The sequence below is a fragment of the Streptomyces sp. NRRL S-378 genome, assembly GCF_000720645.1.
GTDB lineage: Bacteria > Actinomycetota > Actinomycetes > Streptomycetales > Streptomycetaceae > Streptomyces.
This window is the reverse complement of sequence record NZ_JOBX01000009.1, coordinates 57310-114414: the sequence shown is the minus strand read 5'-3', so window position 1 is coordinate 114414 and position 57105 is coordinate 57310. Positions and strand designations below refer to the sequence as shown.

Genomic DNA, 57105 nt, shown 5'->3' with positions numbered 1-57105 from the left:
AGGCCGGTATGACCAGCCAGACATCGTCGTATTGGGACACGGTAGCTCCAGCGGAAAGTGGCACATACGAGTGCTCGGTGATCGGTGTGACGTCGTGGGCAGGCATGGTCATCTCCCGACCGCGCCCACGCCCGGGGCGTCGGCCTCGGCCGTCTGCCGGGGGGCTTCACCGGCTGCGGCGGCGGCTCCGGAGAAGCTCAGCCTGAGGGCTGTCAGCATAGCGAGCACGGTGGCCGTCGAGCCCAGGGCGTAGGCAACGATCACGCGCATCGACACCTCACCGGGGATCAGGGTGACGCCCGCCAGGACCGCGGTGCCGACGGCCCAGGAGAGCAACTGCAGGTTGTGCCGCTTGAATACCATGAGCGCCTGGCCCAGAACCATCGCGAACATGTACGCGGCGGTGCCTGCTGACAGCAGGAAGAAGTCGAAGCGTCCCAGCACCGGGTCCTGGATGCCGAACAAGACCTCGATGAGCCAGGGGCCGAGGACCGTGGCGGGCACTCCGCCGAGCAGACCGAGCGCTGCGACGACCATGGCGATCCGGCGCAGCATCGCCCAGAAGGCCACGCGGTCGCCGGCGGTGAAGGCGGCGGTCAGGCCGCTGAGCAGCGAGGCCTGCAGCGAGCCGAAGACGAAGAGCGGCACCCGCGCGAGGACGGTCGCGCTCATCAGCGCCGCGATCAGCGCGCTGTCGGACGGCGCCAGCAGCTTGGTGCTCATCACGGCCGCGTTCACGACCAGTTGGGACAGCAGGGTCGCGCAGACGAGCAGGCCGAGGCCGCCCGTCAGGTCACGCCAGGCGATCTGCTCGCCCGGGCCGACGGCGCGCAGCAGCGCGGGCAGCGTCACCAGCGTCGCAACGACGGGCGCGACGGCCAGGATGAGACTGAACGCCAGTGCCGAGTGCAGCCCGAGGAGGGCGCAGCCGAAGGCGAGCACGATCCGCAGGCCGCCGTCGACGGCGAGCTGGGCGCCGTACGCGCCGAAGCGGCCGAGCCCTGCCAGCACACCGCGGGTGAGGTAGCAGACGGCCATGCCGGCGAAGGCCCCGCCGAGGGCCGCCACCAGGGCGCGGTCCCCGTGGAACAGCAGGTCGGCGAGGGGGCCGGCGCCGAGGCCGAGGACGAGCAGGGTCGCGCCGAGGATGCCCGCGGTGAGCAGGCAGGCGCGGCGCAGCACCGGGGCCGCGCCCTGGCCGAGGACCACGCGGGCGGAGACGATCCGGGTGAGCTCCTGCTCCAGGGGGAAGAAGATGCCGATGCCGAGGGACATCACGATCGTCCACAGCACCGAGACGTTGGCGTAGCCCGCATCGGAGAGGCTGTGGCCGGCCACGCCGAGGTGGGCGTAGGACGCGGCGCCGAGCACGACGGTGCCGCCGGCCACCGCGACGGTGCCCGGCGGCAGCGCCGCGGTCAGCTTGTTCAGCAGGGTTTTCATCCCGTGCGGCCGTCCCGGGCCGCCTTCGCGAGTGCGGCGAAGCCGGGGGTGGCGAGCGCCTGGGTCAGCTGTTCGCGCCAGTCGGGGAGCGGCTCCAGGCCGGCCTCCTCCTTCCAGGCGTCGTGCGCGAGCACGCTGAAGGCGGGGCGGGCGGCGGGTCGGACGAACGCCTCGGAGGTGGTCGGCCGGATCCGCTCGGGGTCAAGACCGCTCAGCCGGTAGGTCTCGCGCGCGAGCCCCATCCAGGTGGTCCGGCCGGTCGCGGTGCCGTGGTAGATCCCGCCCATGGCCCAGCCCTTGAGGGCGGCCAGGCCGAGCTCGACCAGGTGGCGGGCCAGCGCGTAGGACCAGGTGGGCTGGCCGTGCTGGTCGTCGACCACGTCGAGGGTGTCGCGCTGGGCGGCCAGCTTCAGCATGGTGGCGACGAAGTTCGGGCCGTGCTCGCCGTAGAGCCAGGCCGTCCGTACGACGTATCCGTCCTGCGGCAGCAGCTCGGTGACGGCCTGCTCGCCGACCAGCTTGGAACGCCCGTAGGCGTTGACCGGGCCGGTCTCGGCGTCCTCGCGGTACGGCTCCGAGGCGTCGCCGGGCAGCACGTAGTCGGTGGAGATGTGGATCAGGCGCACGTGGGCGTCGGCGCACGCCTCGGCGAGGACGCGCACGGCGGTGCCGTTGACGGCGGTCGCGGCCTCCTCGGCGGTCTCGGCGCCGTCCACGTCCGTCCAGGCGGCGCAGTTCACGACCACGGTGACGCCCTCGACCGCGGCCCGGACCGCGACCGGGTCGGTGATGTCGAGGTCGGCGCGGCGCAGGCCCACCGCCTCGATCCCGGCGCGCTCGAGGACGGCCAGGACGTCCTGGCCGAGCATCCCGCCGGCGCCGGTGACGAGCCAGCGGCCGGCCAGTGAGTTGGTGCTCACTTCTGCAGGGCCGCCTTCGCCTTCAGCGGCTCCCACCAGGCGCGGTTCTCGCGGTACCAGTCGATGGTGGCCTTGATGCCGTCCTCGAAGGTGACCTGCGGGGCGTAGCCCAGCTCGGCGCCGATCTTGCTGATGTCGATGGAGTAGCGCAGGTCGTGGCCCTTGCGGTCCTCGACGTGCTCGACCATGTCCCAGCCCAGGCCCGCGGCCTCCAGCAGGACACCGGTGAGCTCCTTGTTGGTGAGCTCGGTGCCGCCGCCGATGTTGTAGACCTCGCCGGCCCGGCCCTTGCGCATGGCCAGGTCGATGCCGCGGCAGTGGTCGGAGACGTGCAGCCAGTCGCGGACGTTGCCGCCGTTGCCGTACAGCGGGACCTTCTTGCCGTCCATCAGGTTCGAGACGAACAGCGGGATGACCTTCTCCGGGAACTGGTAGTGCCCGTAGTTGTTGGAGCAGCGGGTCACCACCACGTCCATGCCGTGCGTGCGCGCGTAGGCCAGCGCCAGCAGGTCGGAGGACGCCTTGGAGGCGGAGTACGGGGAGTTGGGCACCAGCGGCCACTCCTCGGTCCAGGAACCCTCGGTGATGGAGCCGTAGACCTCGTCGGTGGAGATGTGGACGAAGCGGCCGACGCCGTGCTTGCGGGCGGCGTCCAGCAGCACCTGGGTGCCCACGACGTTCGTCATGACGAAGGGGCCCGCACCGGCGATCGACCGGTCCACGTGGGACTCGGCGGCGAAGTGCACGACCACGTCGTGGCCGGCCATCACCTGGTCGACGGCCTCGGCGTCGCAGATGTCTCCCTGGACGAAGCGGTATCCGGAGTGGCCCGCGACCGGGGCGAGGTTGGCCTCGACGCCCGAGTAGGTCAGCTTGTCGAAGACGGTGATCTGCGCCGCGGCGTCTGCACCGAGCTGCTGGCGGACGAATTCTGAACCGATGAAGCCGGCGCCGCCGGTCACGAGGATGCGCATAATACGAAGAGTCTAGCCGCCTGCCGAACGTCACACGCCGGACGGTCGGACCGCCCCGGCCCTCTCGCATAGGGTTCACCCATGCGTGGAATCCTTTTGGCCGGTGGCACCGGATCGCGACTCTGGCCGCTGACTCGGGCCGTCTCGAAGCAGCTGCTGCCCGTCTTCGACAAGCCGATGATCTACTACCCGCTCTCCACCCTGGTGATGGCGGGCATCAGCGAGATCCTGATCATCACCACCCCTGAAGACCGTGACCAGTTCGAGCGGCTGCTCGGCGACGGTTCGCAGTTCGGACTGCGGCTGGAGTACGCCGTCCAGGAGCGCCCGGAGGGCATCGCCCAGGCATTCGTGCTCGGCGCCGACTTCATCGGCGACGAGTCCGTCGCACTGATCCTCGGCGACAACATCTTCCACGGCAGCGGCCTCGGCACCCGTCTCGCGCAGCACACGGACGCCAAGGGCGGCCGCGTGTTCGCGTACCCGGTGGCGGACCCGACCGCCTACGGCGTCGTGGAGTTCGACGAGAAGGGCCAGGCCATCTCCATCGAGGAGAAGCCGGCCAAGCCCAAGTCCCGCTACGCGGTGCCCGGTCTGTACTTCTACGACAACCAGGTCGTGGAGATAGCCAAGGGCCTCAAGCCCAGCGCCCGCGGCGAGCTGGAGATCACCGCCGTCAACGACGCGTACCTCCAGGCCGGCGAACTGAACGTCACCATCCTGGACCGCGGTACCGCCTGGCTCGACACCGGCACCTTCGTCTCGATGGTCCAGGCCTCCGAGTTCGTCCGCGTGATCGAGGAGCGTCAGGGCTTCAAGATCGGCTGCATCGAGGAGGCGGCCTGGCGGGCCGGCCTCATCGACTCCGCCCAGCTGCGCGCGCTCGCCGAGCCGCTGACCAAGAGCGGCTACGGCACGTACCTCCTCGCCCTGCTCGACGAGGCGGAGGGCAAGTGAAGTTCCGCGAACTCTCCATCGCGGGCGCCTTCGAGGTGACCCCGCAGCTGCACGGCGACCCGCGCGGCCTGTTCACCGAGTGGTACCGCTTCGACCGCCTGGCGGAGGTCGTCGGCCACCCGCTGAACCTGGCCCAGGCGAACCTCTCTGTCTCCGCCGCCGGCGTGGTCCGCGGCATCCACTTCGCCGACGTGCCGCGCGGCCAGGCCAAGTACGTGACCTGCGTGCGCGGCGCCGTGCTCGACGTCATCGTCGACCTCCGGGTGGGCTCCCCCACCTTCGGCACGTGGGAGGGCGTCCGCCTCGACGACGTCGACCGCCGCGCCGTCTACATCCCCGAGGGTCTCGGCCACGGCTTCTGCGCCCTGACCGACGACGCGACCCTGTCGTACCTGTGCTCGGAGACGTACAACCCGACGGGCGAGCACTCGGTGCACCCGCTCGACCCGGACCTGGGCATCGAGTGGCCGGCCGAGGTCCCGCAGCTGTCGGCGCGCGACGAGGCCGCCCCGTCGCTGGCCGAGGCCATCTCGACCGGGCTGCTGCCCGACCACGCCGCCTGCGTCGAGTTCACCGAGTCCCTGCGCGTGAACTGACGCACCGCCGCTCCGTACGAGAAGGGCCGCACCCCACCGCGGGGTGCGGCCCTTCTCGCGTACCCGCACCCGTCCGTCGCACGGGTCCGGCAACGCCGAAGGGCCCCGCCCCACCGCCGAGGCGGTGGGCCGGGGCCCTCCAGTGCAACTTGGTGCCCGGTCAACGGGCTACCAGGTCAGAGCACGAATTACTTCGTGATCTTGGTGACCTGGCCGGCGCCCACGGTACGACCACCCTCACGGATGGCGAACTTCAGGCCCTCCTCCATGGCGACCGGCTGGATCAGCGCGACCGACATCTCGGTGTTGTCGCCCGGCATGACCATCTCCGTGCCGGCCGGCAGGGTGACGACACCCGTGACGTCCGTGGTACGGAAGTAGAACTGCGGACGGTAGTTGTTGAAGAACGGGGTGTGACGGCCACCCTCGTCCTTCGACAGGATGTAGGCCTGGGCCTCGAACTCGGTGTGCGGGGTGACCGAACCCGGCTTGATGATGACCTGGCCGCGCTCGACGTCCTCGCGCTTGATGCCACGGAGGAGCAGACCGACGTTCTCACCGGCCTGGCCCTCGTCGAGCAGCTTGCGGAACATCTCGATACCGGTGACCGTGGTGGTGGTCTTCTCTTCCTTGATACCGATGATGTCGACGGTCTCGTTGACCTTCAGGACACCACGCTCGATACGGCCGGTGACGACCGTACCGCGACCGGTGATCGTGAAGACGTCCTCGACGGGCATGAGGAACGGCTTCTCGGTGTCACGCGGCGGGGTCGGGATGGCCTCGTCGACGGCGGACATGAGGCCGAGGAGCTTCTCGCCCCACTCCTTGTCGCCCTCGAGCGCCTTCAGCGCGGAGACGCGGACGACCGGCAGGTCGTCGCCCGGGAACTCGTACTCGGAGAGGAGCTCACGGACCTCGAGCTCGACGAGCTCCAGGATCTCCTCGTCGTCCACCATGTCGGCCTTGTTCAGGGCGACGACGATGTACGGCACGCCGACCTGGCGGGCCAGGAGCACGTGCTCCTTGGTCTGCGGCATCGGGCCGTCGGTGGCGGCGACCACGAGGATCGCGCCGTCCATCTGCGCGGCACCGGTGATCATGTTCTTGATGTAGTCCGCGTGACCCGGGCAGTCGACGTGGGCGTAGTGACGCGCCTCGGTCTGGTACTCGACGTGCGCGATGGAGATGGTGATACCGCGCTGGCGCTCCTCAGGAGCCTTGTCGATCTGGTCGAAGGCCGAGGCCTCGTTCAGGTCCGGGTACGCGTCGTGCAGCACCTTGGTAATGGCGGCCGTGAGGGTCGTCTTACCGTGGTCAATGTGACCGATGGTGCCGATGTTGACGTGCGGCTTAGTCCGCTCGAACTTCGCCTTCGCCACGGGGGTCCTCCTGGAGAGTGGTTCTGTACGCCTTACAGATCGGCGCCAGGTGATCTTTGCTGGAAAGCCGGTCGGTCCCCGGGGCAACGGGAGTGGATCCTGTTGCCCCAGAGGCTGCCGGTGACAAGCCTAAAGCGTGTACTCCGAAGAGTTACTCGCCCTTGGCCTTCGCGATGATCTCCTCGGCGACGTTCCGGGGAACCTCGGCGTAGGAGTCGAACTGCATCGAGTAGCTGGCGCGACCCGAGGTCTTGCTGCGGAGGTCGCCGACGTAGCCGAACATCTCCGACAGGGGCACGAGGCCCTTGACGATCTTGGCTCCGTGACGGTCCTCCATGGCCTGGATCTGGCCACGGCGGGAGTTGATGTCACCGATGACATCACCCATGGACTCCTCGGGCGTGGTGACCTCAACGGCCATCATCGGCTCGAGCAGAACGGGCGACGCCTTGCGCGCGGCCTCCTTGAAGGCCTGCGAACCGGCGATCTTGAAGGCGAGCTCGGAGGAGTCGACCTCGTGGTAGCCACCGTCGAGAAGCGTGACGCGGACGCCCGTCATCTCGTAGCCGGCCAGGATGCCGAACTGCATGGCCTCCTGCGCACCCGCGTCCACCGAAGGGATGTACTCCTTCGGCACACGACCGCCGGTGACCTTGTTCACGAACTCGTACGCCGGGCCGTCGGCCTCGGTGATGGGCTCGATCGCGATCTGCACCTTGGCGAACTGACCGGTACCACCGGTCTGCTTCTTGTGGGTGTAGTCGTGACGCTCGACGGCCTTGCGGATCGTCTCACGGTACGCGACCTGCGGCTTGCCGACGTTGGCCTCGACCTTGAACTCGCGCTTCATACGGTCGACCAGCACCTCGAGGTGCAGCTCGCCCATACCGCCGAGGATGGTCTGGCCCGTCTCCTCGTCCGAGTGAACGTGGAAGGAGGGGTCCTCCTCCGCGAGACGCTGGATGGCGACACCCAGCTTCTCCTGGTCACCCTTGGACTTGGGCTCGATGGCGACCTGGATGACCGGAGCCGGGAAGTCCATGGACTCCAGGATCACGGGCTGCTTGTCGTCGCACAGCGTCTCACCGGTGGTGGTCTGCTTCAGGCCCATGACGGCGACGATGTCGCCGGCGCCCACCGAGTCGATCTCCTCACGCTTGTTCGCGTGCATGCGGTAGATCTTGCCGATGCGCTCCTTCTTGCCCTTGACGGAGTTCAGCACCGCAGTGCCGGCCTCCAGGCGGCCCGAGTACACCCGGACGAAGGTGAGCTTACCGAGGTGCGGGTCGCTCATGATCTTGAACGCGAGCGCGGCGAGGGGCTCCTCGTCGGACGGCTTGCGCTTCACGACCGTCTCGGCGTCGCGGACGTCGTGGCCCTCGATGGCCTCGATGTCCAGCGGCGACGGGAGGTAGCGGACGACGGCGTCGAGCAGGGGCTGAACACCCTTGTTCTTGAACGCCGTGCCACAGAACACCGCGGTGATCGTGGGCTCGCCCTTGCCCTTGCCGGAGCCGAGGATGATGCGACGGACAGCGGCGTGCAGCTGCTCCTCGGTGGGCTCGATGCCCTCGAGGAAGAGCTCCATCATCTCTTCGTCGTTCTCGGCGACGGTCTCGACGAGCTTGCCGCGCCACTCTTCAGCGGCCTCGGTGTGGCTGGCCGGGATGTCGACGACGTCGTACATCTCGCCCTTGGTCGCCTCGGCGGACCAGACGAGCGCCTTCATGCGGACGAGGTCGACGACGCCCTGGAAGTCGGCCTCGGCACCGATGGGGAGCTGCATGACGATCGGGACGGCGCCGAGGCGGTCCGTGATCATGTCGACGCAGCGGTGGAACTCGGCGCCGGTGCGGTCGAGCTTGTTGACGAAGCAGATGCGCGGGACGCCGTAGCGGTCCGCCTGACGCCAAACGGTCTCGGACTGCGGCTCCACGCCGGCCACACCGTCGAAGACGGTGACGGCGCCGTCGAGGACGCGGAGCGAACGCTCCACCTCGACGGTGAAGTCGACGTGACCCGGGGTGTCGATGATGTTGATGGTGTGGTCAACATCTTCGAGCGGCCAGTGACAGGTGGTGGCGGCAGACGTGATGGTGATACCACGCTCCTGCTCCTGCTCCATCCAGTCCATCGTGGCGGCGCCGTCGTGGACCTCACCGATCTTGTAAGACACACCGGTGTAGAACAGGATGCGCTCGGTGGTGGTCGTCTTGCCCGCGTCGATGTGGGCCATGATGCCGATGTTGCGCACCTTGGCCAGGTCAAGCGAAGTGGTAGCCATAAGGCTTCGGTCTTCTCTCGGTCTCGATGTGGGTTGCGACTACCAGCGGTAGTGCGCGAAGGCCTTGTTGGACTCGGCCATCTTGTGCGTGTCCTCGCGCTTCTTGACGGCAGCGCCAAGACCGTTGGAGGCGTCGAGCAGCTCGTTCATGAGGCGCTCGGTCATGGTCTTCTCACGGCGGGCGCGGGAGTAACCCACGAGCCAGCGGAGGGCCAGGGTCGACTGGCGACCCGGCTTGACCTCGACGGGGACCTGGTAGGTCGCGCCACCGACACGGCGGGACTTGACCTCGAGGGACGGCTTGACGTTCTCCAGCGCGCGCTTCAGCGTGATGACCGGGTCGTTGCCGGTCTTCTCGCGGAGGCCTTCCATGGCGCCGTAGACGATGCGCTCGGCGGTGGAGCGCTTGCCGTTCAGGAGGATCTTGTTGATGAGCGACGTCACCAGAGGAGATGCGTAGACCGGGTCGATGATGACCGGGCGCTTCGGGGCGGGGCCCTTACGAGGCATTCTTACTTCTCCTTCTTGGCGCCGTAGCGGCTGCGGGCCTGCTTGCGGTTCTTGACAGCCTGGGTGTCAAGCGCACCGCGGATGATCTTGTAACGAACACCCGGCAGGTCCTTCACACGGCCACCACGCACGAGCACGATCGAGTGCTCCTGCAGGTTGTGTCCCTCACCCGGAATGTAAGCGGTGACCTCGATGCCGGAGGTCAGACGCACACGCGCGACCTTACGGAGCGCCGAGTTCGGCTTCTTCGGGGTGGTCGTGAACACACGCGTGCAGACGCCGCGACGCTGGGGCGAGGCCTCGAGCGCGGGAGTCTTTGTCTTCTCGACCTTGTCCTGCCGGCCCTTGCGGACCAGCTGCTGGATCGTAGGCACTACTTCTCCGGTTTCTGTGTGCCGTGTAGTGAAGCTAACCTGGAACTTTGCCGACCCACGCGGTCGGGTGTGTCGGACCCTGCACACTTCCACCGAGGTGAGAGAGGCGCGGATCGCGGTGTGGTCTTCTCGGCTCACCGCGGGTCTTAAGCGCACGCGGGAGCCCAGGGCACACCCCAGGCACAAGGTCAGAGCGTACCTACCTCACAGAGGTAGGTCAAAACAAATGCCCAGCACGAAAACCCGCCGCGCGCAAGCGGGACGGGGCCGTTCGGCCCGGCTGCCCGCCCCGGCGCCCTAAACTGACAGCTTGCCCGGGCGCTGGGCGCCCGCGAGTCGATCAGCAGGGAGCAGCACATTGGGGACCGTGGCACCCGAGCCGACCACAGTCGACGCCCGGCCCCCCGCTCCGGACCGCCCCTCGGCCGTCCGCCGGTCCCTCGGCCGGTCCGTCCGCCGCTCGACCCGCCTGCGCGGTCCCCTGCTGGCCTTCCTGGTGACCGCGACCGCCTTCTGTGCGGCCTGGGCGGCGCGCGGCACCTTCCCCTTCGGCAACACCGGGCGGGCCATCAACGACCAGGCCAACCAGTACGTGCCCTTCCACCGGGCGCTGTGGGACCTGGTCCACGGGCAGGCCGCCGGCGACCTGCTCTTCACCTGGCGCGGCGGATTCGGACAGCAGTTCCTGTCCGACTACCACACCTACCTCGGCAACCCGTTCTCCTGGCTGGCCGTCCTCGTCCCGCGCGACCACGTCGACCTCGCCGTCTTCGTGGTCACCCCGGTCACGATGGGCACCGCCGCCGCCGTGATGACCGTGTACCTCGGCAAGCTGCACGCCGGCCCGTGGTGGCAGCGGGGCGTGCTCGGGGCGACGTACGGCCTGTGCGGCTGGGCGCTCAGCGACGCCTCGTACATCCCGATGTGGCTCTGGGGCCTGGTCGCCCTCCCGATGCTCGGCATCGCCGTCGAGTGGTGCCTGGAGGGGCGCCGCTGGCCGGGTGCGGCCCTGCTGGTCGCGCTCGCCTGGTTCGGGAACTTCTACACCGCGATGATGGCCACGATGGCCGCCTGCGTCCTGCTGGCGATCCGCCTCGCCACGCGTGACACGTCGGGCCGGGAGCGGCTGCTCGCCCTGTGGCGGGCCGCCACGGCCGCCGGGACCGGGATCATGCTCACGCTCCCGCTGCTGCTGCCGTCGTTCCTGTCCAGCGGGGCCGCGCAGCCCACCAAGGCCGCCGCCTTCGACCCCGTACGGATCGAGGTCTTCTTCGCGGGCATGCTGCCGGCCACGCACCTGTGGGGCGGCCGCCCCCGGCTCTACGTGGCCTCGCTCGGCCTGATCCTGGCCGGCTCGTTCCTCCTCAACACCTCCGTCGCGCGCCGCACCCGCCTGGTGTGGGGGGCCGCGACCGCGCTGGTGCTCGCCTCGTTCCAGTTCCCGCCCACGCAGTACGTGTGGCACGGGCTGGCGGTGCCCAACGGCAACCCGTACCGAGAGACCTTCGTCTTCAGCGGGATGGTGGTGGTGCTGGCCTGGCTGGCGCTGGCGGGCAAGCCGCGCCCGCGGCACCTGGCCCTGACGGCCGGCCTGCTGGTCGCGGCCGCCTTCGTACTGCGCCGCACCGACGACTTCGGCGGCTGGACCTGGCCGGCCGTGCTCGGCGGCGGGGCCGTCTCCCTGCTGGCGCTGGTCCTGCTGCGGCTCGGCGACAAGCGCCGCTACCTGGTCCCGGTGGCCGCCGTGCTGATGATCGGCGTCGTCCTCGCCGAGTCCACCGCGGCCGCGGCCGGCGCCGACGCCCGCCGGGCCCGCGAGCGCTGGGCGAAGCCCGTCCCCACCTCGAACCAGTCGATCGCCCGGCACTTCGACGCCGTCCGCGGCGTCGAGGACTGGCCCGCCCACCGGACCGACTCGGGCGCGCCGCAGACCGCGTACAACGACGCCCTGGCGCTCCGCGCGGAGGGGCCGCAGTACTACAGCAGCTACCTCCCCGAGGCCACCTACAAGGCCCTGGAGCCCCTCGGGTACGGCTTCAAGAACGACGGCAGGACCTTCTTCGGCGCCGACAACCCGGTGCTCGACGCGATCTTCTCGATCGGTGCGCGGGTCCGCCCCGGGGCCGCCCCGGACAGCTGGACGGCCACGCGGTTCCCGGCGCCGCCGCTGGTCACCGTCCGCACCGGTCCGTACGCCTCGCCGAACCCGGCGGAGAGCGTCTATGCCCGGCAGGAGACCGTCCTGGGCGCCACCGTCTACGAGGTCCCGCAGGTCACCCGCGGCGGCGACTCCGAGAACCAGACGTACACGGCGCGGTGCCGGCCCGGCTCCGAGGCCTACTGGTACTCCCCCGCCCTCTACGGCAGCATCCGCGCCGGTGCCACCGAGAAGCCGCTGGAGGACGAGATGACCGGGGTGACCCCGCTCGGCCCCGTCCCCGCCTCCGGCACGGTGGACGTCACCGTGCGGACCCGTACGGAGGGCGCCGACGCGGGCGCCCACCCGCTGGGCTGCCTGGACCGCGCGGCCCTCACCGCGGCCGTCGACCGCCTGAAGACCACCGGGGCCACCGCGGTCCAGGTCGGCGGCCACTCGATCGGGGCCACCCTCCCGGCGGACACCCGGGGCACGGCGGTCGTCGCCACCACGGCCGTCCCCGGCTGGACCTGCTCCGCCCCGGTCAGGCCCTTCCACGGCCTCCTGGCCGTGGACCTCCCCCCGGGCACGACCGGGTTCTCCTGCACCTTCACCCCGAAGGGCCTGCGCCCCGGCCTGGCCGCCGCCGCCCTGGCCCTCCTGATCCTGGCCGCCGTCCCGGCCCGGACCCGCCTGCGCCGCCACCGCTGAGCCGGGGGGTGTGCTCGCGGTGGCCGGTCCGGCCGCCGCGAGCACATCCGACGGCCCCCCGGTGGGAACGGAGAAGCCCCCCGCCACTCCTCTCGGAGCGGCGGGGGGCTTCTTCTTACGAGCCTCAGCCGTTGTACGGGCCGTAGTCGTAGTCCTCCAGCGGGACGGCCTGGCCGGACCCGGTGCCGAAGGGCGAGTAGTCGATGTCGTCGTAGCCGACGGCCGAGTACATCGCGGCCTTCGCCTCCTCGGTGGGCTCCACCCGGATGTTGCGGTAGCGGGCGAGGCCCGTACCGGCCGGGATGAGCTTACCGATGATGACGTTCTCCTTGAGGCCGATCAGGGAGTCGGACTTGGCGTTGATCGCCGCGTCCGTCAGGACCCTGGTCGTCTCCTGGAAGGACGCCGCCGACAGCCACGACTCGGTCGCGAGCGAGGCCTTGGTGATACCCATCAGCTGCGGACGGCCGGAGGCGGGGTGACCGCCCTCGGTGACCACACGACGATTCTCGGTCTCGAACTTCGACCGCTCGACCAGCTCGCCCGGCAGGAGCTCCGCGTCGCCGGACTCGATGATCGTCACGCGGCGCAGCATCTGCCGGATGATGATCTCGATGTGCTTGTCGTGGATCGACACGCCCTGCGAGTTGTAGACCTTCTGGACTTCGCCGACCAGGTGGACCTGGACGGCGCGCTGGCCGAGGATGCGCAGCACGTCGTGCGGGTTGGTGGCACCCATGGTGAGCTTCTGGCCCACCTCGACGTGGTCGCCCTCGTGCACGATGACCTTGGCGCGCTTCGAGATCGGGAACGCCGTCTCGTCGCTGCCGTCGTCGGGCGTGATGACGATCTTCTTCGTCTTCTCGGTCTCCTCGATCCGCACGCGGCCGGCGGCCTCGGAGATCGGGGCGACACCCTTCGGGGTACGGGCCTCGAAGAGCTCGACGACACGCGGCAGACCCTGCGTGATGTCGTCACCTGCCACACCACCGGTGTGGAAGGTACGCATCGTCAGCTGGGTACCGGGCTCACCGATGGACTGGGCGGCGATGATGCCGACCGCCTCACCGATGTCGACCAGCTTGCCGGTGGCGAGCGAGCGTCCGTAGCAGAAGGCACAGGTGCCGACCGCGGACTCACAGGTCAGGACCGAGCGGGTCTTGACCTCCTCGACGCCGTTGGCGACCAGGGCGTCGATGAGGACGTCACCGAGGTCGACGTTGGCCGGCGCGATGACCTTGCCGTCGATGACGACGTCCTCGGCCAGCATGCGGGCGTAGATCGAGGTCTCGACGTCGTCGGCCTTGCGCAGCACGCCGTCCTCGCCGCGAACGGCGATCTTCAGCTTCAGGCCGCGCTCGGTGCCGCAGTCCTCCTCGCGGATGATCACGTCCTGCGAGACGTCCACCAGACGACGGGTCAGGTAACCCGAGTCGGCGGTACGCAGGGCGGTGTCCGCCAGACCCTTACGGGCACCGTGCGTGGAGATGAAGTACTCCAGAACGGTGAGGCCCTCACGGAAGGACGCCTTGATCGGACGCGGGATGGTCTCGTTCTTCGCGTTCGACACCAGACCACGCATACCGGCGATCTGTCGCATCTGCATCATGTTTCCTCGGGCACCCGAGTCAACCATCATGAAGATGGGGTTCGTCTTGGGGAAGTTCGCGTTCATCGCCTCGGCGACCTCGTTGGTCGCCTTGGTCCAGATCGCGATGAGCTCCTGCGTGCGCTCGTCCTTGGTGATCAGACCGCGCTCGTACTGCTTCTGGACCTTCTCGTCCTGCGCCTCGTAGCCCGCGACGATGGCCTTCTTGGCCTCGGGCACGACGACGTCGGAGATGGCCACGGTGACACCGGAACGGGTCGCCCAGTGGAAGCCGGCCGCCTTCAGGTTGTCGAGCGTCGCCGCCACGATGACCTTGGGGTAGCGCTCCGCCAGGTCGTTGACGATCTCGGAGAGCTGCTTCTTGCCCACCGAGTAGTCGACGAACGGGTAGTCCTCGGGCAGCAGCTCGTTGAAGAGCGCGCGGCCCAGGGTGGTGCGCAGGCGGAAGCTGTCGCCCGGCTGGAACTCCTGCTCGCCCTCTTCGGCGACCGGCGGCACCCAGCCGCGCGGCGGGATGGTGCCCACCGGGAAGCGGATGTCGACGGACGACTGCAGCGCGAGCTCGCCGGCGTCGAACGCCATGGTCGCCTCGGCCGTGGAGCCGAACGCGCGGCCCTCGCCCTTGGTGTCACGGAGCTCACCGTCGGTGGTCAGGAAGAACAGACCGAGGACCATGTCCTGGGTCGGCATCGTGACCGGACGGCCGTCGGCCGGCTTGAGGATGTTGTTCGAGGACAGCATCAGGATGCGGGCCTCGGCCTGCGCCTCCGCGGAGAGCGGCAGGTGCACGGCCATCTGGTCACCGTCGAAGTCCGCGTTGAACGCGGTGCAGACGAGCGGGTGGATCTGGATGGCCTTGCCTTCGACCAGCTGGGGCTCGAAGGCCTGGATGCCGAGGCGGTGCAGCGTGGGCGCACGGTTCAGCAGGACCGGGTGCTCGGCGATGACCTCTTCGAGCACGTCGTAGACGACCGTGCGGCCGCGCTCGACCATGCGCTTGGCCGACTTGATGTTCTGCGCGTGGTTCAGGTCGACCAGGCGCTTCATCACGAACGGCTTGAAGAGCTCCAGCGCCATGGCCTTGGGCAGGCCGCACTGGTGCAGCTTCAGCTGCGGACCGACGACGATCACGGAACGCGCGGAGTAGTCCACGCGCTTACCGAGAAGGTTCTGACGGAATCGACCCTGCTTGCCCTTCAGCATGTCGCTGAGGGACTTCAGGGGACGGTTGCCGGGACCGGTCACCGGACGACCACGACGACCGTTGTCGAAGAGTGCGTCCACGGCCTCCTGGAGCATGCGCTTCTCGTTGTTCACGATGATCTCGGGGGCACCGAGGTCGAGAAGGCGCTTCAGGCGGTTGTTGCGGTTGATCACGCGGCGGTACAGGTCGTTGAGGTCGGAGGTCGCGAAGCGGCCACCGTCGAGCTGCACCATCGGACGGAGGTCCGGCGGGATGACCGGGACGCAGTCCAGAACCATGCCCTTGGGCTTGTTGCTGGTCTGCAGGAACGCGGAGACGACCTTGAGGCGCTTGAGCGCACGGGTCTTCTTCTGGCCCTTGCCGGTACGGATGATCTCGCGGAGGCGCTCGGCCTCCTCCTCGAGGTCGAAGGACTCCAGGCGCTTCTGCAGCGCGGCGGCGCCCATGCAGCCGTCGAAGTACGTGCCGAAGCGGTCACGCAGCTCGCGGTAGAGGAGCTCGTCGCCCTCGAGGTCCTGGACCTTGAGGTTCTTGAAGCGGGCCCACACCTCGTCGAGGCGGTCGATCTCGCGCTGGGCGCGGTCACGGAGCTGCTTCATCTCGCGCTCGGCACCCTCGCGCACCTTGCGGCGCACGTCGGCCTTGGCACCCTCGGCCTCGAGCTCGGCCAGGTCGGACTCGAGCTTCTTGGCCCGGCCTTCGAGGTCGGCGTCGCGGCGGTTCTCGATCTGCTGGCGCTCGACGGAGACGTGGGCCTCCAGCGACGGCAGGTCGCGCTGACGGCGCTCGTCGTCGACGAACGTGATCATGTACGCGGCGAAGTAGATGACCTTCTCGAGGTCCTTCGGCGCGAGGTCCAGCAGGTAGCCCAGGCGCGACGGGACGCCCTTGAAGTACCAGATGTGGGTAACGGGAGCGGCAAGCTCGATGTGGCCCATGCGCTCACGGCGCACCTTGGCGCGGGTGACTTCGACGCCACAGCGCTCACAGATGATGCCCTTGAAGCGGACACGCTTGTACTTGCCGCAGTAGCACTCCCAGTCCCGGGTCGGACCGAAGATCTTCTCGCAGAAGAGTCCGTCCTTCTCGGGCTTCAGGGTGCGGTAGTTGATGGTCTCCGGCTTCTTGACCTCGCCGTGCGACCAGGTTCGGATGTCGTCCGCGGTGGCAAGGCCGATCCGCAGCTCGTCGAAGAAGTTGACGTCGAGCACTGTGCGTCAATCCCTCTTTCGGGGTCGTGTCTCTTGATCAGTGGTCTGAACGGTCCCGGGGATGACGGGGGGCTCAGGGTGTGAGCCCCCCGTCAGGCCCGTCAGACCTCTTCGACGCTGCTCGGCTCGCGCCGGGACAGGTCGATACCGAGCTCCTCCGCCGCGCGGAAGACGTCCTCGTCGGTGTCGCGCATCTCGATGGACATGCCGTCCGAGGACAGCACCTCCACGTTGAGGCAGAGCGACTGCATTTCCTTGATGAGCACCTTGAAGGACTCGGGAATGCCCGGCTCGGGGATGTTCTCGCCCTTGACGATGGCCTCGTAGACCTTCACGCGGCCGGTGACGTCGTCGGACTTGATGGTCAGCAGCTCCTGGAGGGCGTAGGCGGCGCCGTAAGCCTCGAGCGCCCACACCTCCATCTCACCGAATCGCTGGCCACCGAACTGTGCCTTACCACCCAGCGGCTGCTGCGTGATCATCGAGTACGGACCGGTCGAACGGGCGTGGAGCTTGTCGTCGACCAGGTGGTGGAGCTTGAGGATGTACATGTACCCGACCGAGATCGGGTCCGGGAACGGCTCGCCGGAGCGGCCGTCGAACAGGCGCGCCTTGCCGGACGGGAGGACCAGGCGGTCACCGTCGCGGTTCGGGATGGTGTGCTCGAACAGGCCGGCGAGCTCGTCCTCGCGGGCGCCGTCGAACACGGGGGTGGCGACGTTGGTGCCGGGCTCGACGCGGTCGGCGCCGATGGCCTTCAGTCGCTCGGCCCACTCCTCACCCAGACCGGAGACGTCCCAGCCACGGCTGGCGAGCCAGCCGAGGTGGATCTCCAGGACCTGTCCCGGGTTCATTCGGGACGGGACACCCAGCGGGTTCAGGATGATGTCGACCGGGGTGCCGTCCTCGAGGAACGGCATGTCCTCGATCGGGAGGATCTTGGAGATGACACCCTTGTTGCCGTGACGGCCGGCGAGCTTGTCACCGTCGGTGATCTTGCGCTTCTGGGCGACGTAGACGCGGACCAGCTGGTTCACGCCCGGGGGAAGCTCGTCGCCCTCCTCGCGGTCGAAGACGCGGACGCCGATGACCTTGCCGATCTCACCGTGGGGGACCTTCAGCGAGGTGTCACGCACCTCGCGGGCCTTCTCACCGAAGATCGCGCGGAGCAGACGCTCCTCCGGGGTCAGCTCGGTCTCACCCTTGGGCGTGACCTTGCCGACCAGGATGTCGCCGGCGACGACGTCCGCACCGATGCGGATGATGCCGCGCTCGTCGAGGTCCGCGAGGACCTCCTCGGAGACGTTCGGGATGTCCCGGGTGATCTCCTCGGGGCCGAGCTTGGTGTCACGGGCGTCGACCTCGTGCTCCTCGATGTGGATCGAGGAGAGGACGTCGTCCTGCACGAGGCGCTGCGACAGGATGATCGCGTCCTCGTAGTTGTGGCCTTCCCACGGCATGAACGCGACGAGCAGGTTCTTGCCGAGGGCCATCTCGCCCTCTTCGGTCGCCGGTCCGTCGGCGAGGACCTGGGACTCGACGATCCGGTCACCCTCGTTGACGATGACCTTCTGGTTGACCGAGGTGCCCTGGTTCGACCGGGAGAACTTGGCGACGCGGTACGTGGTGTACGTGCCGTCGTCGTTGGCGACGGTGATGTAGTCGGCCGAGACCTCCTGGACCACACCGTCCTTCTCCGCGCGGATCGAGTCACCGGCGTCGACCGCACAGCGGTACTCCATGCCGGTGCCGACGAGCGGGGCCTCCGCCTTGATGAGCGGAACGGCCTGGCGCATCATGTTCGCGCCCATGAGGGCACGGTTGGCGTCGTCGTGCTCGAGGAAGGGGATCATCGCGGTCGCGACGGACACCATCTGGCGCGGGGAGACGTCCATGTAGTCGACGTCGCCGCCGGCGATGTAGTCGATCTCGCCGCCACGACGGCGGACCAGGACGCGGTTCTCGGTGAAGCGCATGTCCTCGGACAGGGCCGCGTTGGCCTGCGCGATGACGAAGCGGTCTTCCTCGTCGGCCGTCAGGTAGTCGACCTCGTCGGTGACGACGCCGTCGATGACCTTGCGGTACGGGGTCTCGACGAAACCGAACGCGTTGACGCGGCCGTAGGACGCGAGCGAGCCGATCAGACCGATGTTCGGGCCTTCGGGGGTCTCGATCGGGCACATGCGGCCGTAGTGCGACGGGTGCACGTCGCGGACCTCGAAGCCGGCCCGCTCACGGGACAGACCGCCGGGGCCCAGCGCCGACAGGCGGCGCTTGTGGGTCAGGCCCGAGAGCGGGTTGTTCTGGTCCATGAACTGCGACAGCTGGCTGGTGCCGAAGAACTCCTTGATGGAGGCGACGACCGGCCGGATGTTGATCAGGGTCTGCGGCGTGATCGCCTCGACGTCCTGGGTGGTCATGCGCTCGCGCACGACGCGCTCCATACGAGCCAGACCCGTGCGGACCTGGTTCTGGATGAGCTCGCCGACGTTGCGCAGACGACGGTTGCCGAAGTGGTCGATGTCGTCGGTCTCGACGACGATCGAACGGCCGGACTCGCCGATCGTCTCGGTCTCGCCGGCGTGCAGCTTGACCAGGTACTTGATCGTCGCGATGACGTCGTCGGTGGTGAGCACACCGGCGTCGAGCGGCTCGTCGGCGCCGAGCTTCTTGTTCACCTTGTAGCGGCCGACCTTGGCGAGGTCGTAGCGCTTCGGGTTGAAGTAGAGGTTCTCGAGCAGCGTCTGAGCGGCCTCACGGGTCGGCGGCTCGCCCGGGCGCAGCTTGCGGTAGATGTCGAGCAGCGCGTCGTCCTGACCCTGGGTGTGGTCCTTCTCCAGGGTGGCGCGCATGGACTCGTACTCGCCGAACTCCTCGAGGATCTGCTCGGTGGTCCAGCCGAGAGCCTTCAGGAGGACGGTGACGGACTGCTTGCGCTTGCGGTCGATGCGGACGCCGACCATGTCGCGCTTGTCGATCTCCATCTCGAGCCAGGCACCCCGGGACGGGATGATCTTGGCGGAGAAGATGTCCTTGTCGGACGTCTTGTCGATGGAGGAGTCGAAGTAGACACCGGGGGAACGGACGAGCTGCGACACCACGACACGCTCGGTGCCGTTGATGACGAAGGTGCCCTTGTTGGTCATGAGCGGGAAGTCGCCCATGAAGACCGTCTGAGACTTGATCTCTCCGGTCTCGTTGTTCGTGAACTCGGCCGTGACGAACAGCGGAGCCGCGTACGTGAAGTCGCGCTCCTTGCACTCGTCGACGGAGTTCTTCGCCGGCTCGAAACGGTGGTCGCGGAAGGTCAGCGACATCGACCCGGAGAAGTCCTCGATCGGCGAGATCTCCTCGAAGATCTCTTCCAGACCGGACTTGGTGGGGACGTCCTGTCCACTCTCAAGCGCCGACTCGACGCGAGACTTCCAGGCGGCATTGCCGAGCAGCCAGTCAAAGCTCTCGGTCTGCAGCGCCAGGAGGTTCGGAACCTCGAGGGGCTCCTTGATCTTTGCAAAGGAGATGCGCAGCGGGGCGGTGCTGGCACCGTTGTTCGTATTGGTCGAGGCGTTGCGCGAGGCGGCCAAGAGGGGGTCCTTCCGAGGGCTCGGACTCACTACGCGCGTACCGGTCCCAGCAGACACAGAAGACGAGGCCCCCCGATTCCGGCCAAAACACCAGGTCAGGGTGGATCAATCAAGTGTGCTCAAGCGTGGGCATGTCCCTGGCGACGGGCAGGGGACAGCTAACAGGCAGCGCAAAGGGTCAGTGTAGCCACTTGGCTCACTGATGTCCAGACCGCGTTTCCGGAAACCGGCAACAGGCCTTCCCCATGTCGTTCAACCCTGCGTCCAACGCTGCCGCTCTCGTGTACAGAGCGCGTATCAGTACTGCCCTCTTCGTAGTCGATCCATGCCTCGGATCTCGGATCGAGGCGGGCCGACCTCTCCCGACGGGTCTGAGAATTGCGCGCCGCGACCCGTTCGTCAAGGCCCCCTGCTCCGAGCGGATCATCTCCGGACCCTGCGTCGGGGCAACGATGATCACCCTACTCCCCAACGAGACCAGGGCAAGTCAGGCACTGCGAATACGCCAAAGGGCGACCACCCTTACGAGTGATCGCCCCTTGGAGAGGCCGTCAGGCGGCCTCAGAGGTGTTACTTGACCTCGACGGAGGCACCGGCACCCTTGAGGGCCTCGGCGGCCTTGTCAGCGGCCTCCTTGTTGACCTTCTCGAGGACGGGCTTCGGCGCACCGTCGACGAGGTCCTTGGCCTCCTTCAGGCCCAGGGAGGTCAGCTCACGCACGACCTTGATGACCTGGATCTTCTTGTCGCCGGCGCCCGCGAGGATGACGTCGAACTCGTCCTTCTCCTCAGCGGCCTCGACCGGGGCGCCGGGGGCACCCGGGGCGGCAACGGCGACGGCCGCGGCGGCGGTGACGTCGAACTTCTCCTCGAAGGCCTTCACGAACTCGGAGAGCTCGATGAGGGTCATCTCCTCGAACTGGGCGAGGAGGTCGTCCTGAGAGAGCTTCGCCATGATGGGCGATCCTTCCACTAATTCGGCAGGTGCCGATGTGTCTATAGAGGCGGGCGTAACGGCCCGCTACGACCCGCGCACTAGGCGGCGCGGATCAATGCGCGAGCCGAATTACTCGGCACCGCCCTGCTCGGCGAGCTTGACGCGAAGCGCTTCCGCGGTGCGGACGAACTTCGACGGCAGCGCCTGGAAGAGCGAGGCAGCCTGGGACTGCTTGCCCTTGAACGCGCCGGCCAGCTTGCTGAGCAGAACCTCGCGGGACTCGAGGTCCGCAAGCTTCTTGATGTCGTCGGCGGAGAGAGCCTTACCGTCAAGGACACCGGCCTTGATGATGAGGTTCGGGTTCTCCTTGGCGAAGTCACGCAGAGCCTTCGCCGACTCCACCGGGTCACCGGTGATGAAGGCGACCGCGGTCGGACCAGCGAAGTGCTCGTCCAGCGCGGTGATCCCGGCCTGGTTGGCCGCAATCTTGGTCAGCGTGTTCTTCACCACGGCGTACTGGGCGTTCTCACCGAGGGAGCGACGCAGCGTCTTGAGCTGCGCGACGGTGAGACCCCGGTACTCGGTCAGCACGGCGGCGTTCGAGCTCTGGAACGCGTCCGTGAGCTCGGCCACCGATGCAGCCTTGTTGGGCGTCGGCATGGTGCGTTCGCCTCCTTCCGGGTGATGAGGACCGCTCAGAAGGGGCTGACATACAAAACGCCCCGGCGCAGGCGCCAGGGCGTAGCTCGACCGGACGAATCCGGGAGCATTCCACAGTCACCTGCGCGGGTCGTCCGCAGTAAGCGGATCCTTCGGCCACCGCACCCTGTCGGGCACAGCAACGACCAGCGGTCTTTGGCTTCCGGGGAAGACTACGTGAAGGGTTCCGGTCGAAGCAAATCGGTCAGCTGCGGAGCCCGGGGAACCCGGCGTCGCGGAGCGTCTTGTCGGCTTCCTCCAGGTCCTTGTCGGCCTGTTCCAGGTCCTTGTCGGCCTGTTCGAGGTCGGCGTCGACGCCCTTCATGACGTCGTCGAAGGCGACGACCTGGTCGGCCGGCGGGGGCTGGACGGGAGCCGGCTTGCCGAAGCCGGAGAACTTCCCCGTGGTCTTCGTCGTGCCCTTGTCGTCCGTGCTGGAGCTGTCGACACGGACCGGGTAGCCGTCGGCGCCGATCCACAGTTCCACCTCGAAGACGGTGATGTGCTTCACGGCCTCGTGGAGGTACTGGCGGTTCTTCTCCTCCATGACCCGGGTGGACTCGTCCGCCCGCAGCAGGTCCGCGCCGGTGAAGCTGCCCTTGTAGCGCTGCGCGTCGACGCCGTCGGTCTTCTCGGCCCCCACGTGCGCGAGCTTCTCCTGGCCGAGCAGCATCGCCAGGAACTCCGCCGGGTCCTGGTTCAGCCGGACCCCCGGCTTGCCGTCCTTGGACAGGTCCATCTGCATCCAGGTCTTGCCCTTGAGGGGCTGGTCCAGCCGGCTGTAGACGGTGTCGCCCATCATGATCGAGCGGGTGTCGGGCTTGCCCTCGCCCCGGTCCTTGAGGACCACGTCCTGGGCGGCCGGGTACCACGCCTTCGTGCCGGTCTCGCGCACGGTCTTGCCGTCGCTCCCGGTGGTGGCCATCTCCGCCGTGGCGGACTTGGCGGCCACCGTCTTGAGGTAGGACGCCTTCACCGCCGCCACGGGGTCGTGCGCCTTCTTCTCGGCCCCGCCCCCACAGCCCGCGAGGCCCCCCACGAGGAGCCCGCTCCCGGCGATCGCGACGGCGCCCCGGATCCGGACAGCCTTGTTCATCTGTTCTCCCCCATGCATGGTTCTGCTGCGCGTCGCGCCGCTGCGGCGGAGCAGCGGCGCGACGGTACTGCGGTACTGCGGTGCTGTGGTCGGGTACGGCCGGCGTTTCCGCCCGTGCCGCTGCCCGTACGACTGTACGACTCGGCACCGGGAGTCATCACACAGGGTTCGCACAGGGAACAGGAAAAACGGGCCCCTCGCCGCCCGGGAAGGGGGCGAGGGGCCCGTTCAGTCACTCGGCGAGCCGTGCGGCCCGGCCGGGTCAGACCGCGGCCGGGTCTTCCTCGACGAGGAGGTTCCGGGTGCGGTTCGGGTCCAGCTGGATGCCGGGGCCCATGGTGGTGCTGAGGGCGGCCTTCTTCAGGTAGCGGCCCTTGGCGGCGGACGGCTTCAGACGAAGGATCTCGTCCAGGGCCGCGCCGTAGTTCTCGACGAGCTGCTCATCGGAGAAGGAGACCTTGCCGATGATGAAGTGCAGGTTCGAGTGCTTGTCGACGCGGAACTCGATCTTGCCACCCTTGATCTCGGTGACAGCCTTCGCGACGTCCATCGTGACGGTGCCGGTCTTCGGGTTCGGCATGAGGCCACGGGGACCGAGCACGCGGCCGAGGCGGCCGACCTTGCCCATGAGGTCCGGGGTGGACACAACGGCGTCGAACTCGTTCAGGCGGTTGCCCTTGGCGATCTCGTTGATCAGCTCGTCGTCGCCGACGATGTCGGCGCCAGCGGCTTCCGCGGCCGCAGCACGGTCACCGGTCGCGAAGACCAGGACCCGGGCGGTCTTGCCGGTGCCGTGCGGGAGGTTCACGGTGCCGCGGACCATCTGGTCGGCCTTGCGCGGGTCGACACCCAGGCGGAAGGCGACCTCGACGGTGCTGTCGAACTTGGTCGAGGAGATCTCCTTGGCGAGACGGACGGCCTCGAGCGGGGCGTACTGCTTCTCCCGGTCGACCTTGGCGTCCGCAGCGCGGAGAGTCTTGCTGCGCTTCACTTCAGCTCCTGTATTTCGGATTCAGGCATGGAGTCGTGGTGCGGGCCAGCGCTTGGCCCTACCACTGGTGGTGCTGGGGGTGGCTGGATCAGCCCTCGACCGTGACGCCCATCGAGCGCGCGGTGCCGGAAATGATCTTCACGGCGGCGTCGATGTCGTTGGCGTTCAGGTCGGGCATCTTCAGCTCGGCGATCTCGCGGACCTGGGCAGCCGTGAGCTTGGCGACCTTGGTCTTGTGGGGCTCGCCGGAGCCCTTCTCGATGCCCGCGTGCTTCAGGATGAGGCGCGCAGCCGGCGGCGTCTTGGTGATGAAGGTGAAGGTGCGGTCCTCGTAGACCGTGATCTCCACCGGCACGACCATGCCACGCTGCGACTCGGTCGCGGCGTTGTAGGCCTTGCAGAACTCCATGATGTTGACGCCGTGCTGACCGAGCGCGGGGCCGACCGGCGGAGCCGGGTTGGCCGCACCGGCCTTGATCTGGAGCTTGATAAGCCCCGTGACCTTCTTCTTCTTGGGAGGCATTGCTCTCTCCGGGTCCTAGTGAGAGTTTTCAGCCGCCGATCCGGTCATCCGGATGGAGGCATACCGCACCACGATAACGGGTACCAGTGCGGGGCTAAAAACCGAGCAGGTCAGACCACCCGTGAGGGGCGGTCTGACCTGTCCGGAAGCTGTGGCTCAGAAGCCGTGATCCAGGCGGTGCGGATCAGTTCTTCTGGATCTGGTCGAAGCTGAGCTCGACCGGGGTCTCGCGACCGAAGATCTCGACGAGGCCCTTGACCTTCTTCGAGTCGGGGTTGATCTCGTTGATGGTCGCCTGGAGCGTGGCGAACGGACCGTCGGTGACGGTGACCGAGTCGCCGACCTCGAAGTCCAGCACCTCGATCGTGCGCTTGACGGCGGGCGCGGGCAGGCCGGCCTCTTCCGCGGCGGCCTTGGCGGCCTTCTCCTGCGCCTCCGGGGCGAGCATCTTGACGATCTCGTCCAGGGTGAGCGGGTACGGGTCGTACGCGTTGCCCACGAAGCCGGTGACGCCGGGAGTGTTGCGGACGACGCCCCAGGACTCGTTCGTCAGATCCATGCGGACGAGAACGTAGCCGGGCAGCTTGTTCTGCCGGACGTTCTTGCGCTCGCCGTTCTTGATCTGGACGATCTCTTCCTCGGGCACCTCGGCCTGGTAGATGAACTCCTCGACGTTCAGCGAGACGGCGCGCTGCTCCAGGTTGGCCTTCACGCGCTTCTCGTAGCCGGCGTAGGTGTGGATCACGTACCACTCGCCGGGGAGGAGGCGCAGCTCCTCGCGCAGGGCCTGGATCGGGTCGACCGGCTCGGCGGGCTCGGCCTCTTCGGCCTCCTCCGTGATCTCGGCGTCGTCGGCGGCCTCTGCGGGCTCGGTGTCGGCCTCGGCCTCGTCCGCCTCGTCGTCGGAGACGTGCAGCGCAGCCTCCTCGGCGGCTTCACCCGCCTCGACGTCGGCGAGCTCGGCCTCGTCGGGGTCCACAGCGTCTGCCGCCTCGACGATGTCGAGCTCGTCCTCGACGGACTCGACGGAGTCGTGGCTCGCGTTCAGGTTCGGGTCAGACACGGTGGCTGCTTCTTCCTGGAAAAAAGGTGGTGGAACATGCGAAAAGGGGCGGCACCCATCAAGGCGCCGCCCTCCGCGGGGATCAGCCGAAGACGAACTTGATGGCTTCCTGGAACCCATAGTCAATCACGGTCACCAGAGCGATCATGATGACCACGAAGACAATCACCACGGTGGTGTACGTCGTGAGCTGATTGCGAGTGGGCCAGACAACCTTGCGGAGTTCCGCGACGATCTGGCGGTAGAACAGCGCGAGACGGCCCAGAGGACCCTTCTTGCCGCGCTTGCCGCCCTTGCGGGCCTTCTTCTCGCGCGTCTCGTCCTCGGCGTCAGGCTTGTCGATGGAGCCCAGGGCGTCCGTCACTTCTCTCACCTGAATCCGGGTCGTGGCCGTACCGCGCCCGGTTGCGCCGCACGGCGTTGCATCTAAGTACGTACCTGCGCACACACGTCCGAGAAGGAGTGTGGAGCAGGGCCGGAGGGACTCGAACCCCCAACCGCTGGTTTTGGAGACCAGTGCTCTACCAATTGAGCTACGACCCTTTGCGTCCCCCAACCTACCGCATCCGGGCGAGTGCACGGAGTGCTCACGCTTTGCAGCGGCTGGCGAGGTCCAACGACAGGTGAGTGTACGTGAACTGGGCCGTGACGTCGAACAGCACCCGGCCTGACATGCTCCGGTCCGTTGACTGAAACGGTGTGCGGCGCTTCGGCGCGGTCTGGGACGATTGCTCGTATGACCTCTGCAACGCCTTCCTCCGAGCGCCGGGTGTCCGCCCGTATCGGCGCCATTTCCGAGTCCGCCACCCTCGCCGTGGACGCCAAGGCCAAGGCCCTCAAGGCCGCCGGACGCCCGGTGATCGGCTTCGGCGCGGGCGAGCCCGACTTCCCGACCCCGGACTACATCGTCGAGGCCGCGGTCGAGGCCTGCCGCAACCCCAAGTACCACCGCTACACGCCGGCCGGCGGTCTGCCCGAGCTCAAGGCCGCCATCGCCGCCAAGACGCTGCGCGACTCCGGCTACGAGGTCGAGGCGTCGCAGGTCCTGGTGACCAACGGCGGCAAGCAGGCGATCTACGAGGCCTTCGCGGCCGTCCTGGACCCGGGTGACGAGGTCATCGTCCCGGCCCCCTACTGGACCACCTACCCGGAGTCGATCCGTCTCGCCGGCGGTGTCCCGGTCGAGGTCGTCGCCGACGAGACCACCGGTTACCGGGTCTCCGTCGAGCAGCTGGAGGCCGCGCGCACCGAGCGCACCAAGGTCGTCCTGTTCGTCTCCCCCTCCAACCCGACCGGCGCGGTCTACAGCGAGGCCGACGCGAAGGCGATCGGCGAGTGGGCCGCCGAGCACGGCCTGTGGGTCCTCACGGACGAGATCTACGAGCACCTGGTCTACGGCGACGCGAAGTTCACCTCGCTGCCGGTCCTGGTCCCGGCCCTGCGCGACAAGTGCATCATCGTGAACGGCGTCGCCAAGACCTACGCGATGACCGGCTGGCGCGTGGGATGGGTCATCGCCCCGCAGGACGTCATCAAGGCGGCGACCAACCTTCAGTCGCACGCCACCTCCAACGTCTCCAACGTGGCCCAGGTCGCCGCGCTGGCCGCCGTCTCGGGCAACCTGGACGCGGTCGCCGAGATGCGCAAGGCCTTCGACCGCCGCCGCCAGACGATGGTCAAGATGCTGAACGAGATCGACGGCGTCCTCTGCCCGACCCCCGAGGGCGCGTTCTACGCGTACCCGTCGGTCAAGGAGCTCCTCGGAAAGGAGATCCGCGGCAAGCGCCCGCAGACCTCCGTCGAGCTGGCCGCCCTGATCCTGGACGAGGCCGAGGTCGCGGTCGTCCCCGGCGAGGCCTTCGGCACCCCCGGCTACCTGCGCCTCTCGTACGCCCTGGGTGACGAGGACCTGGTCGAGGGCGTGTCCCGCATCCAGAAGCTCCTGGCCGAGGCCAAGGCCTAGGCCTAAGCCCTGCGCGGCCCGCAGCGCGACCTGGGCGGCGGCACCCCGAGGGGTGCCGCCGCCCAGGCGTTCGCGGCCCCCGCCGAGTCTCATCCGGCTCCGTCGGGGAGGGGGGCACCGGTCCGGGCAGCGCCCGGGAGGCCCCCGCGCAGCGGCCTCCGCCACCGCTCACCCGTTCGCGCAAGCCCCCGATCGGTAAAACCCCCTCCCGCCGGGCGCAGCGGTACGGCAGGATCACCAGATGGAGCACGTACGCGATCTCACGCTTCTGCCGAAGGCCCACCTCCACCTCCACTTCACCGGGTCGATGCGACCATCGACCCTCCTGGAGCTCGCCGACAAGTACGGCGTGCGCCTCCCCGACGCGCTGACCGCCGGGGAGCCACCCAAGCTGCGCGCCACCGATGAACGCGGCTGGTTCCGCTTCCAGCGGCTCTACGACGCCGCCCGCTCCTGCCTGCGCGAGCCCGAGGACATTCAGCGCCTGGTCCGCGAGGCAGCGGAGGAGGACGTGCGGGACGGCAGCGGCTGGCTGGAGATCCAGGTGGATCCCACCTCCTACGCCCCGCTGCTGGGCGGGATGATCCCGGCCGTCGAGATCATCCTCGACGCCGTCGACGCGGCCTCCCGCGAGACCGGCCTCGGCATGCGGGTCCTGATCGCCGCCAACCGCATGAAGCACCCCCTCGACGCCCGCACCCTGGCCCGGCTCGCCGTGCGCTACGCCGACCGGGGCGTGGTCGGTTTCGGCCTGTCCAACGACGAGCGCCGGGGCATGGCCCGCGAGTTCGACCGGGCGTTCGCCATCGCCCGTGACGGCGGCCTCCTGGCGGCCCCGCACGGTGGCGAGCTCACCGGTCCGTCCTCGGTGCGCGACTGCCTCGACGACCTGCACGCGGCCCGCATCGGGCACGGCGTACGGGCCGCGGAGGACCCCCGGCTGCTGAAGCGGCTGGCCGACCGGCAGATCACCTGCGAGGTCTGCCCGGCGTCCAACGTCGCTCTGGGCGTGTACGAGCGGCCCGAGGACGTGCCGCTGCGCACGCTGTTCGAGGCCGGGGTGCCGATGGCGCTGGGCGCGGACGACCCGCTGCTGTTCGGGTCCCGGCTGGCGGCGCAGTACGAGATCGCCCGCCGCCACCACGGTTTCACGGACGCCGAGCTCGCCGAGCTGGCCCGCCAGTCGGTGCGGGGCAGCGCCGCGCCGGACGACGTACAGGCCAAGCTGCTGACCGGGATCGACCACTGGCTCACCGGGTGAGCCGCAGGTCCCCCTCGTGGCAGTCGGCGCGCACCCGGCGGCCGTCGGGGAAGCCGATCTCCAGGTGGGTGCGGCCCTGCTCGGGCAGGGCGAACTCGGCGACGGAGGACACGGTCTCGCCGAGGTGCCGCAGGAAGGGGTGGTCGCCGAGGTCCTCGCCGACCTCGATGCGGCCCCACTCCCCCATGTCGTAGGGCGCGTGGGGCGGGGCGGACTCGACGATGAGGCACCAGTCGGACCCGGTGGTGATCCGGATGGAGTCGCCGACGCTGTCGATCAGCCAGACGTCGAGGGGGGACTCGGAGCGTTCGCCGTCACTGACGTGCCAGGACGCGACGACCCTGCTGAGCGTGCGACCCACGAGCCGAGTGGGGTCCGTACCGGCCCCGTGACGGGGACAGAGCATGGGCGGCCGGGGCTCCTCAGATGCTGACGCCGACCGTCACCGGCTCGTTGACGAGGGTGACGCCGAAGGCAGCGTGAACGCCCGCGACGACCTCGCGGGCCAGGGTGAGGAGGTCCTCGGTGGTGGCCTCGCCGCGGTTGGTGAGGGCGAGGGTGTGCTTGGTGGAGATGCGCGCGGGTCCGGTGCCGTAGCCCTTGGTGAAGCCGGCCTTGTCGATCAGCCAGGCCGCGCTGGTCTTCGTACGGCCCTCGCCGGCGGGGTACGCGGGCGGCGCGGTGCCGGGGCCGAGGCGGTCCTGGACGCGGGCGAGGAAGGCGGCGTAGGCCTCGTCGGTCAGGATCGGGTTGTGGAAGAAGGAGCCGGCCGACCAGGTGTCGTGGTCGGCGGGGTCGAGGACCATGCCTTTTCCGGCGCGCAGCCGCAGCACGGTCTCGCGGGCGGTGGCGGCGGGGACGCGGTCGCCGGCCCCGACGCCGAGGGCGCGGGCGGTCTCGGGGTACTTGATCGGCGCCGAGAGTCCGCCGGCGTCCTCCAGGGCGAAGCGCACGCGCAGCACGACGTAGCGGTCGGGCTGGTCCTTGAAGGTGCTGTTGCGGTACCGGAAGGCGCACTCGGCGGCGGTCAGGGTGACCGTTTCGCCGGTGGTGCGGTCGTAGGCGACGACCTCGGTGATGGTGTCGCAGACCTCCTGGCCGTACGCGCCGACGTTCTGGATCGGGGTGGCGCCGGCGGAGCCGGGGATGCCGGCGAGGCATTCGATGCCGGCGAGGCCGGCCTCGACGGTGCGGGCGACGGCGTCGCTCCAGTTCTCGCCGGCGGCGAGTTCCAGCCGGGTGCCGTCCAGGTCGAAGCCGGTCGTGGCGATGCGCAGGGCGGTGCCGTCGAAGCCCCGGTCGCCGATGACCAGGTTGCTGCCGCCCCCGATGATCAGGAGCGGGGTGCCGCCCTCGTCCGCGGCGCGGACGGCGGCGATCACCTCGGCATCGGTGGTCGCGGTGACCAGGCGGGCGGCGGGACCACCGAGGCGGAAGGTGGTCAGGGGGGCGAGGGGGGCGTCGTGGAGTTCCTGCACGTGGACAAGAGTACGGTCCGTGCCCCTCGCATCCCTGCGGGGCCACGGACCGTACTCGTTCGTCCCCCGAACCGGCCGGGTCAGCGGTCCGCCTGCTGGTCGGCGAGGCGGCGCTCGGCCTCGTCCCAGCCGAGGGGCAGCTCGGTGGCCGGCACGGTCCACTGGGTGAAGACGGATTCCTTCATGTACGCGGCGGCGGCACGGGCACTGGAGCGGTGGGGCTCGCTGCGGGCGAAGCGGTACAGCGCGTCCCGGTCCTCCCATGCGGAGAGGGTGAGGAAGGTGCGGCTCAGGACGCGGGCGCGGAGGGCGACGCCGTGGGCGCCGGGGGCCTTGCGCATCTGGCGGATGATGCCGGGCGACTTGAGGAGGAACCTGACGGCGCCGGTGAGGGTTGCGGTCTCGAAGCGGGAGGCCATGACGTGGACCTCGGCGCCGGGGGCGGCCGGTGTGGGCGTGGACCAGGGGATGTCGGGCATGACGTGCTCTCCTTCCGTGGCGCGGCTACGGGAGCCGCAGGGGCCTGACCTGGGGTGCGGGTGCTGCGTCCGCGTTCGTGCCGGTCGCCGGACGGGTCGCCCGAGGGGTCACCCGACGACCGCGATCTTGTCCGCGGACCCCGACCCCGATCCCGAACCGGACGCGGGCGCGGGCACGGACGCGGGCGTGACGGCGGCGGGCGTGACGGCGGCGGGCGGGGGTGCGGTGGGCGTGGGGGCAGGTGCGCTCCTGGGCTTGCCGGGTACGAGCAGGGCCAGCGCGGCGGCGAGGGCGACGGCCGCGGCGCCGATCCACAGGGCGGGGACGGTGCCGTCGGTGAAGGCCTGCGGGGATTCGTAGCCGCCCTGGGCGGAGAAGACCGAGGCCAGAACGGCGACGCCGAGCGCCCCGCCGACCTCGCGCAGGGCGTTGTTCGTGCCGGAGGCCCTGCCCTGGTCGGCGGGGGTCACGGTGGACATGAGGACGTTGGCCGCGGGGGCGAAGTACAGGGCCATGCCGATCCCGCTGAGGATCAGCGGCGGCAGCTGGGCCGCGTACGAGACGTCCGTGCTGAGGACGGCGGCGAACCAGCCGAGGCCGAGGGCCTGGAACGCCAGGCCGGCGGCGACGACGGGGCGGCCGCCGATGCGGTCGGACAGGATCCCGGCCAGCGGGGCGACGATCATCGGCATGCCGGTCCAGGGGAGCATGCGCAGGCCGGCTTCGGTGGGCGAGTAGCCGGCGACGCCCTGCAGGAACTGGCTGAGCAGGAAGATCGAACCGAACATGCCGAGGAACATCAGCAGGCTGGCCAGGTTGATCCCCAGGAAGCCGCGGTCCCGGAAGAGCCGCATGGGGAGCATGGGGTCGGCGTTCGTGAAGCCGTGGTGGACGAATCCCGCGACGAGGGCGGTGCCGAGGATCAGGCCGGAGAGGACGGGGGTGCTGGTCCAGCCCTCGGAGGTGGCGTTGACCAGGCCGTAGACGATGCCGAAGAGGCCGCCGCTGATGAGCAGGGTGCCGGGGACGTCGAGGCGGGCTCCGGGGGCGGTGGACTCGGCGAGGCGCAGGCGGGCGAGCGGGATCAGGGCCAGGCCTATCGGCACGTTGAGCCAGAAGATCCATTGCCAGGAGATGTGTTCGGTGAGGCTGCCGCCGATGAGGGGGCCGCTGGCGACGGCGAGGCCGGTGACGGCGCCGTAGATACCGAGCGCCATGCCGCGCCGGGCGGCGGGGACGGCGGCGGTGAGGAGGGTGAGGGTGAGCGGCATCATGACGGCGGCTCCCACGCCCTGCACGGCGCGGGCGGCGATGAGCGCGTCGATCCCGGGCGAGAGGGCGGCCGCGGCGGAGGCGCCGGTGAAGACGGCGAGGCCGGCGATGAACAGCCGGCGGCGGCCGAAGCGGTCACCCAGGGCGGCGCCGAACATGAGGAGGACGGCGAAGGTGAGCGTGTAGGCGTTCACCGTCCATTCCAGGTCCTCCAGCCCGCCGCCGAGGTCCGCGCGGATGGCGGGGAGGGCGGTGGTCACGACCAGGTTGTCGAGTGCGGCCATGAAGCCGGCCACGCCGGTGAGGACGAGGGCCCAGACGGCGGGCCCGCGGAGCTTGGTGTCGACGTCCTGCGCGTGCACGATTCCCCCTACGAGTTGTTAGTTATTGCTGACTAACTTTGCTGCGCATGCGGATGCGCGCACGGTCGCGCGCATCCGTCACTTCTCCAGGCGGCCGGTGGTGCGGGCGGACGGGTAGAACCCCTCCCACACCCGGTGGCCGGGCGGGAACCCCATCGCGGCCAGCGTGTTGATCAGCATTCCGTAGGCCATGAAGGTCGTCGTCTCCCGCGGGTCCGCACCCAGCGGCAGGTGGACGGTGTCCCAGAGCTCCATCCAACCCTGGCGGACCAGCTCTCCGAGCTCGTGATCACCGGCCGCCTCGGCAGCGGCGACGGTCACGTACATCTGGAGCTGCATCTGGAGCTTGTCGGGGTCCTCCGTGATCAGCCGGGTGTAGGCGTTGGCCATGGCATGCTCGGCCTCTTCGCCGCTCAGCCCCTCGACGGCGGCGGCGAAGACCTCGCGCGTGTCCCGCAGACAGCGCTCCGACGCGGCCAGGAAGATCGCCTGCTTGTTGGGGAAGAGCCGGAAGAGGTACGGCTGCGAGACGCCCACCCGCTTGGCGATCACCTCGGTGGAGGTCCCGTAGTACCCGCCCCGGGCGAACTCGTGCATCGCCGCCCGGATGACGCTCTCGCGCCGCTCCTCTGCGCTCATCCTTGCCATGCCTCGAAGTTAGTGCTCAATCACTAACTTCGTCAAGGGGTGCTGTGGGCGGCTCCCGGGCGCGGAGGGAGCGGCTCCCGGGCACGGATGGGGGGCGGTTCCGGGCACTGGGCTTCCGGGCACTGGGGGGGACGGCGAGGGGGCGGGGCGGCCCGCCCCCTCGTCCACGCAGGTGCCGGCCGCGCTCAGGCCAGCGCGACCACCGCGCGGGACATGCCGAGGACCTTCTGGCCCGCGCTCATGGCCGTCAGGTCGACCCGTACGCGGTTGTCGTCCAGCTTCGCCGCGACCTTGGCGGTGACCTCGATCAGCCCGCCCCGGTCGTCGTTGGGGACGACGACGGGCTTGGTGAAGCGCACGCCGTACTCGACCACCGCACCCGGGTCGCCCACCCAGTCGGTGACCACGCGGACCGCCTCGGCCATGGTGAACATGCCGTGCGCGATCACGTCCGGCAGCCCGACCTCCTTGGCGAACTTCTCGTTCCAGTGGATCGGGTTGAAGTCGCCCGAGGCGCCGGCGTACTGGACGAGCGTGGCGCGCGTCACCGGGAACGAGGCCGCGGGCAGCTCCGTGCCGACCTCGACGTCGGCGTACTTGATCTGCGCTGCCATGTCAGGCCTCCTCGGGGGCGCGGGAGACGAGCTTCGTCCAGGCCGTCACCACGTGCTCGCCGGTCTCGTCGTGGACCTCGCCGCGGATGTCGATGATGTCGTTGCCCGCGAGCGACTTCACGGCCTCGATGGTGGAGGTCACCGACAGGCGGTCACCGGCACGCACCGGGCGGGAGTACGCGAACTTCTGGTCGCCGTGCACGACGCGGCTGTAGTCCAGGCCCAGCTGCGGGTCCGCGACGACCTGGCCGGCCGCCTTGAAAGTGATCGCGAACACGAAAGTCGGCGGGGCGATCACATCGGAGTGGCCGTAGGCCTTGGCCGCTTCGGGGTCGGTGTAGACGGGATTGGCGTCACCCACCGCGACCGCGAATTCGCGGATCTTCTCCCGGCCGACCTCGTACGGATCGGTGGGCGGGTAGCTCCGCCCCACGAAGGACTGGTCGAGAGCCATGACTCACTACCTCCTGTTGAAGGGACACGAAACACACAGGGACAAAGACAGGAACGGGCACGGAAACGACACGAGGCCGCCCCCAATGAAGGGGACGACCTCATGACGGTGCCTGTATTCGAGACTTCGCTGGGGTCAGCGGGTCTCGCGGTGCGCGGTGTGCGAGTTGCAGCGCGGGCAGTGCTTCTTCATCTCCATGCGGTCCGGGTTGTTACGCCGGTTCTTCTTGGTGATGTAGTTCCGCTCCTTGCACTCCACGCAGGCCAGCGTGATCTTCGGGCGGACGTCGGTGGCAGCCACGTGAGTGCTCCTTGACGGACTATGGGACGGATGAACGCATAAAAGAGTAGCCGATCGGGAGACCGACCCCGCAATCGGCTACTGTGGGTAGCGGCGACCGGACTTGAACCGGTGACACAGCGATTATGAGCCGCTTGCTCTACCGACTGAGCTACGCCGCTTTGATGTGATCGGATCCCCACCCGAGGGTGGGGAACCTCTCTCACCAGAGCCCCAATGCGGAATCGAACCGCAGACCTTCTCCTTACCATGGAGACGCTCTACCGACTGAGCTATTGGGGCGAGCGATGAAGACATTACACGGTTGCCCGCCGATCGCCCAAATCCTTTGCGGGAACAGGGCTCGGAGGGGGTTCGGCGGCCTCTCTCGATCAACCCGCAGGCCACTTCCGCCCCACTTCTCCTGCGGTTTGTGCGCGGGCTCACACCTGACGGGGCGGCACGAGCCCCGCTTGCGGGGGCGTGGAGGACGTGAGGGGCGCGGGGCAGGCGGGGTGCGGGGGCAGGGTGGCTCGGGGCACGCGGGGGCGCGGTGGCGTGGTGGCGCGGCGCAGGCGGACACGCAGGGGCACGGCGCAGGGGGGCAGGGTGGCGGGTGGCAGGCAGATACGCAGGGGCACGGGGCACGGGGCACGCGGGGGCACGGTGGCACCACACCGGTACGACTATTGCCCTCTTCCGCGAAGCGGAGTGCGCCGCGCCCTAGGCTCTGAGCACGCTGCGTGATCTTGGGCACGGGGCTCGGGCCGCAGGCCGCGGCCACGGCCCCGGGGACCGCCCGAGCCACCGCAGGAGCGCGATGTCCGACAGCCAGCCGCAGCAGCCGCCCCACTCCCCCCGCAGCGGCGGCCACGGCAGCGCGGCCGCCGCCGACGCCACCGCCCTGCTCCTCGCCGGTGCCCGCCTCACGGACGGCCGCACCGTCGACGTACGCCTCGGCGCCGGCCGGATCCAGGCCGTCGGCACCACGGGCAGCCTCTCCTCCCCCGTGCTGTCCCGGGTGGACCTCAGCGGGTACCTGCTGCTCCCCGCCCCCGCCGAGCCGCACGCCCACGGGGACACCGCGCTGACCGCCGACGGCGACGGGCCCGTCTCGTACGCGCCCGACGAGGTGCAGCGCCGGGCCACCGAGGCGGCCCTGCTGCAGCTCGGCCACGGCGCCACCGCCCTGCGCTCCCACGTGCGCATCGGCGACGTGCACGGTCTCGGCCCCATGGAGGCCGTGCTCCAGGCCCGGCGCTCCCTTCGGGGGCTCGCCGACCTGACCACGGTGGCCGTCCCCCGCCTGCTGACCGGGGTAGCGGGGGCCGACGGGCTCGCCATGCTGCGGGACGCGGTCAAGATGGGCGCCTCGGTGATCGGCGGCTGCCCGGACCTGGACCCGGACCCGACCGGCTTCCTCGAAGCCGTCCTGGGGCTCGCCGACGAGCACGGCTGCCCCGTGGACCTGCACACCGACGCTGACGACCCGGCCCGCCTCGCCCGGCTCGCGGCGATGGCGGGCGGGCTGCGCCCCGGGGTGACCATCGGCCCGTGCGGCGGCCTGTCCCGGCTCCCGCTGGACGCGGCCGCCCGCGCCGCCGACCAGCTGGCCGCGGCCGGCGTACGGGTGACCTGCCTGCCCCAGGGCGACTGCGCGGCCCTGGAACGCCGCGGCCTGCGCACCGCCCCCGTACGCCTCCTGCGGGCCGCCGGCGTACGGGTCGCGGCCGGCAGCGGGGCCCTGCGGGACGCCGGGAACCCGGTCGGCCGCGGCGACCCGCTGGAGGCCGCGTACCTGCTGGCCTCCCAGGGCGGGCTGCGCGCCGCCGAGGCCTACGAGTCCGTCAGCGCCTGCGCCCGCGAGGCCATGGGCCTGCCGGAGGTACGGGTGGAGGCCGGGTTCCCCGCGGAGCTGCTCGCCGTGCGCGGCGACCGGATCGCGGGCGTGCTGTCCCTCGCGTACAGCCGGATCGTGATCCACCGCGGACGGGTGGTGGCCCGGACGAGCGCCGTACGGGAGTACTGCGACTCCGCCGTCGCGGTGGCCCTGGACCTGCCCCGGCAGGGCCGCACGGAGCCGAGCCCCTGAGTGGGTGTCTTCCCGGGCGCGGGCGCCCGGCTCGTCGTACCGTCGGGGCATGCGCATCGTCATCGCGGGTGGACACGGTCGGATCGCGCTGCGGCTGGAGCGCCTGCTCGCCGCGCGCGGGTACGAGGTCGCGGGCATCATCCGCGACCTCGAACAGGGCGACGACCTCAGGGAGGCGGGCGCCGAACCAGTGCTGTGCGACCTGGAGTCGGCCACGGTGGAGCACGTGGCGGGGATCCTGCAGGGCGCGGACGTGGCGGTGTTCGCGGCGGGCGCCGGCCCCGGCAGCGGCGCCGCGCGCAAGGACACGGTGGACCGGGGCGCGGCGGTGCTGTTCGCCGACGCGGCCGAACGGGCGCGTGTGCGCCGCTTCCTGATGGTCTCTTCGATGGGTGCGGACGCCCACCACGAGGGCGACGAGGTCTTCGACGTCTACCTGCGGGCGAAGGGCGAGGCCGACGACCACGTGCGGACCCGGCTGGGTCTGGAGTGGACCGTCCTGCGCCCCGGCTCGCTGCTCGACGACGCAGGGAAGGGACTGGTCCGCCTGGAGGCGCGGACGGGCCGGGGGGCCGTGCCGCGCGACGACGTGGCGGCGGTGCTGGCCGAGCTGGTGGAGACGCCCGCGACGGCGGGCCTGACCCTGGAGCTGATCTCCGGCTCGACACCGGTCGAGGTGGCCGTGAAGGACGTGGCGGGCAACTGACGGCCCGCGGGGAGGCCGGCTCCGGGCCGGGCCGGCTCCCCGCCGACGGCTCAGAACGCCGCGTCCACCGTGTCGTCGGAGCGCCCCACGGAGTCCTGGCGGTAGCGGCTCTCGTAGGCGTCGCGGATCCGCTCGATGCGCGCGCTGCGGTCGTCGGCGTCCTTGTCCGGGTACAGCAGGACCACTTCGTAGGAGGCCTCCCGGACGATCTTGCCGTTGTCGTCGCGCCACTGGCCGTACCCGTCGTGGAGGGTCAGCCCCTCGGGGAAGGCGGGGGTGATCTCCTGGTCCAGGAACCGCATGAACTCCCGCTCCGCGACCGGGTCCCCGCCGTCGGTCCGTTCGGTGCCGAAGTACAGCCGGGTCTCCCGGTAGGGCTCCCCCACGTCCGTGTGCAGGGCGGCTCCCATGAGAGCCGGAATCCCCGCGCCGAGCAGGGCCATGAGCACCCCGCCGCCGACCTTTCCCCGCGTGTCAGATGTCCACTTCACCCCCGGTGAACGACGGGAGGCCCCCGACGATGCGGCCGCCACCCGTTACGCCCCGTCCAGGCGTACGAAAGAACCCCCGTCCACTGCGTTTCCGCAGATGAACGGGGGTTCCACTCGCGTGGCGGCGCCAGGATTCGAACCTGGGTAGGCTAAGCCGACGGATTTACAGTCCGCTCCCATTGGCCACTCGGGCACACCGCCATGGGATGTCGCCTTCGAGACCGCTTGTCCGCGGTTCTCCCTGGCAACGACGTAAACGATACCTGATGACCGGGGGTGCTTCGCCACCGGATTGATCAGCGCCGCGGGTGGGTGTGGTGGCTAGGCTTTGCCGAGCGGTCCGGGGTTGTCCGGCCGCGCCCTCCGGGGTGATCGCAATCGACTTCAAGGAGCCACAGCACATGGCCGACTCCAGTTTCGACATCGTCTCGAAGGTCGAGCGGCAGGAGGTCGACAACGCCCTCAACCAGGCCGCCAAGGAGCTCTCGCAGCGCTACGACTTCAAGGGCACCGGCGCCACCATCGCCTGGTCCGGCGAGAAGATCCTGATGGAGGCGAACTCGGAGGAGCGCGTCAAGGCCGTCCTGGACGTCTTCGAGACCAAGCTGGTCAAGCGCGGGATCTCGCTCAAGGCGCTGGACGCCGGTGAGCCGCAGCTGTCCGGCAAGGAGTACAAGATCTTCGCCACGATCGAGGAGGGCATCTCCCAGGAGAACGCCAAGAAGGTCGCGAAGATCATCCGTGACGAGGGTCCGAAGGGCGTCAAGGCCCAGGTCCAGGGCGACGAGCTGCGCGTCAGCTCCAAGAGCCGCGACGACCTCCAGGCCGTCCAGGCCCTCCTCAAGGGCAAGGACCTGGACTTCGCGATCCAGTTCGTGAACTACCGCTGACCCGAGGTCCGCGCCCGTCACCACGCCGGCCCGGCGGTCTTCACCGACCGCCGGGCCGCGGTGGTTGCGGGGTGCGTGGGGTGCGTGTGTGCCGGGCGCGTGCGGCGCGCGCGCTGCCGCGGGCTTCCGTGGGCACTTGGGAGGCGGTGAGTGCGCCCGGCACGGTGGACGGCATCACATCACCGCGTGGCAGGGGGTTCTCGCATGCCTGGGCCCGGCACGTTTCGCGAAGACTTCGCGGCGTCCGTCGTCGTCGCACTGGTCGCCATCCCCCTGTGCGTGGGAGTGGCGGTCGCCTCCGGAGTGCAGGCCGAGCTGGGCATCGTCACCGGGGTGGTCGGGGGGCTGGTCACGGGGTGGTTCCGCGGGAGCTCGCTGCAGGTGAGCGGGCCCGCAGCCGGGCTCACCGTGCTCGTCTACGAGGCGCTGCAGGCGCACGGCGCGGCCGCCCTCGGGGTGCTGGTGCTGGCTGCCGGCGCACTGCAGCTGGGCATGGGGGTGCTGCGGCTCGGGCGGTGGTTCCGGGCGATCTCCGTGGCCGTCGTGCACGGGATGCTGGCCGGCATCGGGCTCGTACTGATCTCCGGGCAGCTCTACGCCCTGGGCGACGCGGACGCTCCCGGGCAGACCCTGGCGAAGCTGGGCGGGGTGCACGGGCTCGCGGCCCGGGCCGACTGGGCGGCGGTGCTGCTCGGGGTCGGGACCATCGCCGTCATGGTCGTCTGGCGTCGTGTGCCCGCCCGCCTGCGGCTGCTGCCGGGCGCCCTGGTCGGGGTGGCCGCCGCCGCCACCGTGACCGGCCTGCTGCGGCTGCCCGTCGAGAAGGTGCGGGTGACGGGGGTCCTGGAGGCCGTTTCGCCGCCCGCCTGGGGCGAGTTCGGGGTGCTGGCCTCCTTCGGCGCGGGCGGGACGGTGATCGCGCTGGCGCTGATCGCCTCCGCCGAGACCCTCTTCAGCGCGGCCGCCGTGGACCGGATGCACGACGGACCCCGGACGGAGTACGACCGGGAACTGATCGCCCAGGGCGTGGGCAACAGCGTCTGCGGGCTGCTCGGGGCACTCCCGATGACCGCGGTGATCGTCCGCAGCGCCGCCAATGTGGAGGCCGGGGCGCGCACCCGGGCGGCCCGGGTGATGCACGGCGCCTGGCTGCTGCTCTTCGCCGTGGCCTTCCCGCAGGTGCTGGAGGCCGTGCCGCTGGCCGCGCTGGCCGGAGTGCTCCTGTACGCGGGGTGGAAGCTGCTGCCGGTCAGGGCAGTGGCGTCGCTGTGGCGCACGCACCGGGGCGAGGCGGTGGTGCTGGTCACCACGGCCTGCGCGATCGTCGTCACCAACCTGTTCGAGGGGGTGCTGATCGGGCTGGGGCTGGCCATCGCCAAGGCGGCCTGGGAGACCTCCCACGTGCACATCGAGGAGGTGTGGGAGGACGAGGAGCTGTGCGTGCGGGTCATGGGGAACGCGAGCTTCCTGCGGCTGCCCAAACTGCTCGACGCCCTGGACGCGCTGCCGCACGGCCAGCCGGTACGGCTCGACCTGAGCGGTCTGCGCCACCTCGACCACGCCTGTCTGACCGCCCTGGAGGGATGGGAGCGCACCCGGTCGCCCCTGCCCGGCCGGGAGGGCGTCACCTAGCCCGGTTACCCTCCGCCCGTGGAGAACGAACTGAAGCGCACTCTGGGGGTTTCCGACGCGGTCGTCGTCGGGCTCGGCGCGATGGTCGGCGCCGGGGTCTTCGCGGCCTTCGCCCCGGCCGCCCGGGCCGCGGGCGGGGCGCTGCTCGCCGCCCTCGCCGTGGCGGCGGTGGTGGCCTACTGCAACGCGCACTCCTCGGCGCGGCTGGCCGCCCGCTACCCGGCCTCCGGCGGCACCTACGTGTACGGGCGGGAGCGGCTCGGGCCCTTCTGGGGGTTCCTGGCCGGCTGGGGGTTCGTGATCGGCAAGACCGCGTCCTGCGCGGCGATGGCACTGACGGTGGGTGCCTACGTATGGCCCGGGCGGGAGCACGCCGTGGCCGTGGCGGCGGTGGTGGCGATCACCGCCGCGGGCTACGGCGGCGTCCAGAAGTCCGCCCGGATCGCCCGGCTGATCGTGGCGGCGGTCCTCGCGGTCCTGGCCGCGGTGGTCGTGGTGTGCCTGTCCTCGGGGGCGGCGGAACCGGACCCTCCGGGCGCGTCGGACTGGACTCTCTTCGGGCTGCTGCAGGGCGCCGGCCTGCTGTTCTTCGCCTTCGCGGGCTATGCGCGGATCACCACCCTGGGCGAGGAGGTGCGTGACCCGGAACGGACGATCCCGCGGGCGGTGCCGCTCGCGCTGGGGATCGCGCTGCTGGTGTACGCGGCGGTGGGTGTGGCGGTGCTGTCGGTGCTCGGCGTCGAGGCGCTGGCGGGGTCGTCGGCCCCGCTGGCCGACGCGGTCCGGGCCGCGGGCGCGCCGGAACTGGCGCCGGTGGTGCGGGTGGGCGCGGCCCTGGCCGCGCTGGGCTCGCTGCTGGCGCTCGTGCTCGGGGTGTCGCGGACCGTCCTGGCGATGGCCCGGGACGGCCATCTCCCCCGCGCGCTGGCCTCCGTACATCCCCGGCATCAGGTGCCGCACCACGCCGAACTCGCGGTGGGCGCGGTCGTGGCGGTGCTCGCGGCCACCGCCGACCTGCGGGGCGCGATCGGTTTCTCCTCCTTCGGAGTGCTCGCCTACTACGCGATCGCGAACGCTTCCGCGTGGACTCTCGATTCAGCTGTCAAGGGGCGGGCCGTGGCGGCGGTCGGGCTGTCCGGCTGTGTCGTGCTGGCGTGTGCGCTGCCCCTCGCGTCGGCGGTCGCGGGGGCCGCGGTGCTGGCGGTGGGCGTGGCGGCCTACGGGGTGCGGAGCCGGTTCAGATCCGGGATCTGAACTCCGCCCAGGGCGCCAGTTCCAGGTCGTAGGTGTCCCCCGCGTCCGATTCCTCGCAGAACCAGGCGGTTCCGTCGAGCCAGCCGCGCAGCCAGCCGGCCAGGCCGGCGGTGTCGACGGACCAGGCGAGGTCCGGCTCGCCCGGGTTCGGGTCGAACAGCAGGACCTGCGCGGTCCCGGACCTGCAGTCGACGCAGGCGTACATGGCGCAGCCGAAGTCCACGACGGGCAGGACCCCCTCGGGCCAGCGCCACCCGGACTCGCGCTGGGCCCGGTAGGCCCCGACGGCCCCGCGCAGGGGCAACAGACCTCGCTCCGGGCCGAATCCGCCGTCCCCCACGCGCGTGTAGAGCAGGGCGAGCAGGGGCGGCAGCGGGAAGCCGAGTATGCCCTCGGCGCGAGCGATCTCCCCGGCGCCCAGCGGCGCCGGCAGGGGCGTTCCGCGTCCGCGTGCGGAGTTGCGCGCGCGGTGTGCGACTTGCTGCAGCAACTGCTCGGTCCCGTTCATGCATTCATGGTGACGCACACCACTGACAGCCCGCCGGCCCTGTGGACAACTGCGCCGCGGACGGGCCCGGCCCGTCCGCGGCGCGGTGTCGAAGTGCGGGTGTCCGGTGCCGTCAGCGGGAGGCGAACGGGGCGTCCGTCGGGACGATTTCGCGGCCCAGCGGCAGCAGGGAGAGGGGGACCATCTTGAAGTTGGCGATGCCGAACGGGATGCCGATGATGGTGACGCAGAGGGCGATGCCCGTGACGATGTGGCCGAGGGCCAGCCACCAGCCCGCCAGCACCAGCCACAGGACGTTGCCGATGCAGGACGGGGCACCCGCGTCGTGGCGCTCGACGGTGGTGTAGCCGAAGGGCCAGAGGGCGTAGACGGCGATCCGGAAGGCAGCGATGCCGAACGGGATGCCGATGATGGTGATGCAGAGGAGCGCACCTGCGAGCAGGTATCCCAGGAACAGCCAGATGCCGCTGAGGATGAGCCAGATGACGTTCAGGATTGTCTTCATTGGCGGCGGCCTGCCATCTGTTCGAGCCGGGCGATGCGCTCGGCCATCGGAGGGTGGGTGGAGAACATCTTGGTGAGGCCCGCACCTGGCCGGAACGGGTTGGCGATCATCATATGGCTCGCCGTTTCCAGGCGTGGCTCCGGCGGCAGCGGGAGCTGCTTGGTCCCCGCGTCCAGCTTCCGCAGGGCACTGGCCAGGGCGAGCGGGTCCCCGGTGAGCTGGGCTCCGGAGGCGTCGGCCTCGTACTCTCGGGAGCGGCTGATGGCCAGCTGGATCACCGAGGCGGCCAGCGGGCCCAGGATCATGATCAGCAGCATGCCGAGCAGGCCGGGGCCCTCGTCGTCGTTCGACCGGCCGACGGGGATGAGCCAGGCGAAGTTCACCAGGAACATGATCACCGAGGCGAGGGCGCCGGCCACCGACGAGATGAGGATGTCGCGGTTGTAGACGTGACTGAGCTCGTGGCCTATGACCCCGCGCAGCTCCCGCTCGTCGAGGATGCGCAGAATGCCCTCGGTGCAGCAGACCGCGGCGTTGCGCGGGTTGCGGCCGGTGGCGAATGCGTTCGGGGCCTCGGTGGGCGAGATGTAGAGGCGTGGCATGGGCTGGCGCGCGGACGTGGAGAGCTCGCGCACCATGCGGTAGAGCTGGGGAGCCTCGAATTCGCTGACGGGGCGGGCGCGCATCGCGCGTAGAGCCAGCTTGTCGCTGTTCCAGTACGCGTAGGCGTTCGTCCCGAGTGCGACGAGGACGGCCACGATCAGGCCGGTCCGTCCGAAGAAGCTGCCGATGAGGATGATGAGTGCGGACAGCCCGCCGAGGAGTACGGCGGTCTTGAGCCCGTTGTGCCGGCGGTGCACGGTACGCCCTCCAAGTGGTGCGGCAGGGGAGCCCGTCATGGATCTGAGGGTCTACGGTCCAGTGGACCCTCCCTTCCTGGTCAACGCGAGGTGAGGGCGTCTGGTTCCCAGGGCGTGCCAAGGCGGCGGCCCGTCGCCGCCCCCTCGGCGGGGGCGGCGGGGCCGCTGCGGGCGTTGCTCCGTACGGGCGAGCGCCCGGGCGGGGGCTACTGCGTGAAGAGGCTCCCCGACGCGACGCGCAGGACGAGCTGCGGGGCACCCGAGAGGACGACCGCGGTGATCGCGGTCGCGACGATGGCCGCCGCGACCGGCCAGGGGGCCTTCGTGCGGGCCCGGGCACCCTGCGCACCCTCGGGCGCGCGGAAGAGCAGGGCCGTCCACCGCAGGTAGTAGTAGAGGGCGATGACGACGTTGATCGCCATGAGCACGGCCAGCCAGCCCAGGCCCGCGTCGACGGCGGACTGGAACACGGTGACCTTCGCGAAGAGCCCGATGATGCCCGGCGGCAGACCGGCCAGGCAGAGCAGGAAGAAGGCCAGGGACAGCGCGGCCAGCGGGCGCTCGGCGTACAGGCCGCGGTAGTCGCTGATGCGGTGGAGCGGCTTCGTGCGGGCGACGAGGGCGGCGACGGCGAAGGCGCCGAGGTTCACGGCGGCGTACATGAGGGCGTAGGCGAGGGTGGACCCGATCTGGTCGCGCTCGGTGTACGCGGCCGCGGCGATCGGGACCAGGAGGTAGCCGGCCTGGCCGACGGAGGACCAGGCGAGCAGCCGTACGGCGCTGTTCGGGCGGTCCGCGGACTGCCGCACGGCTGCGGCGTTGCCCAGGGTCATGGTGAGTGCGGCGAGGACGGCGACGGCCGGCCCCCAGACCTGCGAGTACGCCGGGAAGGCGATCACCGTGACGAGGATGAGGCCGGTGAAGCCCACGGCCTTGCCGATCACGGAGAGGTATCCGGCGATGGGCAGGGGGGCGCCGACGTAGGTGTCGGGGACCCAGAAGTGGAAGGGGACGGCCGCGGTCTTGAAGGCGAAGCCGACGAGGGTGAGCGCGACACCGGCCATGGCGAGGGTGTCGAGCTGCCCGGGGACGTCCTCCAGGCGGTCCGCGACCTGGGTGAGGTGCAGCGATCCGGTGACGGCGTAGACGAAGCTGACGCCCATCAGCGAGACGGCGGTCGCGGTGACGGACGACAGGAAGAACTTCAGGGCGGCCTCGGAGGAGAGCCGGTCGCCGCGGCGCATGCCCACGAGCGCGAAGGCGGGCAGGGAGGCGACCTCCAGCGCGACGATCAGGGTGGCGAGGTCGCGGGAGGCGGGCAGCAGGGCGGCGCCGGCGGCTGAGGAGAGCAGCAGGAACCAGTACTCGCCGGCGGGCATCCGGGTGTCGCGCACGGCGGTCACCGACAGGAGGGCGGTGAGCAGGGCGCCGGCCAGCACCAGGAACTGGACGACGACGGTGAAGTGGTCGGCGACGTAGCTGCAGGCCTCCGGGTCGGCGGTGAGGCAGAAGGTGGAGCGGTCTCCGGCGCGCAGCGGCAGCAGGGTGGCGGTCGCGGCGGCGAGGCCGGCGACGGAGATCCAGCCGAGGGCGGGCTTGTGGCGCTCGGCGACGAACAGGTCGGCGACGAGGACGACCAGACCGATGACGGCGGTGATCACCACGGGTGCGATGGCGAGCCAGTCGACGGACTGGACCAGGCTGGGGGTCTCGGCCGCGAGGACCGTCAGGGCCGTCATGAGGTGCCTCCTGCGAGGAGCTGCTGGACGGCCGGGTCGGTGAGGCCGAGGAGGAGCGCGGGCCACAGGCCGGCGAGGACGGTGAGGGCGACGAGCGGGGTCCAGGCGGCGAACTCGTAGCGGTGGACGTCCGCGACGGTGAGTTCGGGGCCCGCCTTCGGGTCGCCCATGCAGACGCGCCGTACGACGACCAGCAGGTAGGCGGCGGTGAGCAGGGTGCCGAACGCCCCGACGGCCGTGTACGTGAGGAACGCGGGGCGGGACAGGCCCTCGGCCGGGTCGAACGCGCCGAAGAGGGCCAGCATCTCGCCCCAGAAGCCGGCCAGGCCGGGCAGGCCGAGGGAGGCGACGGCGGCGAAGGCGAGGAGGGCGCCGAAGCGGGGGGCGCGGCCGTAGAGGGCGGCACCGGTGGCTCCGGCGAGGGTGTCGAGGTCGGCGGTGCCGTAGCGGTCCTTGAGGGCGCCGACCAGGAAGAAGAGGAGGCCGGTGATCAGGCCGTGGGCGATGTTGGCGAAGAGGGCGCCGTTGACGCCGGTGGGGGTCATGGACGCGATGCCGAGGAGGACGAAGCCCATGTGGCCGACGGAGGAGTAGGCGATGAGGCGCTTGAGGTCGCCCTTGTTCCCCTTGCGGGCCAGCGCGAGGCAGGCGAGGGATCCGTAGACGATGCCGACGACGGCGAAGGCGCCCAGGTAGGGGGCGAAGGCGGCCATGCCGTCGGGGGTGGCGGGGAGCAGGATGCGGACGAAGCCGTACGTGCCCATCTTGAGCAGGACGCCGGCCAGCAGGACGGATCCGACGGTGGGGGCGGCGGTGTGGGCGTCGGGCAGCCAGGTGTGCAGGGGCCACATGGGGGTCTTCACGGCGAGGCCGAGACCGATGGCCAGGACGGCCAGCAGCTGCGTGGTGCGGGACAGTTCGCGGCCGTTGTCAGAGGCGAGTGCCACCATGTCGAATGTGTCCGCCGTCACACCGATGAGGAGGAGGCCGAGCAGCATGACGACGGAGCCGAGCAGCGTGTAGAGGATGAACTTCCAGGCGGCGGCCTGCCGCTGGGCACCGCCCCAGCGGGCGATGAGGAAGTACATCGGGATGAGGACCATCTCGAAGGCGAGGAAGAAGAGCAGCAGGTCGAGGACGGCGAAGGTCGCGAGGGTGCCGGACTCGAGTACGAGGAGCAGTGCGACGAAGGCCTTCGGGGAAGGGCCCGCGGGGAGCTTGAAGTAGCTGTAGAGCGCGCAGAGGAAGAACAGCAGCGCGGTCATCAGGAGGAGGGGGAGCGAGATGCCGTCGACACCGAGGTGGATCCGGACGTCCAGCGCCGGGATCCAGCTGATGTCCGTCGTCGCCTGGAAGCGGGCGGGGGCGTCGTGGTCGAAGCCGAGGGCGAGGGCGATCGCCGCGGCGAGGATCACGCCGGTCACGGTCACGCCGTGGCGGAGCACGGCCTGTTCGGGGCTGCGGCCCTTGAGGCCGGGCGGGGCCGGCAGGAGGGCCGCGACGGCGCCGAGGAGCGGTGCGGCCACGAGGAACGCCAGAAGGAACTGCATCACGGACGGGCTGATATCAATCACGGCTGACTCACGGCTCACGATCCGGCGTTGACGTTGGCGAGGACGGCGGTGGCGATCGCCAGGACCACGGCGCCGGCGAGCAGGGCGCTCAGGTAGCTCTGCACGTTTCCGGTCTGGGCGCGGCGTACGAGGCCGCCGAGCAGCCGGGTGCCGGTGCCCGCGCCGCGGACGTAGGTGTCCACGACCTCGCGGTCGAGGAAGCCGACGAGGCGGGCGGCGGCGCGCACGGGGCGGACGAAGAGCCGGTCGTAGACGGCGTCCAGGTGGAACCCTTCGGCGGCGTGGCGGTGCAGGGGGCCCAGGAGGGCCCGGCCGGGGTCGGCGGCGGGACCCGCCGGGACGGCGGGGTGCTCGTGGGTGACCTCCGCGACCTCGGGCGTCTCGGCGGCGGACTCGGCCGCCGCGGTGGCCGCGGACACCGTGGCGGCCACGGCGGCGGGCTGCTCGGCGGCGGTGGCCCGGCGAGCGGGTCCGGCGGCGGGGGCCGTGGCGGCCCTGGCCGTGGCGCGCTGCCACAGGGCGTAGGTGAGCATCGCGCCGACGACGGCGGCGCCCGTGCCGAGGACCGATGTGGCCACGGTCGGGGTGAGGGCCCTGCCGTCGAACCAGTCGGCGAGGGAGTCCGCCGCGAGACCGAAGGCGACCGACGGGACGGCGAGCAGCCACAGCACGCCGGTCATGGCGAGGGGCTCCTTGCCGTGGTCGGGGGCGGGGGTGCCCCGGCCGCGGAAGGCCATCAGCCACAGCCGGGCGGCGTAGGCGGCGGTGAGGAGGGCGGTGAGGACGCCGGAGATCAGCACCAGCCATCCGGCGGCGCTGGGGGCGAGGTCCGAGTGGCCGGTGGCGGTCTGCTCGGCGGCGACGAGGACGGCTTCCTTGGAGAAGAAGCCGGCGAAAGGCGGGATGGCGGCGAGCGCGAGCAGCGCGATCGTCATCGTCCAGAAGGCGTCGGGGATGCGCTTGGCCAGGCCGTCCATCCGGGACATGGCGGCCAGGGAGTTCGTACCGGCGGCGTGGATGATCACGCCCGCGCCCAGGAAGAGGAGCGCCTTGAAGGCGCCGTGGGACAGGAGGTGGAAGACGGCGGCGCCGCGGTCACCGACGGCCAGGGCGCCGGTCATGTAGGCGAGCTGGCCGATCGTGGAGTAGGCGAGGACCCGCTTGATGTCGTCCTGGGCGAGGGCGGCGAGGGCGGAGCCGACCATCGTGACGGCCGCCATGACGGCCATGACGACCAGTGCGGCGGCGGAGGCCGCGAAGACGGGCAGGAGGCGGGCGATGAAGTAGACACCGGCGGCGACCATCGTCGCGGCGTGGATCAGCGCGGATACGGGGGTGGGGCCGGCCATCGCGTCGGGGAGCCAGGTGTGCAGCGGGAACTGCGCGGACTTGCCCGCGACGCCGGCGAGCAGGAGCAGTGCGATCAGCGTCGGGTGGTCGAGTCCGCCGGCGGCGACGGTCTCGAGGATCTTCGTGATCCGGAAGGAGCCGGCGTCGGTGGCGAGCGCGAACAGGCCGATCAGGAAGGGGACGTCACCGAGCTTGGTGACGAGGAAGGCCTTCAGGGAAGCGGAGCGGGCCGCTTCGGTCTCCCAGTAGTGGCCGACGAGGAAGTAGGAGCAGATGCCCATGACTTCCCAGCCGACCAGCAGCACCATCAGGTCGCCCGAGTAGACGACGAGCAGCATGGCGGAGGTGAACAGCGAGACGAGAGCGGCGTACGACGGGTAGCGCGGGTCCTCACGGAGGTACGCCGTGGAGTAGAGCTGTACGCAGGTGGCGACGACCCCGACCAGGACGGCGACCAGTGCGGCGAAGCCGTCGATGTAGAGCGAGAGGTCGATCGGCACCGAGCCGGTCGGGGTCAGCTCGGTCGCGGTGCTGATCGGCTGTCCGCCGCCCTGGCGGACGGCGACGGTCACGGCCAGTACGGCGGCGGCGAGCGTCGGCAGGATCGCGAGGGGGCGGACGAATCCGGGGGCGGTGCGGCCGAGCAGCAGGCCCGCCACCGCACCCAGGAAGGGGAGCAGCGGGACGAGGACGGCGAGGGTCGTGGTGCTCACGCGGCGACCTCCGGCCGGGCGGTGCTGGTGGTGTCTGCGGTGGAGTCGCCGGTGGGGTTCGGGGCGGGCTCGTGGCCCTCGGCGGTGTCGCGCAGGCGGTCGACGTCAGAGGTGCCGCGGTTGCGGTAGACCATCAGCACGATCGCGAGGCCGATGCCGATCTCGGCGGCGGCGATGGCGATGGTGAAGAGGGTGAGGGCCTGGCCGGCGTGCAGGGTGTCGCGCAGCCAGACGTCGAAGGCCACCAGGTTGAGGTTGACGGCGTTGAGCATCAGCTCGACGGACATCAGGACCAGGATGGCGTTGCGGCGGGCGAGCACGCCGTACAGGCCCGTGCAGAAGAGGAGCGCCGCGAGCACGGCGGGGTAGGCGAGGTGCATCAGCGCTTCCCCTTGTCACTGGCGTCGGCCGGGTCGTTGCGGCGGGACAGCACGATGGCGCCGATCAGGGCGGCGAGGAGGAGGACCGAGAGCGCCTCGAAGGGCAGCACCCAGTGCTGGAAGAGGATCTCGCCGGAGACCTTGGTGGAGCCCTGTACCGGCCCGTCGAGGTCGATCCAGGTGGTGCGGAAGGCGTCGACGACCACCCAGACCAGGGCGGCGGCAGCGACGACGGCGACGCCGAGCGCGATCGGGCGGTTGCCGGAGTCGGCGTCCGGGGAGCGGCCGATGGGGGCCTTGGTGAGCATCAGCCCGAACAGGAGGAGGACGACCACGGAACCGAGGTAGATCAGGACCTGGACCCAGGCGATGAACTCGGCGGTCAGCAGCAGGTACTCGACGGCGATGCCGCCGAGGGCGACGACCAGCCAGAGGGCGGCGTGCACCAGCTGCTTGGTGGTGACCGTGACGAGGGCCGCGCCGAAGGTGGCGAGGCCCACGAGGAGGAAGGCGATCTCGACGCCGGTCGGGGACAGGAAGCCGGGCCCGGTGGTGGCGGCTGCGGCCAGGGTGGCGGCGGGGGTCACGCGTCTCCCTCCGGGTTCGGGGTGGCCGGCGGTTCGTTCTCGGCCGCCCGGGCGGCGGCCTCGGCGGCTTCGGCTGCTGCCGCGGCGGCGGCTGCCGCTTCGGCCTTCTCCACCGCCTTGCGGGCGGCGGCGATCTCCTTGGGCTCCTCGGCGGCCGGGTCCAGGGCGGGCGGGGCCGGGACGGTCCACATCCACTCGCGGAGTTTGTCGCGCTCGTGGGTCAGCTCGTGGATGTCGGTCTCCGCGTACTCGAACTCCGGCGACCAGAAGAGGGCGTCGAAGGGGCACACCTCGATGCAGATGCCGCAGTACATGCAGAGGGAGAAGTCGATGGCGAAGCGGTCGAGCACGTTGCGGCTGCGCTCGCGGCCACCGGGGGTGGAAGCGGGGACCGTCTCCTTGTGGGAGTCGATGTAGATGCACCAGTCGGGGCACTCACGGGCGCAGAGCATGCAGACCGTGCAGTTCTCCTCGAACAGGCCGATGACCCCGCGGGAGCGGGGCGGGAGTTCGGGCTGGACGTCGGGGTACTGGGCCGTGTGCGAGCGCTTCGTCATCGTGCGCAGCGTGACGGCCAGGCCCTTGGCGAGGCCGGATCCGGGGATGGGCATTACTGGATCGCCACCTTCACGATGCCGGTGAGCGCGATCTGGGCGAGCGCGAGCGGGATGAGTGTGGTCCAGGCGAGCTTCTGGAGCTGGTCCTCGCGCAGGCGCGGGTAGCTCACGCGGAGCCAGATCACGACGAAGGCGAGGACCGCGGTCTTGAGCAGGGTCCAGAGCCAGCCGAGGTCCTCGGCGCCGAAGGGGCCGTGCCAGCCGCCCAGGAAGAGGACGGTGGTGAGGAAGCAGAGGACGACGATGCCGGCGTACTCGGCGAGCAGGAAGAGCGCGAAGCGCAGGCCGGTGTACTCGGTGTACGCGCCGAAGATGATCTCGGAGTCGGCGACGGGCATGTCGAAGGGGGGCCGCTGCAGTTCGGCGAGGCCGGCGGTGAAGAAGACGAGCGCGCCGACGATCTGCCAGGGCAGCCACCACCACGCGAAGGCCTCCACGATGCCCGGGAGGGAGACCGTCCCGGCGGCCATCGCCACGGAGGCGGCGGCGAGCAGCATGGGGAGTTCGTAGGCGAGCAGCTGCGCGGCGGTACGCAGGCCGCCGAGCAGGGAGAACTTGTTCGCGGAGGCCCAGCCGGCCATGAGGGAGCCGAGGACTCCGACGCCCATGACGGCGAGTACGAAGAACAGTCCGGCGTCGATGACCTGGCCGACCGCGCCCTCGCCCGGGCCGATGGGGATGGCGAGGAGGACGAGGAGGTACGGCAGCAGGGCCACGGCGGGGGCCAGCTGGAAGATCCGGCGGTCGGCGTTGGCCGGGACCACGTCTTCCTTCTGCGCGAACTTCACGCCGTCGGCGACGAGCTGGGCCCAGCCGTGGAAGCCGCCGGCGTACATGGGGCCGAGGCGGCCCTGCATGTGGGCCATCACCTTGTGCTCGGTCTGCCCGACGACGAGCGGGAGCACGAGGAAGACGGCGAAGACGACGATCAGCCGCAGGGCGACGTCGAGGACGTCGTTCACGCGTCGCCTCCGTTGTCGGTGGTGGGGTCGGTCTCGGGGGATTCCCCGGGCCCGGCCTTCGGGGCCGGCCCGGGGGCCGGCTCGTCGAAGGCGGGCTTCGGGTCGTGCCAGGGTGCGTCGGAGCTGCGCCGTGCCGGGCGGCGCGGGGCGCGGGGCGCGGGCTCCGCGTCCGGGGCGTCGGCGTCCGGGGCTGCCGGCCCCGTGCCGGTGGCCTCCGCGGCCGGGGCGGCGTCGGTGGCCTGGCTCGCCGAGCCGTCGGCCGCCGAACGGGTACGACGGACCGGGCGGGCCGGGGCCTCGGAGGTCTCCGCGGCCGGGGCGCTCTCCGCCGCCTGGCTCGCAGAACCGTCGGCCGCCGAACGGGTACGACGGACCGGGCGGGCCGGGGCCTCGGGCGTCTCCGCGGCCGGGGCGCCCTCCGCCACCTGGCTCGCCGAGCCGTCGGCTACCGGGCGGGTGCGGCGCGGCGCCGGGGCGGCTGCTTCGGCGGCCTGGGTCGCCGAGCCCTCGGCGACCGAGCGGGTGCGGCGGACGGGGGCGCCCTCGCGCGGGGCGCGGGCGGCGGCACCGGCCGCTCCCGCGGCACGCGGGGTGCGGGCCGGGCGGGCCGGGGCGGGCGGGAGCTGGCCCTTCAGCGGACCCCAGTCGTTGGGGTCCGGCACGCCGGGCGGCAGCATCTGACGGCGCTTCGGGGCGTCCGGGTCGTGGGCCTCGCCCGGCTCCTTCGCGCCCGGCCACGCCTTGGCGACGCGCGCGGCCAGCACGAAGTCCTTGCGCAGCGGGTGCCCCTCGAAGTTCTCCGGGAGGAGGAGGTGCACCAGGTTCGGGTGGTCGGTGAAGGTGATCCCGAACATCTCGAACGTCTCGCGCTCGTGCCACTCCGCCCCCGCGTAGACGGCGACGGCCGACGGCAGCGAGGGGGCGCTGTGCGGGACGGTCGTGCGCAGCAGCAGCCTGCGCACGCGGTGGTTCTCCAGCGAGGCGACGTGCGCGCAGACCCGGAAGCCGGTGCCGGGCTCGTCCACGGCGCTCAGCCAGTCGAAGTACGTGCAGCCCAGCTTGTCCCTGGCGATCTCCAGCGAGGAGATCCAGCTGCCGACGGGCACGTCCACCGTGAGGACGTCGTACGAGAGCTCGGCCGTGGCCTCGGCTCCGAAGACCGTCGGCGCGGCGTCGGGAAGGGAGTCGTAGAGGTTCACGCGCCGGCCTCCCGGGCGGCCGCGGGCGGGGGCGTGACCAGGCCGCTGGTGAGCTGGGAGACGGACGGGCCCGTCGCGTAGCGCTCGGCCAGCGACTCGCGGGCGATCTTCTCCTGGAGCTTGAGGATGCCCTGGAGGAGCGCCTCGGGCCGGGGCGGGCAGCCGGGCACGTAGACGTCGACGGGAATGATCTGGTCGACGCCCTTCGTCACCGAGTACGAGTCCCAGTACGGGCCGCCGCAGTTGGAGCAGGCGCCGAAGGAGATGACGTACTTCGGCTCCGGCATCTGCTCGTAGAGCCGCTTGACGGCGGGGGCCATCTTGTCCGTGACGGTGCCCGAGACGATCATCAGGTCGGCCTGGCGCGGGCCCGGCGCGAAGGGGATGACCCCGAGGCGGATGAAGTCGTGCCGGGCCATCGACGCGGCGATGAACTCGATCGCGCAGCAGGCGAGGCCGAAGTTGAAGACCCACAGGCTGTACCGGCGGCCCCAGTTCAGGACCACCTTCATCGGTTCCGGGGCCAGACGGGAGAGGACTCCGAGGCGCTTGGGCTCCGGGAGCAGCTCCGGCTGAGGTGTCACGTCCATTCGAGGACGCCCTTCTTGTACGCATAGAGCAGGCCGACGGCGAGGAAGCCCAGGAAGATGAACATCTCGACCAGGGTCGTGGCGCCGTAGCCGGCGGCGGCGAACACCGTCGCCCACGGGAACAGGAAGATCGAGTCGACGGCGAAGATGACGTAGAGGAAGGCGTAGACGTAGTAGCGGACCTGGGTGTGCGCCCAGCCCTCGCCGACGGGGTCCACGCCGCACTCGTAGGTCAGCAGCTTCTCGGGGGTCGGGACGACGGGCCGCAGCAGGCGGCCCGCGCCGAAGGCGACGGCCACGAAGAGCACACCGAGGGCGGCCAGCAGACCGACGACCGAATAACTCCGGAAGTAGTCCGCCGCGAGCACGGTTACGGTCGATACCGTTGGTTCGGGCACGTCCGTTCCTCGCTCCTCGGTCACTGTCGACGATCTGGTACGGACGGGAGTCTAGGGCCTGCCTCACAGGGGGTGGGGTTATCCCCCGTTCACAGCACCCCGGCCACCCCATGGCATCAGCGAGCCGCGCTTGACAGGCTGTGGCGCATGACCACGAGCCTTGCCATCGCCGACGACGACGCGCCTCCCCGCGTACGGCCCGTATTCAGCGCCGTCACGTGGAAGGAAATCGCCCATCTGGTGACCAATCTGCCGGAGGCGATCCTCGGCTTCGTTTACGCGGTTGTCATGGTTTCCACCGCGGGCGGTCTTTCCGTGACCGCGATCGGACTTCCTTTGCTTGCGGTCGGTCTCTTTCTGTCTCGGCAATGGGGACGGCTGGAGCGCGCCCGCGCACGGTTGCTGCTGGGCGTCCGGGTGGAGGAGCCGACCCCGATCCCCGGGCCGCGGCGGTCCGGCGGATTCTTCCCCTGGCTGTGGACGAGCATCAAGGATCCGGTCGGCTGGCGGACCGTGCTCTACCAGCTGATCCGGCTGCCCTGGGCGGTGCTCACCTTCACGGTAGTCCTGACCGGGCTGTTCGTGCTGTGGCCGGTGCTGCCGTATTTGGTGCGGCTCCTGGCGAACGTGGACCGCGCGATGGTACGGGGGCTGCTGTCGCCCTCCGACGACCTGGAGCGGCGGATCGCGGAGCTGGAGTCCGACCGGGGCGTGGTGGTCGACACCGCGGCGGCGGACCTGCGGCGCATCGAGCGGGACCTGCACGACGGGGCACAGGCGCGGTTGGTGGCGCTGGCGATGGGGCTGGGCCTGGCGAAGGAGAAGCTGCTGGAGGACCCCGAGGGCGCGGCGGCGATGGTCGACGAGGCCCACGGGGAAGTGAAGCTGGCGCTGCAGGAGCTGCGGGACCTGGCCCGGGGGATCCACCCGGCCGTGCTGACCGACCGGGGGCTGGACGCGGCGCTGTCGTCGGTGGCGGCGCGGTGCGTGGTGCCGGTGAAGGTGGTCGTGGACCTGCCGGCGGGGCAGGAGGCCAGGCCGGCGGAGGCGATCGAGGGGATCGCGTACTTCGTGGTGTCCGAGCTGTTGCAGAACGTGAGCAAGCATGCGGGGACGGCAGCGCGGGGCGCGACCGTGGAGGTGTGGCGGGCGGGTGCCCGGCTGATGCTGCGGGTGTCCGACGACGGACGGGGCGGGGCGGACCCGTCCGGCGGAAGCGGGCTGGCGGGGCTGGCGGAGCGGCTGGACGCGGTGGACGGGCTGCTGGTGGTGGACTCCCCCGAGGGGGAGGGGACGGTGGTGACGGCGGAGCTGCCGTGGCGTGACCGGGGCTGAGGCCGCGGCCGCGCCGGCCGGGGCCGTGGCCCTGGCTATGGCCACTGGCCACTGGCACTGGCCATAGCGGTACCAGCTGGCCGTAGCCGTGGCCGTGGCCCTAGCCACTGGCCGTGGCCGTGGCCGTTCGATGACGCGGGACTCCCGTCCGGGGTGGGCGGGGGTCCCGCTGGTCTGTCCGGGGCCGCGGGACTCCCGTCGGGGGTGGGCGGGGTCCCGTGCGCCTGTCCGCGCGGCGCCGCTTCCCGGGCGCCGCCCGGGCCCCGCCTCAAACTCCGGCGGGGCTGGATGTGCCGGCGCAGGCCCGGAGGATCCGGCCCCGGCGGCGCTGGGTACGGCGGCCGCCCTGACGGCCCGGGCCGCGGACGCCGGCCGAGGGGGAACGGGGCAGCGCGGCCCATGGACCCCGCGCCCTCACACGCCGGCGGGCTGGATGTGCCGACGCAGGCCCGGAGGATCCGGCCCCGGCGGCGCTGGGTACGGCGGACGCCCTGACGGCCCGGGCCGCGGACGCCGGCCGAGGGGGACCGGGGCAGCGCCGCCCGTGGACCCCGCGCCCTCACACGCCGGCGGGGCTGGGTTTGGTGGGGTTAACCCCCGGGAGGAGAGGCCGACCTGCTGCATGGTCCGGGGGTGGGGGCGGGGCGGAAGGTTGGGGTGTGGTCGAGGAGCGGAAGGGCGGGTCGGAGATGGACGACGGCAAGGGCGGGCGGCGGGGCGGCATCGGTGCGGTGCTGTGGGCCCCGGTGGCGGGGCGGACCTGGCGGGAGTTCGCGTACCTGTTGGTCGGGCTGCCGCTGAGCACGGTGTACTTCTCGCTCGTGATCACCGGCCTGAGCCTCGGCGCGGGGCTGCTGGTGACCTTCCTCGGCGTCCCGGTCCTGGCGGGCGTCCTGGCCATGTGCCGCGGGTTCGGGCAGCTGGAGCGGGCCCGGGTACGCGCGCTGCTCGGGGCGGACATCGGCGGGCCCGCGCCGATCCGGGCGAAGAAGAGCGGACCCCTGGCCGCCGTGGGTGCGGTGCTCCGCAGCGGGAGTGCCTGGCGGCACGTGCTGTACTCCGTGATCCACTTCCCGTGGGCGGTGTTCGGTTTCTGCCTGGCACTGACGTTCTGGGCGGCGGGTTGGGCGTACCTGCTGTACCCGGTGTGGTTCTGGGTCTTCCCGGCCTACACCGACCAGCCGGGTCTCCAGCTCTTCCAGAACGACGACTACAGCTTCTACCTCGACTCCCCCGCGGAGATCGCCCTCACCTGCCTCGTCGGGCTGGCCTTCACCCTCGCCACCCCGTGGGTGATCCGGGCCCTGACCACCGTCGACCGGGTCATGGTCGGCGGGCTGCTCGGAGCGTCCCGGCTGGACCACCGGGTCACCGAGCTGGAGTCCGACCGCGGGGTCGTCGTGGACACCGCCGCCGCCGACCTGCGGCGCATCGAACGGGATCTGCACGACGGCGCACAGGCCCGGCTCGTGGCGCTCGCGATGGACCTGGGGATGGCGAAGGAGAAGCTCGGCGAGGACCCGCGGGCCGCCGCCCGCATGGTGGACGAGGCGCACGGCGAGGTGAAGATCGCCCTCCAGGAGCTGCGGGACCTGGCCCGGGGAATCCACCCGGCGGTGCTGACGGACCGCGGGCTGGACGCGGCGCTGTCCTCGGTGGCGTCGCGGTGCGCCGTGCCGGTACGGGTGGCCGTGGACCTCCCGGCCCGGCCCGCCGCGGCCATCGAGGGGATCGCGTACTTCACGGTCTCGGAGCTGCTGCAGAACATCAGCAAGCACTCGGCGGCCCGGTCGGCCTCGGTGGACGTGTGGAAGTCCGGGGGGCGGCTGCTGCTGCAGGTCGCCGACGACGGGCGCGGCGGCGCGGATGCGGGCGGCAGGGGCGGGCTGGCGGGGCTCACCGAGCGGCTGGACGCCGTGGACGGGGTGCTGGTCGTCGACTCCCCCGAGGGGGGCGGGACGACGGTCACCGCCGAGCTGCCGTGGCGGGCGTAGGCCCGCGACAGCGGGACGTCGATGCGGGGTGACGCCGGTCCGGCGTGACGCCGGTCCGGCGTGACGCCGGTGCACAGCGGTGGGGGCTCCCGTCCGGGTGGGCGGGGGCCCTCTCGTGTGCCTGGCTCGCCGCTGCCTCCCGGGACTTCGCCCCGGACACCCCCGGCCACCGCCGGAAGGTGCCTCCGGGTGGGGATCGAGCACGGCGCCACCCCGGACCCACGGACCCCCGGACCCGGCGCCGCGAACTCTCCCCCGGCCACCCGCCGGGAGGCGCCCCCGGGTGGGGCCGAGTACGGCCGCGGACCCTCCCGGAGGAGCCGGGCGGAGGAGCCGGGTCTCGATGCGGCGCCCCGCCCCCCGGCGCGGCTGAAAGCGGCGGCGCCGCTTCCCGCCGTGCAGGCTCCCGAGGAGCGGGCGCCGCGGACTGCGGGGCCCCGGGAGCGGCATGGTGCGCTCCGCATGCGAAAACTCCCCCCGTACGCCCACGTGTTGTTCCGGCTCTGCCTTCAGCGGGACTCAAGGCTGGGATGCTTGGCTGAGTCGGGCAGTACGGGAACGAGTGGATGCGGGAGCTGCTGAATCGTGGAAGACAGGGTGCGGGTGGTCATCGCCGAGGATTCAGTGCTGCTGCGCGAGGGCCTGACCCGGTTGCTGACCGACCGGGGGCATGACGTCGTGGCGGGCGTCGGGGACGCGGAAGCCCTGATCAAG

At 70.6% G+C, this 57105-nt stretch carries 52 protein-coding genes and 4 tRNA genes (2 of these 56 cut by a window edge); 13 read left to right on the top strand and 43 right to left on the bottom strand.

Features of this window, described 5'->3' with window-relative positions:
- The 4 genes from IH80_RS0108755 to rfbB form a co-directional block, all read right to left on the bottom strand.
- A protein-coding gene (locus tag IH80_RS0108755) for a glycosyltransferase family 2 protein (RefSeq protein WP_030959016.1) crosses the window boundary here: on the bottom strand, positions 1–40 show its start. Its footprint begins 650 nt before the window's first position; the window shows 40 of its 690 coding nt (coding positions 1–40); the start codon lies at positions 38–40; the stop codon falls past the left edge of the window.
- 68 nt (positions 41–108) lie between these two features.
- The gene (locus IH80_RS0108750; protein WP_199819232.1) at positions 109–1443 is read right to left on the bottom strand and encodes a lipopolysaccharide biosynthesis protein; all 1335 of its coding nucleotides are present in this window, start codon (positions 1441–1443) and stop codon (positions 109–111) included.
- On the bottom strand, positions 1440–2312 hold the full coding sequence (gene rfbD, locus IH80_RS0108745; RefSeq protein ID WP_037879304.1) for a dTDP-4-dehydrorhamnose reductase: 873 nt from the start codon (positions 2310–2312) through the stop codon (positions 1440–1442). The genes IH80_RS0108750 and rfbD overlap by 4 nt, the downstream gene beginning before the upstream one ends.
- A 47-nt stretch (positions 2313–2359) precedes the next feature.
- Positions 2360–3337, bottom strand: coding sequence for a dTDP-glucose 4,6-dehydratase (gene rfbB / locus IH80_RS0108740; protein ID WP_030959010.1), 978 nt, complete (start codon positions 3335–3337; stop codon positions 2360–2362).
- A gap of 81 nt (positions 3338–3418) precedes the next feature.
- On the opposite strand from rfbB, the gene rfbA reads away from it, so the two are divergent.
- Both rfbA and rfbC read left to right on the top strand, forming a co-directional pair.
- Positions 3419–4294 (top strand): glucose-1-phosphate thymidylyltransferase RfbA, encoded by an 876-nt coding sequence (gene rfbA / locus IH80_RS0108735; protein ID WP_030959008.1) that lies wholly within the window; start codon positions 3419–3421, stop codon positions 4292–4294.
- Complete coding sequence (rfbC, locus tag IH80_RS0108730; protein WP_030959007.1) at positions 4291–4890, top strand: dTDP-4-dehydrorhamnose 3,5-epimerase; 600 nt, start codon at positions 4291–4293, stop codon at positions 4888–4890. The genes rfbA and rfbC overlap by 4 nt, the downstream gene beginning before the upstream one ends.
- A gap of 188 nt (positions 4891–5078) precedes the next feature.
- Here rfbC and tuf read toward each other — a convergent pair whose 3' ends face one another.
- From tuf to rpsL, 4 genes are all read right to left on the bottom strand, one after another.
- A complete protein-coding gene (gene tuf, locus IH80_RS0108725; protein ID WP_030653602.1) occupies positions 5079–6272 on the bottom strand; it encodes an elongation factor Tu in 1194 nt (397 codons plus the stop codon).
- 151 nt (positions 6273–6423) lie between these two features.
- Complete coding sequence (gene fusA, locus IH80_RS0108720) at positions 6424–8556, bottom strand: elongation factor G (RefSeq protein WP_030959006.1); 2133 nt, start codon at positions 8554–8556, stop codon at positions 6424–6426.
- Between the two features lie 39 nt (positions 8557–8595).
- The gene (gene rpsG, locus IH80_RS0108715) at positions 8596–9066 is read right to left on the bottom strand and encodes a 30S ribosomal protein S7 (protein WP_007265894.1); all 471 of its coding nucleotides are present in this window, start codon (positions 9064–9066) and stop codon (positions 8596–8598) included.
- A 2-nt stretch (positions 9067–9068) separates the two neighbouring features.
- Entirely contained in the window at positions 9069–9440 is a 372-nt protein-coding gene (rpsL, locus tag IH80_RS0108710; protein ID WP_007265893.1) for a 30S ribosomal protein S12, read from the bottom strand.
- Positions 9441–9807: 367 nt separating this feature from the next.
- On the opposite strand from rpsL, the gene IH80_RS0108705 reads away from it, so the two are divergent.
- Positions 9808–12288 carry a YfhO family protein gene (locus tag IH80_RS0108705; protein ID WP_234432167.1) on the top strand — a complete coding sequence of 827 codons (2481 nt, stop codon included), beginning with the start codon at positions 9808–9810 and terminating at the stop codon, positions 12286–12288.
- Positions 12289–12412: 124 nt separating this feature from the next.
- On the opposite strand, the gene IH80_RS0108700 is transcribed toward IH80_RS0108705, so the two are convergent.
- The 10 genes from IH80_RS0108700 to IH80_RS0108655 form a co-directional block, all read right to left on the bottom strand.
- Positions 12413–16312, bottom strand: coding sequence for a DNA-directed RNA polymerase subunit beta' (locus IH80_RS0108700; protein ID WP_030653599.1), 3900 nt, complete (start codon positions 16310–16312; stop codon positions 12413–12415).
- Between the two features lie 101 nt (positions 16313–16413).
- On the bottom strand, positions 16414–19896 hold the full coding sequence (gene rpoB / locus IH80_RS0108695) for a DNA-directed RNA polymerase subunit beta (protein WP_030026653.1): 3483 nt from the start codon (positions 19894–19896) through the stop codon (positions 16414–16416).
- Between the two features lie 570 nt (positions 19897–20466).
- On the bottom strand, positions 20467–20850 hold the full coding sequence (gene rplL / locus IH80_RS0108690; protein ID WP_030773785.1) for a 50S ribosomal protein L7/L12: 384 nt from the start codon (positions 20848–20850) through the stop codon (positions 20467–20469).
- Positions 20851–20961: 111 nt separating this feature from the next.
- Complete coding sequence (gene rplJ / locus IH80_RS0108685) at positions 20962–21492, bottom strand: 50S ribosomal protein L10 (protein WP_030026650.1); 531 nt, start codon at positions 21490–21492, stop codon at positions 20962–20964.
- Positions 21493–21736: 244 nt separating this feature from the next.
- A complete protein-coding gene (locus tag IH80_RS0108680) occupies positions 21737–22627 on the bottom strand; it encodes a hypothetical protein (protein ID WP_030959003.1) in 891 nt (296 codons plus the stop codon).
- A 262-nt stretch (positions 22628–22889) separates the two neighbouring features.
- Entirely contained in the window at positions 22890–23618 is a 729-nt protein-coding gene (rplA, locus tag IH80_RS0108675) for a 50S ribosomal protein L1 (RefSeq protein WP_030959001.1), read from the bottom strand.
- Between the two features lie 88 nt (positions 23619–23706).
- A complete protein-coding gene (gene rplK / locus IH80_RS0108670; protein WP_030773771.1) occupies positions 23707–24141 on the bottom strand; it encodes a 50S ribosomal protein L11 in 435 nt (144 codons plus the stop codon).
- 184 nt (positions 24142–24325) lie between these two features.
- The gene (gene nusG, locus IH80_RS0108665) at positions 24326–25204 is read right to left on the bottom strand and encodes a transcription termination/antitermination protein NusG (protein ID WP_030959000.1); all 879 of its coding nucleotides are present in this window, start codon (positions 25202–25204) and stop codon (positions 24326–24328) included.
- A gap of 82 nt (positions 25205–25286) precedes the next feature.
- Positions 25287–25568: a preprotein translocase subunit SecE gene (gene secE / locus IH80_RS0108660; protein WP_030773766.1), complete on the bottom strand. Its 282-nt coding sequence runs from the start codon at positions 25566–25568 to the stop codon at positions 25287–25289.
- A 106-nt stretch (positions 25569–25674) separates the two neighbouring features.
- Positions 25675–25747: transfer RNA gene (locus IH80_RS0108655), tRNA-Trp, on the bottom strand.
- A gap of 193 nt (positions 25748–25940) precedes the next feature.
- Between IH80_RS0108655 and IH80_RS0108645 the strand changes: the two genes are divergently transcribed.
- Both IH80_RS0108645 and IH80_RS0108640 read left to right on the top strand, forming a co-directional pair.
- On the top strand, positions 25941–27167 hold the full coding sequence (locus IH80_RS0108645) for a pyridoxal phosphate-dependent aminotransferase (RefSeq protein ID WP_030958999.1): 1227 nt from the start codon (positions 25941–25943) through the stop codon (positions 27165–27167).
- A gap of 241 nt (positions 27168–27408) precedes the next feature.
- Positions 27409–28428: an adenosine deaminase gene (locus IH80_RS0108640; RefSeq protein WP_030958997.1), complete on the top strand. Its 1020-nt coding sequence runs from the start codon at positions 27409–27411 to the stop codon at positions 28426–28428.
- Here the strand turns inward: IH80_RS0108640 and IH80_RS40670 are convergent.
- From IH80_RS40670 to IH80_RS0108590, 10 genes are all read right to left on the bottom strand, one after another.
- Positions 28418–28789 carry a hypothetical protein gene (locus IH80_RS40670; protein ID WP_234432166.1) on the bottom strand — a complete coding sequence of 124 codons (372 nt, stop codon included), beginning with the start codon at positions 28787–28789 and terminating at the stop codon, positions 28418–28420. The two genes, IH80_RS0108640 and IH80_RS40670, sit on opposite strands and share 11 nt — an antisense overlap.
- Before the next feature lie 61 nt (positions 28790–28850).
- Positions 28851–29990 (bottom strand): UDP-N-acetylmuramate dehydrogenase, encoded by a 1140-nt coding sequence (locus IH80_RS0108630; protein WP_267883514.1) that lies wholly within the window; start codon positions 29988–29990, stop codon positions 28851–28853.
- Positions 29987–30385 carry a DUF3291 domain-containing protein gene (locus tag IH80_RS0108625; RefSeq protein ID WP_030958992.1) on the bottom strand — a complete coding sequence of 133 codons (399 nt, stop codon included), beginning with the start codon at positions 30383–30385 and terminating at the stop codon, positions 29987–29989. The genes IH80_RS0108630 and IH80_RS0108625 overlap by 4 nt, the downstream gene beginning before the upstream one ends.
- 108 nt (positions 30386–30493) lie before the next feature.
- Entirely contained in the window at positions 30494–32020 is a 1527-nt protein-coding gene (locus IH80_RS0108620; protein ID WP_078906388.1) for a DHA2 family efflux MFS transporter permease subunit, read from the bottom strand.
- Between the two features lie 78 nt (positions 32021–32098).
- The gene (locus tag IH80_RS0108615) at positions 32099–32668 is read right to left on the bottom strand and encodes a TetR/AcrR family transcriptional regulator (RefSeq protein WP_030958990.1); all 570 of its coding nucleotides are present in this window, start codon (positions 32666–32668) and stop codon (positions 32099–32101) included.
- Between the two features lie 185 nt (positions 32669–32853).
- On the bottom strand, positions 32854–33282 hold the full coding sequence (locus IH80_RS0108610) for a MaoC family dehydratase (RefSeq protein ID WP_030958988.1): 429 nt from the start codon (positions 33280–33282) through the stop codon (positions 32854–32856).
- 1 nt (position 33283) lies between these two features.
- Positions 33284–33736: a MaoC family dehydratase N-terminal domain-containing protein gene (locus IH80_RS0108605; RefSeq protein WP_030958986.1), complete on the bottom strand. Its 453-nt coding sequence runs from the start codon at positions 33734–33736 to the stop codon at positions 33284–33286.
- 135 nt (positions 33737–33871) lie between these two features.
- Complete coding sequence (gene rpmG, locus IH80_RS0108600; RefSeq protein ID WP_007265873.1) at positions 33872–34036, bottom strand: 50S ribosomal protein L33; 165 nt, start codon at positions 34034–34036, stop codon at positions 33872–33874.
- A gap of 88 nt (positions 34037–34124) precedes the next feature.
- Positions 34125–34197, bottom strand: a tRNA-Met gene (locus tag IH80_RS0108595).
- Positions 34198–34245: 48 nt separating this feature from the next.
- Positions 34246–34318, bottom strand: a tRNA-Thr gene (locus IH80_RS0108590).
- 517 nt (positions 34319–34835) lie between these two features.
- Here IH80_RS0108590 and IH80_RS0108585 point away from each other — a divergent pair.
- Positions 34836–36107, top strand: a complete 1272-nt coding sequence (locus IH80_RS0108585; RefSeq protein WP_030958984.1) for an amidohydrolase family protein — start codon at positions 34836–34838, stop codon at positions 36105–36107.
- A gap of 49 nt (positions 36108–36156) precedes the next feature.
- On the top strand, positions 36157–36813 hold the full coding sequence (locus IH80_RS0108580) for an SDR family oxidoreductase (protein WP_030958982.1): 657 nt from the start codon (positions 36157–36159) through the stop codon (positions 36811–36813).
- 50 nt (positions 36814–36863) lie between these two features.
- Here the strand turns inward: IH80_RS0108580 and IH80_RS0108575 are convergent, their stop codons facing one another.
- Together IH80_RS0108575 and IH80_RS0108570 are read right to left on the bottom strand one after the other, a co-directional pair.
- The gene (locus IH80_RS0108575; RefSeq protein WP_030958981.1) at positions 36864–37304 is read right to left on the bottom strand and encodes a DUF3574 domain-containing protein; all 441 of its coding nucleotides are present in this window, start codon (positions 37302–37304) and stop codon (positions 36864–36866) included.
- Positions 37305–37423: 119 nt separating this feature from the next.
- Positions 37424–37505 (bottom strand) — tRNA-Tyr (locus IH80_RS0108570).
- 200 nt (positions 37506–37705) lie between these two features.
- On the opposite strand from IH80_RS0108570, the gene IH80_RS0108565 reads away from it, so the two are divergent.
- From IH80_RS0108565 to IH80_RS0108555, 3 genes are all read left to right on the top strand, one after another.
- Complete coding sequence (locus IH80_RS0108565) at positions 37706–38194, top strand: YajQ family cyclic di-GMP-binding protein (protein WP_030030284.1); 489 nt, start codon at positions 37706–37708, stop codon at positions 38192–38194.
- 204 nt (positions 38195–38398) lie between these two features.
- A complete protein-coding gene (locus tag IH80_RS0108560) occupies positions 38399–39826 on the top strand; it encodes a SulP family inorganic anion transporter (RefSeq protein WP_030958980.1) in 1428 nt (475 codons plus the stop codon).
- A gap of 18 nt (positions 39827–39844) precedes the next feature.
- Positions 39845–41080 (top strand): APC family permease, encoded by a 1236-nt coding sequence (locus IH80_RS0108555; protein ID WP_030958978.1) that lies wholly within the window; start codon positions 39845–39847, stop codon positions 41078–41080.
- Here the strand turns inward: IH80_RS0108555 and IH80_RS0108550 are convergent.
- The 13 genes from IH80_RS0108550 to IH80_RS0108490 all read right to left on the bottom strand — a co-directional run bounded on the left by IH80_RS0108550 (position 41064) and on the right by IH80_RS0108490 (position 53062).
- Complete coding sequence (locus IH80_RS0108550) at positions 41064–41588, bottom strand: SMI1/KNR4 family protein (protein ID WP_030958976.1); 525 nt, start codon at positions 41586–41588, stop codon at positions 41064–41066. The two genes, IH80_RS0108555 and IH80_RS0108550, sit on opposite strands and share 17 nt — an antisense overlap.
- A gap of 112 nt (positions 41589–41700) precedes the next feature.
- Complete coding sequence (locus IH80_RS0108545) at positions 41701–42093, bottom strand: YccF domain-containing protein (RefSeq protein WP_030958974.1); 393 nt, start codon at positions 42091–42093, stop codon at positions 41701–41703.
- Positions 42090–42953 carry a zinc metalloprotease HtpX gene (htpX, locus tag IH80_RS0108540; RefSeq protein WP_030958972.1) on the bottom strand — a complete coding sequence of 288 codons (864 nt, stop codon included), beginning with the start codon at positions 42951–42953 and terminating at the stop codon, positions 42090–42092. The genes IH80_RS0108545 and htpX overlap by 4 nt, the downstream gene beginning before the upstream one ends.
- Before the next feature lie 206 nt (positions 42954–43159).
- A complete protein-coding gene (locus IH80_RS0108535; RefSeq protein WP_030958971.1) occupies positions 43160–44692 on the bottom strand; it encodes an NADH-quinone oxidoreductase subunit N in 1533 nt (510 codons plus the stop codon).
- Complete coding sequence (locus IH80_RS0108530) at positions 44689–46266, bottom strand: complex I subunit 4 family protein (protein ID WP_030958970.1); 1578 nt, start codon at positions 46264–46266, stop codon at positions 44689–44691. The genes IH80_RS0108535 and IH80_RS0108530 overlap by 4 nt, the downstream gene beginning before the upstream one ends.
- A gap of 14 nt (positions 46267–46280) precedes the next feature.
- Positions 46281–48329: an NADH-quinone oxidoreductase subunit L gene (locus tag IH80_RS0108525; protein WP_030958968.1), complete on the bottom strand. Its 2049-nt coding sequence runs from the start codon at positions 48327–48329 to the stop codon at positions 46281–46283.
- Positions 48326–48709, bottom strand: a complete 384-nt coding sequence (gene nuoK, locus IH80_RS0108520) for an NADH-quinone oxidoreductase subunit NuoK (protein WP_030958966.1) — start codon at positions 48707–48709, stop codon at positions 48326–48328. Before nuoK ends, IH80_RS0108525 begins: the two co-directional genes overlap by 4 nt.
- Positions 48709–49296, bottom strand: coding sequence for an NADH-quinone oxidoreductase subunit J (locus IH80_RS0108515; RefSeq protein WP_030958964.1), 588 nt, complete (start codon positions 49294–49296; stop codon positions 48709–48711). The genes nuoK and IH80_RS0108515 overlap by 1 nt, the downstream gene beginning before the upstream one ends.
- A complete protein-coding gene (locus tag IH80_RS0108510; protein WP_030958963.1) occupies positions 49293–49907 on the bottom strand; it encodes a NuoI/complex I 23 kDa subunit family protein in 615 nt (204 codons plus the stop codon). Before IH80_RS0108510 ends, IH80_RS0108515 begins: the two co-directional genes overlap by 4 nt.
- The gene (locus tag IH80_RS0108505) at positions 49907–50875 is read right to left on the bottom strand and encodes a complex I subunit 1/NuoH family protein (protein ID WP_030958962.1); all 969 of its coding nucleotides are present in this window, start codon (positions 50873–50875) and stop codon (positions 49907–49909) included. The genes IH80_RS0108510 and IH80_RS0108505 overlap by 1 nt, the downstream gene beginning before the upstream one ends.
- Positions 50872–52074: an NADH-quinone oxidoreductase subunit C gene (locus tag IH80_RS0108500; protein ID WP_030958961.1), complete on the bottom strand. Its 1203-nt coding sequence runs from the start codon at positions 52072–52074 to the stop codon at positions 50872–50874. Before IH80_RS0108500 ends, IH80_RS0108505 begins: the two co-directional genes overlap by 4 nt.
- Entirely contained in the window at positions 52071–52664 is a 594-nt protein-coding gene (locus IH80_RS0108495; protein ID WP_030958959.1) for an NADH-quinone oxidoreductase subunit B, read from the bottom strand. The genes IH80_RS0108500 and IH80_RS0108495 overlap by 4 nt, the downstream gene beginning before the upstream one ends.
- A complete protein-coding gene (locus tag IH80_RS0108490) occupies positions 52655–53062 on the bottom strand; it encodes an NADH-quinone oxidoreductase subunit A (protein ID WP_030012240.1) in 408 nt (135 codons plus the stop codon). The genes IH80_RS0108495 and IH80_RS0108490 overlap by 10 nt, the downstream gene beginning before the upstream one ends.
- Before the next feature lie 147 nt (positions 53063–53209).
- On the opposite strand from IH80_RS0108490, the gene IH80_RS0108485 reads away from it, so the two are divergent.
- The 3 genes from IH80_RS0108485 to IH80_RS0108475 form a co-directional block, all read left to right on the top strand.
- On the top strand, positions 53210–54397 hold the full coding sequence (locus IH80_RS0108485) for a sensor histidine kinase (RefSeq protein WP_030958958.1): 1188 nt from the start codon (positions 53210–53212) through the stop codon (positions 54395–54397).
- Between the two features lie 689 nt (positions 54398–55086).
- The gene (locus IH80_RS0108480; protein ID WP_030958957.1) at positions 55087–56391 is read left to right on the top strand and encodes a sensor histidine kinase; all 1305 of its coding nucleotides are present in this window, start codon (positions 55087–55089) and stop codon (positions 56389–56391) included.
- Positions 56392–56988: 597 nt separating this feature from the next.
- A protein-coding gene (locus tag IH80_RS0108475; protein ID WP_030653505.1) for a response regulator transcription factor crosses the window boundary here: on the top strand, positions 56989–57105 show its 5' end (the start). It continues 543 nt past the right edge of the window; only the first 117 of its 660 coding nucleotides appear in the window; its start codon is at positions 56989–56991; its stop codon lies beyond the right edge, outside the window.

What these genes read in the sequence shown, in the direction of transcription:
- IH80_RS0108750 (WP_199819232.1), bottom strand. Translation starts at nt 1,443, where the DNA reads ATGAAAACCCTGCTGAACAAGCTGACCGCGGCGCTGCCGCCGGGCACC.
- rfbD (WP_037879304.1), bottom strand. Translation starts at nt 2,312, where the DNA reads ATGCTCGGCCAGGACGTCCTGGCCGTCCTCGAGCGCGCCGGGATCGAG.
- rfbB (WP_030959010.1), bottom strand. Translation starts at nt 3,337, where the DNA reads ATGCGCATCCTCGTGACCGGCGGCGCCGGCTTCATCGGTTCAGAATTC.
- rfbA (WP_030959008.1), top strand. Translation starts at nt 3,419, where the DNA reads ATGCGTGGAATCCTTTTGGCCGGTGGCACCGGATCGCGACTCTGGCCG.
- fusA (WP_030959006.1), bottom strand. Translation starts at nt 8,556, where the DNA reads ATGGCTACCACTTCGCTTGACCTGGCCAAGGTGCGCAACATCGGCATC.
- rpsG (WP_007265894.1), bottom strand. Translation starts at nt 9,066, where the DNA reads ATGCCTCGTAAGGGCCCCGCCCCGAAGCGCCCGGTCATCATCGACCCG.
- rplL (WP_030773785.1), bottom strand. Translation starts at nt 20,850, where the DNA reads ATGGCGAAGCTCTCTCAGGACGACCTCCTCGCCCAGTTCGAGGAGATG.
- rplJ (WP_030026650.1), bottom strand. Translation starts at nt 21,492, where the DNA reads ATGCCGACGCCCAACAAGGCTGCATCGGTGGCCGAGCTCACGGACGCG.
- IH80_RS0108680 (WP_030959003.1), bottom strand. Translation starts at nt 22,627, where the DNA reads ATGAACAAGGCTGTCCGGATCCGGGGCGCCGTCGCGATCGCCGGGAGC.
- rplK (WP_030773771.1), bottom strand. Translation starts at nt 24,141, where the DNA reads ATGCCTCCCAAGAAGAAGAAGGTCACGGGGCTTATCAAGCTCCAGATC.
- IH80_RS0108645 (WP_030958999.1), top strand. Translation starts at nt 25,941, where the DNA reads ATGACCTCTGCAACGCCTTCCTCCGAGCGCCGGGTGTCCGCCCGTATC.
- IH80_RS0108640 (WP_030958997.1), top strand. Translation starts at nt 27,409, where the DNA reads ATGGAGCACGTACGCGATCTCACGCTTCTGCCGAAGGCCCACCTCCAC.
- IH80_RS0108625 (WP_030958992.1), bottom strand. Translation starts at nt 30,385, where the DNA reads ATGCCCGACATCCCCTGGTCCACGCCCACACCGGCCGCCCCCGGCGCC.
- IH80_RS0108615 (WP_030958990.1), bottom strand. Translation starts at nt 32,668, where the DNA reads ATGGCAAGGATGAGCGCAGAGGAGCGGCGCGAGAGCGTCATCCGGGCG.
- IH80_RS0108610 (WP_030958988.1), bottom strand. Translation starts at nt 33,282, where the DNA reads ATGGCAGCGCAGATCAAGTACGCCGACGTCGAGGTCGGCACGGAGCTG.
- IH80_RS0108605 (WP_030958986.1), bottom strand. Translation starts at nt 33,736, where the DNA reads ATGGCTCTCGACCAGTCCTTCGTGGGGCGGAGCTACCCGCCCACCGAT.
- IH80_RS0108585 (WP_030958984.1), top strand. Translation starts at nt 34,836, where the DNA reads ATGTCCGACAGCCAGCCGCAGCAGCCGCCCCACTCCCCCCGCAGCGGC.
- IH80_RS0108580 (WP_030958982.1), top strand. Translation starts at nt 36,157, where the DNA reads ATGCGCATCGTCATCGCGGGTGGACACGGTCGGATCGCGCTGCGGCTG.
- IH80_RS0108565 (WP_030030284.1), top strand. Translation starts at nt 37,706, where the DNA reads ATGGCCGACTCCAGTTTCGACATCGTCTCGAAGGTCGAGCGGCAGGAG.
- IH80_RS0108560 (WP_030958980.1), top strand. Translation starts at nt 38,399, where the DNA reads ATGCCTGGGCCCGGCACGTTTCGCGAAGACTTCGCGGCGTCCGTCGTC.
- IH80_RS0108550 (WP_030958976.1), bottom strand. Translation starts at nt 41,588, where the DNA reads ATGAACGGGACCGAGCAGTTGCTGCAGCAAGTCGCACACCGCGCGCGC.
- IH80_RS0108545 (WP_030958974.1), bottom strand. Translation starts at nt 42,093, where the DNA reads ATGAAGACAATCCTGAACGTCATCTGGCTCATCCTCAGCGGCATCTGG.
- IH80_RS0108535 (WP_030958971.1), bottom strand. Translation starts at nt 44,692, where the DNA reads ATGACGGCCCTGACGGTCCTCGCGGCCGAGACCCCCAGCCTGGTCCAG.
- nuoK (WP_030958966.1), bottom strand. Translation starts at nt 48,709, where the DNA reads ATGCACCTCGCCTACCCCGCCGTGCTCGCGGCGCTCCTCTTCTGCACG.
- IH80_RS0108510 (WP_030958963.1), bottom strand. Translation starts at nt 49,907, where the DNA reads ATGCCCATCCCCGGATCCGGCCTCGCCAAGGGCCTGGCCGTCACGCTG.
- IH80_RS0108495 (WP_030958959.1), bottom strand. Translation starts at nt 52,664, where the DNA reads ATGGACGTGACACCTCAGCCGGAGCTGCTCCCGGAGCCCAAGCGCCTC.
- IH80_RS0108485 (WP_030958958.1), top strand. Translation starts at nt 53,210, where the DNA reads ATGACCACGAGCCTTGCCATCGCCGACGACGACGCGCCTCCCCGCGTA.
- IH80_RS0108480 (WP_030958957.1), top strand. Translation starts at nt 55,087, where the DNA reads ATGGACGACGGCAAGGGCGGGCGGCGGGGCGGCATCGGTGCGGTGCTG.